Origin of the sequence: Hymenobacter qilianensis (genome assembly GCF_014638675.1) — a bacterium.
Classification (GTDB): Bacteria; Bacteroidota; Bacteroidia; order Cytophagales; family Hymenobacteraceae; genus Hymenobacter; species Hymenobacter qilianensis.
Map to the genome: position 1 here is coordinate 692056 of NZ_BMFN01000001.1, position 57671 is coordinate 749726.

A 57671-nucleotide genomic window follows, 5' to 3' on the forward strand; every position below is an offset into this window, starting at 1 on the left:
GGTGGCGCTATTCAAGGCATTGAGCTTCGTGGGCCTGTTCAGGGTGATGGTAAGAATACCCGAAGCGGTATCGAGGTCTAGAAGGAGATTGTCGAAAGTAGTCATGGTGGTGGGGCAGGGCAAAACAGAATGGCCGCAAAGATAAAGCAAAACCATTGGGGCACTATTCTCCGGTTGCAGACACTGTTAAGCTTCCTCAAGCAAATACTTATATATTTACTTAAGCCTCTCTCATTTAACTTGTAATCCTATGAGCGTTATTTCTGAGTTCAAAGAATTTGTAGCAAAAGGCAACGTGCTCGACCTCGCGGTAGGCGTAATTATAGGTGCGTCTTTCGGCAGAATCGTTACCTCTTTGACTGAAGATATTCTCATGCCCCTAATCGGGTTGGCTACGGGCGGCGTCGACTTTAAGAATTGGTTTGTAGCTCTTAATGGGGAGTCGTATGCAACTATTGAAGCCGCGAAGGAAGCCGGAGCCGCGACGCTTAACTTTGGACTGTTCCTGAACGCAGTTATCTACTTCTTCATCATCGCCTTCTGCGTTTTCCTGATTGTGCGCTTTGCTAACCGCTTCCGCCAGCCTACAGAAGTGGTGGCCGTAGATCCAGGTCCAACGAAGGATCAGGCACTGCTTATGGAAATCCGTGACGCCCTGCGCCGTCCCTAATCCACACTGCTCGATGAGTACCAGCAAAAAAGCCCCCCAGCCAAAAGTTGATCTTAAGCTGGGGGCTTTTTTGCTATTCCGGTTATTGTGCGCAACCTTAGCGACCCGAAGAAACGCAACTAACCCAAAGAAATTCAGGCTGGTAGACTCAGTTACAAGTTTCTGGCGTTTGAAACTAACTTTATACAGACCCCGTTGCCGGGACGGGTACGAAAGTTGCCCTTCCGTCGTTTGGTAGCTATTCCTCTCTTTATCTTTTGTGCATGAAAAAGTTTCTTGCCGGCGCAGTGCTGGCGCTTTCCGGTCTGTTCATGGCGCCTGCTTACGCCCAGGTTGTGCCCCCCGCACCCGATCAGGAGGCAGGAGCCAAGCCTCGTAAACAGAAATCGAAAGACGAGTCGGCTGATGTGGCGCGCATGCAGCGCCGAATGAATATGAACCCCGATGACGCGAAGCGTGATCAACAGTTAGAAATTCTGGAAGCTCGCTCCGGTGCCAGCACGGCCAACACCAGCTTCGGTCGCGGCACTGGCCCGGCTCGTCAGTACGATAAGGGTACGGGCGGCTTCACGGTCAAAAAATTCAAAGACAAGCGTGTTGGTACCGCCAAGCAGAAGCGCGGCCTCTCGCGGGCCGCACCCGGCATTGATCCGAAAGGCAAGCCGCTGAAGCATAAGAAACGCAACGGCTTTTTGTTTTTTTAATTCTTTCAGCGTTGTCTTACATGAAAAAAGGCCCCCAGACTAGGTCTGGGGGCCTTTTTTCATGTCTTATTGAAATCGATAACTGAGTCCGAGTTTCAGGTACGACATGTCGTAACCTACTTCTCCAAAGGCTCCAAATCGCTCGGTGAGGTAGTAGCGTGCGCCCGCAAACAGCCCATACGCTAAGTGCAGGCCGTCGCCGGTATAACGGTCACGTTCAGCGGCCGTTGAAACTTCGTTTTTATAAAAATTAGCCCGCACACCCAAGCTGATACCGCCATAGGTATCGAGCTGAGGGTTGGTGGTGAAATTGTAATGGTAGGTAGCACGCCCCATAAGTACGATGTCGGTCCAGGTGGCGTCTTCGTCGGTGTTGGGAAAGTCGTAGCGGTAACCTTTGTAGCCAATAATGCCCCCCAGACCAATAGTACCCGGCCCGATGCCTTCTACCACGCCCCGATCATAAGCCAAGGTAAGTGCTGGTGCGCTTTTCAGGCTGCCAAACAGATCGTAGCCATTGTTGGGGCTCAACAGTCCCAAGCCCAAATTCACTATCGAGTAGCCTTTACGAAAGGTAGGCGTACTTTCTGGTTTGAATAACTCAGGAAAGCGGGTATCGAGGGGCGGAATTTCGTCGTCGCCTGACGTCTCAGCACTAGCTGGAACTGACTTTGTCGGCGTTGAAGCCGGTTTATTGGCTGTTGGCTTGGCAGTGGGTCGCCGGGCGGTTTGAGCCAAGGTTAATGAGTTCAGACCCATCCAGAGCGTAAGGCACAGTAGAAGCGAAAATGCTCTCATAAGTAGTAAAAGCAGTTGGCACAGTTGCGCCAGCTGGTAGTTAAAGTAGTCTGCTGCAAAGCTAAGCGATTCTGCGGCGAGCGGTAAAGCTTTTGGCTAAACGTAAAAAGCCCCACAACGGTATGTTGGGGGGCTTTTTATTCACTATTACTTCGTCGGCAACTTTTTACAGTGTCCGCTTCACTTCTTTTTCCTCGAAACCTTCGATGTTGTCGCCTTCGCGCAGATCATTGAAGTTCTTCACCGAGATACCGCACTCATAGCCCTGGCGCACTTCCGACACATCGTCTTTGTAGCGCTTGAGGTCTTGAATTTCGCCTGCGTACACCACAATACCGTCACGCACGACACGTACGCGGGTGCGGCGGGTGAAGGTACCTTCCGTCACCATACAGCCAGCAATAGAGCCCACTTTGGTGATGTTGAATACCTGACGAACCTCGGCGTTGGCAACTACTATCTCCTGCACCGATGGGGCCAGCATGCCTTCCATGGCATCTTTCACCTCATTGATAGCATTGTAGATAATCGAGTAGAGACGGATATCGATCTGCTCTTGTTCGGCCAATTTGCGAGCACTCTGCGAAGGACGAACCTGGAAGCCAATGATGATGGCATCGGAGGCCGAAGCCAACAGTACATCTGACTCGGAAATGGCGCCCACACCTTTGGCGAGGATATTCACCTTCACCTCAGGAGTAGAAAGCTTCAGCAGCGAATCCGAAAGTGCTTCTACCGAACCGTCCACGTCACCTTTTACAATCACATTCAGTTCCTTAAACGAACCGATAGCCAAGCGGCGCCCAATCTCATCAAGGGTGATGTGCTTCTTGGTGCGCATGCTCTGCTCACGCGAGAGTTGCTGACGCTGGGTGGCAAGTTCACGAGCTTCACGCTCCGTTTCCATCACCTGAATCTTATCACCAGCCTGTGGGGCACCGGTCAGACCGAGTACCTGCACCGGCGTAGCCGGACCAGCTGATTTCATTTTCTTACCGCGGTGATCGGTCATGGCCTTTACGCGGCCATAGTGCGGACCAGCCAACACAACGTCGCCTACGTGCAGCGTACCAGTTTGCACCAGCACCGTCGTTACGTAGCCACGGCCTTTGTCTAGCATGGCTTCGATCACAGTACCGACTGCATTGCGGTCAGGATTGGCTTTCAGCTCCAATAATTCGGCTTCCAGCAATACCTTTTCGAGCAAGTCGTCTATGCCGAGACCCGATTTAGCCGATACTTCCTGCGATTGGTATTTACCACCCCACTCTTCCACCAGGATGTTCATAGCCGACAGCTCCTCACGGATCTTTTCGGAGTTAGCACCCGGCTTGTCAATCTTGTTCATCGCAATTACGATCGGCACACCAGCGGCTTGCGCGTGGTTGATGGCTTCTCGCGTTTGTGGCATCACAGAGTCGTCAGCCGCAATTACAATGATAGCAATGTCCGTCACCTTAGCACCACGGGCACGCATGGCCGTAAAGGCTTCGTGACCCGGCGTATCAAGGAAGGTAACGCGCTTGTTAGAAGCGGTCATTACATCATAAGCGCCGATGTGCTGGGTAATACCACCGGCTTCGCCACTGGCTACCTTCGCATTCCGGATATAGTCAAGCAACGATGTTTTGCCGTGGTCGACGTGGCCCATGATGGTCACAATCGGCGCGCGGGGCACTAAGTCCTCTTCGCTGTCTTCAACCGTAACATCGGTTTCCTCTTCCTCAGCCGACAGGAATTCCACATCGTAGCCAAACTCATCGGCAATAACGGTGATGGCTTCCGCGTCGAGGCGCTGGTTGATGGAAACGAACATGCCCATGTTCAGGCACACTTTGATTACTTCGTTTACCGATACGTCCATAAGGGACGCAAGGTCGTTGGCCGAAATAAACTCAGTTACCTTCAGCGTCTTAGCATCCAACTCGTTCTGAGCGCGTTGGGCTTCGCGGTCTTCCGCTACACCGGCGCGCTTATCACGGCGATACTTTGCCCGGTTGTTCTGGTTGCCACCACGGCCACCGCTGAGCTTAGCCAACGTAGCCTTGATCTGCTCCTGAATCTGCTTATCGTTCTGCTCTGGGTTATTAGCAGCGGGAGCAGGCCGGGGGGCATTTTGATTCTGCCCTGGCTGACCTGGACGCGGACCAGGACCACCAGGACGAGGGGCACCCTGTCCTTGGCCACCAGCTGGGCGCGGCTGACCGGGAGTATTTGGGCGGTTACCCTGATATCCACCACCTTGCTGTCCGCCTTGGCCGCCCTGACCTCCTTGACCAGGAGTAGCAGGCGAGCCGGGTATAGCAATGCGCTGGCGCTTTTTCTTGTTATCTTGATTTATGCCACTCTTGCGCACATCCGACGAAGCGACGGGACGGGCACCCCGACCACCACGGCGTGAGGCATCCATGGGAAGCTCAATCTTACCTAGCACCGTCAGGCCTTTCAGCTGATCGGCCTTAGCTACGATTGTGCTATCCTCAACAGTTGGTGCCACTGGTTCGTCTGGAGTTACGGGTACCGGAGCTGCCGCAACTGGAGCTGCAGCGGCGACTGGAGCTTCAACTGGTGGAGCCGGAGCTGGAGTCGGTGCCGCTGGGGCCGGCGTGGGCTTTGCTTCGGCTACAGGAGCCGGCGCAGGCGCAACAACTTCTTTTGGTGCAGCTGGTGCGGGCTTTGGCTCTGGCTCAGGAGCCGGTGTAGCAGCTACAGTCGGAGCTGGCGCGGCTACTACCGGAGCAGGGGCCGGTGCTGGAGGCGTAGGGGCAGCCACTGGCCGCGGAGGCACGGGCCGTCCTTTTGCGTCGAGCTCTATTTTGCCTAGCACTTTCAAGCCGGGCACCTTTGGCGCCTCAGCTGGTGGTGCAGGAGCAGGCGTAGCAACTGGAGCCGGGGCAGGCGCGGCTTCTGCAACCACAGGTGCCGGAGCAGGCGCGGTTGGCCGAATTTCTTCGGCTGGCTTTACGGGTGCCTCGGCTGGGGCGGGCGCAGCAGTAGCACCGTTGGCCTTAGGAGCCACGGGTTCGGGGCGGGCATGGGCAGAAGCCTCCAGCTCGCTCTGGCGCTTGGCCTGGCTGAGCTTCGCAGCTTCGATCTTATCCTGAGCCGATGACTCAAAAGCTTTGTCGAGCAGGGAAACCTGCTCAGCCGTCAGCTTGGTCGTTGGCTTGTTTTCGATCTGGTGCCCTTTGCCCGCCAGAAAATCCACGATAGTGGACAATCCAACGTTCAGGTCTTTGGCCGCCTGATTCAGCCGTTTAGTTGCTACTTCCGCCATTCTGTGCTCGCGAACGATACTCGTATTGAGGTGCAAAGGTACTATATTAAATCTTGCCGAACGGCGTTGAATCGCGCCGCTTGGCACAATTCAACGCCCTTGCCGGACCGGCCGCCGCGCACTCATTGCGCGTCGCCGGAATTTGCTTGTTCTTCTTGTTCTTCGCTGTTGTCGTCGAATTCTTGCTTGATGATACGGAAAAGGTCTTCGACAGTCTCCTCTTCCAGTTCCGTGCGGCGCACGATATCTTCCTTGCTGACGGCTAGTACGGCGCGGCCTGTGTCAAGTCCGATTTTTTTCAATTCGGCCAATACCCAGGGCTCTACCTCGTCCTGGAACTCGTCGAGGGCGATATCCTCGTCATAGTCACCAGCTTCGCGGAACACATCAATTTCCATTCCTACCAAACGGCTGGCCAATTTGATGTTGGCACCGCCGCGGCCAATGGCCAAACTTACTTGGTCGGGCTTCAAGAACACGGAAACCCTACCAGTTTGTTCATTGATTTTCATTGAGCCAATCTTAGCCGGCGATAAAGCCCGCTGTATATATAGCTCTAAGTTATCTGTGTAATTGATAACGTCGATATTTTCGTTCTCCAACTCGCGCACAACGGCGTGAATACGAGCCCCTTTCATACCTACGCAAGCACCAACCGGGTCAATACGGTCATCGTAGCTTTCTACCGCTACTTTGGCCCGCTCACCGGGTTCGCGCACGATATTTTTGATGGTAATCAAGCCATCGTAAATCTCAGGCACTTCCTGCTCAAATAAGCGCTCCAAAAACGCCGGTGCAGCCCGCGAAAGGATAATTTTGGGCGTACCATTGATGATTTCAACGCGATGCACTACGGCACGCACGTTGTCGCCTTTACGGTAACGGTCTTTCGGGATCTGCTCCGATTTGGGCAGTACAAGCTCGTTTTCTTCTTTATCTAAGATGAGAGCCTCGCGGCTCCAAACCTGATAGACTTCGCCGGTCACGATTTCGCCTACCTGATCCTTATACTGCTGGTAGAGGTGGTCGCGCTCTAAATCTTTTACGCGCTGAATCAGCGTTTGACGCGCCATCAGCACGGCCCGACGGCCGAAGTCTTCGAGCTTTACTTCCTCGGCTACCTGCTCGCCTACTTCGAAGTCGGCCTCGATTTTCTGAGCCTCGGTCAACGGAATTTTATCGAAATCCCAGATATCCTCGGAGTTGTCGTCCACGATTTCACGGTTACGCCAAATTTCCAAGTCACCCTGGTCCACGTTCAGAATTACGTCGAAGTTCTCGTCGGTAGTGTACTTTTTCCGGATCATCGTGCGAAACACGTCCTCCAGAATACTCATCATGGTAGGACGATCGATGTTCTTGGAGCGGGCGAACTCGGCGAACGATTCAATTAGCACGTTGCTGTTCATAAATCACAGATTTTGCAGATTTAAAGAGATTGCGCAGATGCGAAAAGCAAGCAGCAGTTACAATTTAAGCAGATATTACTGGTTTAGCGGCAGTTGCCGGAGCTGAAAATTTGCCCCCCAGAAGTTGAATACAGCCGGATATTCGGCTTCATTCAACAAAACCTGCATTCCTATTTAAATGAAATCACAACCCGAGCCTCCGCGATGGTTGAGAAGGAGATAAATGCGGTGGGCAGGGTCTTCGTTTTATTCTTTTCTTTCACTTCTTCAGTCAGCTGAACACCTTCAGCCTCAGTTGCTTCGAGGGTCCCGGTTTTCTCAGTGCCATCGGTGAGTTTCAGTTGCAGCTTACGGCCAACGTGGCGGGTGTACTGGCGTGAATCGGTCAGTGGCTGGTCGGCACCGGGGGAGGTAACTTCCAACGTGTAACTGGCTTCTTCCCCGTACGTTTCATCGATGCGATGGGCAAGACGGCGGCTTACGCGGGCATATTCTTCAATACCCATACCCTGCTCGCTATCCAGGATGGCCGTAATCTTGGGGCGAACGGCGGAGTCGGACACGGTCAGGCCCACAACGAACAGCTCCGGGCCGGACAGGCTTTCTTGGAGCATTTCGAGTAGTTGGGTACGGTCAAATCGCATACAGACTGAACTAGGTGACAAAAGAAAGAGGGGACGACTCGTCCCCTCTTTTTAACTTCATTGCTGGTGCAAAGATAGTACAATATTCGGCTGAATGCAAGGCTGCGCCGATGATACGATGCAGTGACATGAGCCTACCGTTTTATCTCTACCCAGCCTTTCGCTGATTTGCCGTCTGTATCGCGCAGCAGATAGTAGTAAACACCCTCGGGTAGCTTGTCGCCGCTCCAGTCGTTCTGATAGTTGTCGGCTTCGTACACTTTACTGCCCCAGCGCGTGAACACGGTCAGATGAGCGTTTTTACAGCTGATCCGAGGGGCAAATGTGTCGTTCAGATTATCATTATTAGGTGTGAAGATGTTCGGCATCTGTACCTTACCTACTTTCACCGCCGCAAACTGCGTGACGACGGTGCAACCGGCGTATCGAGCTGTAAGCTGCACGGGGTATGTGCCGGGATTTTCGTATACATGGCTAGGCGCTTCCTCATTGGAAGTGGTACCGTCGCCAAAATCCCAGCTAAAGCTACCGCCAGCCAATACGGGTGCAAACTGCATCGTGAAGGGCGCTAAGCCAGTGTATTCAGGCGCAGCCTGGCACTCGGGCGTATTCAGGCTTACGTTGGTAGATGACGTAGGCGCTATGGTTACTTTACGAGTCGATACAATTTTACAAACGCCTACTGTTACGGTGTACTCAAGGGTAAAAATGCCCCCCAGATTATTGGTGTTGGGCGGAGTGAACATGCCATCAGCCGTCATACCGGGTCCGCTCCAGACGCCGCCGACTGGGGAGGCACGCAACATGCGGAAGGCCCGCGTTTCATCCGAGCATAGCGTAGTATCGCGACCGGCTGATACGGCGGGTTGGGCGTCCACCACGATTGTGCGGGAAAACGTGCCGCAGCCAAGAGTATCAGCCAGCGTATAGGTTATTACATGGGAGCCTATGCCAGCTGCGCTCGGATTGAAGGTACTTCCCGTAACACCTCGTCCGCTAAAGGTACCACCGGCGGGCGTAGCTGTGAGCGGCACAGCCGTAGTATTGCTGCACACGGTGGCCGGGGGCGCAAATGTGATGGCCGCCTCCGGAGTTACGGTCATGCGCAGTAGCTTGGTGCTCTGGCACACGCCGGTTGTGTTTACAGTGTAAGTCAGTGTATTGCGACCTACCAATGAAGCGCTGGGAGTAAATTGGTAGCCACCGCCTGCAATGGCTGTAACGCCCGGGCCGCTCCAGACACCGCCAGCCGGACTGCCGCCCAAACGCTGCGCGCCGGCGTTGTAGCACACCGTCCGGTTGGGACCAGGATTCACCACGACAGCCGCGAAGTCTATCTTAAAGGCGGCGTTATTGCAGTTAGTCGCATTATTGGTAGTACTATAAAAATTGGCCCCCGGCGGCACTGGAAAGCCCGAAGTGCCTCCGCAGCCACCGCACACGGCTTGGTAGATAGCGCCCCGCTTATCAAAGCGGGAAGTACCGCCATCTACGTGCTCGCCCCGGCCACCATTTTCCCCAAAGAAAGTAGCGTATTCAATAGCCGTCATGCCCGGCTTAAACTGAACAATATAAAAATCGGAGCCATCGGTGGTGCGCTGGGAAGCATCGGGCGTGGTGGGCAAACCTTGCGTATTGCCGCCATTGGAGTTGGTAGCGCCGCCCCAGCCGCTCACGTAGATACGCTCGCAATCATCTACCAGAAAGGCTGTTAGAGATAAGTCGGGCACAGCACGGCCGGTACCGAACGTCGTTGAGTACGGGCTTGTAGTAAGTGTGTTATCGAATTTTTGCACAAACTGGCGGCCATTGGCTACACCGTATAAGCCGGCCGTACGCGGAAATGCGCCCCGAGTCTGGCCCAGCACATACACGTTAGCAACGGCATCCAGTTGCAAAAAATAAGTCTGATCTATTTCCGGGGTGCCCACATACGTGGCGTGGGTTAAAGCAGCTCCATCGCTGCTGATGCGTGCCACAAACCCATCGATTCCGCCGCGCAGCTGGGGCTGATACCGGCCCGTGGTACCGGCCAGATTGGAGCTGGTAGTGCCGCCACTCACATACACGTTGCGGTCATCATCTATTTGTATGGAATAGGCCGCGTCGGCACCGGAGCCCCCCAGATAGCTGGACCAAACCAACGTGCGCAAATCGGCGGCAAACTTTAGCACCACGGCATCGGAGGCGCCGCCCTGACTGGTACTACGGAAACCGTTCCGAACCGGAAAGCCAGTGCTGTTTGTGGTAGAGGCTATGTAGATATTTCCTTCTGTGTCGGTGATAATATCTCCCCGGAATTCGTCGCCGTAGTTTTGGGTCAGCGTCGTAGCGCCCAGAATAATACCGTCGGTGCCGGTGCCGCCTAAATAAGTGGAGGCCACCAGCGTACTGCCGCTACTATTAAGCTTACTCACGAATAAATCAGCCCCTGCCTCATAGTTCATTCCGGGCCCGCCGCCTTGCGGAACAACTCGGGGCCCGCCATTAAAGGAATCGTCGAACGTGGTGCGCGAAACGGGAAAGTTGTTGGAGCCCGTAGAGCCGAGGATCACCAATTCATTCTGGCTGTTTACCACTAAGCTGTGCGGAGCGTCGATCAAATTGCCCCCCAAGTACGTGGCATACAAGCGGGCGGCACTGCCCCGCACGGTTGTGTTATACTTAATGATGGCCACATCAACCCCACCGCCAAAGCTCTGGCTAACAGCCCCTAACGATGCCGGATAGCCCAATCCAAACACGATGCCGCCGGAGTACATATTGCCCTGCGCGTCGTAAGTAGCCGTGAAGCCCCAGTTATCGGCTGTTGAGCCAGTGAAGGACGAAAAGATAACCGTGGGGTCAATAATCAGCGGCTGGCGCGAGTCATAAGCGCCCACGCGGAAGCTGAGCACGTTTTTCTCCAGTATAAACGCACACGCCACTGGCACGCGCTGCCCGTTTATTTCCTGCCATGCCTTCGGTGTTTGCTCCGTGACGGTGCCCACGCTGGTTTGCACCACTAGCTGACCGTTTTCCAGACTCAGACGCTCGGTGCCGGTATAGCGCAGCCGAATGGCAGATGGCTTGCCGCCCGGCTGCACCGTGAAGTCGTACTCCAAATTGCCCCCCGCATTCTCGTATACTCGGGCGCCGATGCGCGGGTACACATTGGTATAGCGCACTTGCCTGAACCCTCGGACGCTGGACGCCCAATGCTTGGCATCATTGCCCAGAAAGTAATTGCGAAAGCCTGCCGTGGGCTCGTCGGGAGTAAGACTGGTGCCTGAGCTGCTGCCATCAAAGGTGACGCGGTAAGCATGCGCCCGTAGTTTTTCCGAACCGGCGCCAGCGGGGCTCGAATGCTCGCGGTGGCTGCGTAAGGCTTCCGGGTCGGCGAAGGTGTAGGTGAAGCCCGTTTTTTCGAGGAATAGCCGCCCCGCGGGCAGCTCGGCCATGTACTGCGCGCGGGCATCCCACTGCCCCTTATTCTCCACAAACTCTAATGACTTGGTAGTTGGGGCCGATGCTGCGGGCTTGGCCTGAACCGATACCCAGACAGAGGCCGTAAGCGCCACTGTAGATAGAAGTAAACGAAGGGTAGAATACAGCATAGTGTCAGCTAAATAAGGATAGCGCAAGCTACGATTTATTGAGGCGGCTTCAGCTAGGTCAGGGCGGGTGAGAAGCGGAATTTTGCCCCCCAGCTTTTACTGGCTTATCAAGTGAGCACCGGCGGCATTCGCGGTGCATGCGCTACCTTTGAGTTCTCCGTAATTAAGAGTTGTTTATTCGTGCGTCGCTCCTTCGCTTTCAAGTGTACTCTGCTAATTCTGCTGTGGCTTTTGGTAGCCATTGGGTGCGTGCAGATTCCGGCTCACACGTTCTGGCCAGCGTCGTTTGGAGCGCTTACCTTGCCCGTCGCACTGGCGCTAAATCTGCTAGCTGTCGTTTATTGGTTTTTGCGCGACTGGCGCGTGGCAGCTCTGCCCCTGCTAGCCGCCTTGCTTACCTGGCCGCATTTTCAGCGGGGCGTGGCTTTACATCCGCTGCATACGGCGCAGGCGCCCACCGGCAAAGCTGATAAACAAGTGCGGCTGCTGAGTGCCAACGTGCGCATCTTCAACGTGTACCCGCAGCTCCGCGACCCTGATCTGGCTTCTTCCAAAAAGATGATTCAGTGGCTGGCCGACAACTCCGCCGATGTGCTGTGCCTGCAGGAATTCTATAATGAGCCCCGCGGCTCCCGGGAGGATGGCCAGGTGTTTCGGGCAGTCGATAAAATTGGAGAGGAAAGCGGGCGGGGGGCTTTTTTATCCAAAACGCTGACCAATGGCATCGGGGCGGAATTTGGGCTGGCCATTTTTTCTCGCTTTCCGATTGTAAAGCGGGGCACCATTTCCTTTGGCAAGCTCACGCAGAATCACGCCATGTTCGCCGACGTGCGGCTGCCCGCCGGCGACACCATTCGGGTGTATAACTTTCATCTCCAGAGTATGAGCATGGAGGAAAAAGCTATTGTCGATAGCTATTCGAGTCGGGAAGGGCTGAAGCGGGAGGGCCGCGGCCTGCTACGCCGCTACAAGCGCGGCCTCATTGCGCGCAGCGTACAGATAGACACTTTAATCCGCCGCTTTGAGCGCTGCCGCTACCCTATTCTGCTCTGCGCCGACCTCAACGATCTTCCCTACAGCTACACCTACGACCAGCTCGCCGATCGTTTTCAGAATGCCTGGACTACCGTTGGCACCGGCGTAGGCGCTACTTATAACGGCCGCCTGCCCTTCGTCCGCATCGATCACCAGTTTGCCGGTCCGCGCTGGCTGGTCGAAGACTTTCAGGTGCACTACGAAATTCCTTACTCCGACCATTTCCCGACGTCGGGCACATACCGCCTGAAGTAAAGCTGCCGATAACCCAGTGAGGTGCGTTCGGGCCTGAGCGCACCTGAGCGCAGCAGTATTTGACAAGCTACGATGATCTGGGGGCTTTTTTAAATCTGCAAAGCGCCAACAACAGCCAACTATTTTATTACTATCGGCTTTGAGTTTAAACTACTCATTGAACTTTATATACTACTCACAGGAATTATGTACTAATAAATAGCCTTTCCGAGCTGCTAGTGCAGGATTTATTTCTGGTTAATCGATAACCGGTAAACCACGTACCAGATGCTATTCTCTAAGCTTACCAAGCTGTAAGTACTTACTTTTACTGCATGCACCACCCGCTTTCGCTCTACAACACCCTTAGCCGCCGCAAAGAGGCGTTCGAACCTGTACACTCGCCTTTCGTTGGCGTGTATCTATGCGGTCCTACCGTGTATAGTGAGGCTCATTTGGGCAACGCCCGTGGCCCGGTAGTCTTCGACGTTCTCACGCGCTACCTCCGCCACCTCGGCTACACCGTTCGCTACGTGCGCAATATCACGGACGTAGGCCACCTCGAAAGTGACGCCGATGAAGGCGAGGACAAGATGGAAAAAGCTGCCCGCGCTCAGCGGCAGGAGCCCATGCAGATTGCGCAGCACTACGTTAATCTTTACCGCCAGAATATGCTGGCGCTGGGCTGCTTACCGCCCGATATCGAGCCCCAGGCCAGCGGCCACATCACGGAGCAGATCAGCATGGTGGAGGAAATCATTGCCAATGGCTTTGCCTACGAAGTGAACGGCAGTGTATACTTCGATGTGCCCCGCTACAATGCCGAACAGGACCGCTACGGCAAGCTCTCCAACCGAAGCATCGACGACCAGCTGGCCGGCACCCGCGACACGCTGGCCGGGCAGGACGAAAAGCGCAGCCCCCTGGATTTCGCACTCTGGAAAAAAGCGTCGCCGGAACATATTATGCGCTGGCCTTCGCCCTGGGGCGATGGATTTCCCGGCTGGCACCTCGAGTGCTCGGCCATGAGCCGCAAGTACCTAGGCCAGCTCTCAGACATTCACGGCGGCGGCCTGGATCTGATGTTTCCGCACCACGAGTGCGAGATAGCGCAGAGCCAGGGCAGCCATACCCACACCGACGAGTCGCGCTTCTGGGTGCATCACAACCTTATAACCGTAAATGGCACCAAGATGAGCAAGAGCCTGGGCAACTTCGTGCTGCTGGGCAGTATGTTCAAGGGGCCCACGGCTACGCTTACGCAGGCCTATTCGCCTATGGTAGTGCGCTTTTTCCTGTTGCAGGCGCATTATCGCAGCCCCGTTGATGTGTCGGATGAGGCGATGCAGGCGGCCCGCAAAGGCTACCGCAAGCTCATGAATGGATTGCGCCTGCTGGAAAAGCTGAGCCTGCCCGAAGGAACAGAGCGCCAGCCAGACACCGAGAAGGCCGACACCGAGCTGCGCAAGCTCGTCGCCGATTGCTTTACGGGGCTTAATGACGATCTGAATACTGCGCGGGCCATAGCCAGCCTATTCAATCTGCTGCGCAAGCTCAACGGCTTCTTTGCTAATCTGCCCACGCTGGCTACGGTAAGCGAAGCGGCCCTGGATGAGGCAACCACCGCTTACCGCACGTTGGTAAGCGAGATTCTGGGCCTTCAGGATGAGCCGCGCGCCAATGCCGAACAGCTTCTAAACCTGACCCTGGATTTTTATCAGGAAGCCAAAGCCACCAAAGCGTACGATAAGGTAGACCAGATTCGGGCTGCCCTGAAGCAGCAAGGTATTGTCATTAAAGACCTAAAAACCGGCGTCGACTGGGCCTACAGCGAAGACTAAAAGCACTTAATGCTACCACCGGAACCGCAGAGGGCAATAAAAAAGCCCCCCAGCGTTTCTTACCCTGCTGCTTATCCGCAAACAGAAGCCGGCGCGGCCCACTGTCTGCTGCCCACCCAACGAACAACGCGCCAAGTCAAGCCCGCTGATACTGTGCCCCTTATGAAGCTTTTTCGTCTTGCTCCTGTTGCTGTAGTTGCACTGCTAGTGCTCACAGGCTGCCCCGACAGAACCCGACAGGAATCTGCCACCACTCCAGAAGAGCCCGCCATGCGCGCTGCCCCCGCCTTCAATGCCGATTCGGCGTATGCTTTTACAGCCAAACAGGTAGCTTTTGGCCCCCGAGTGCCTAGTTCGCCAGCCCATGCAACCTGCGGCGATTGGCTGGTGGCGGAGTTCAAGCAAATGGGATTGACGGTACGCGAGCAGCCATTCGAGGCTATGGCCTGGGATGGCAAAATGCTGCGTGCCCGCAATATCATCGCCCAATTTGCCCCCCAGGCCGCTCGCCGCGTTGCGGTGTTCGCCCATTGGGACACGCGCCCCTTCGCCGATAAAGACAAACAAAATCCGAACGCCCCGCTCGATGGGGCCAGCGATGGGGCCAGTGGTGTAGCGGTAGCGCTGGAAATGGCCCGCGTTCTGAGCCAGCAGTCCGATAGCACAGCCCCTGCCGTGGGTGTCGATTTTATCCTTTTCGACGCCGAGGACTATGGGTACGACACTGCCACGCAGAGCAAACTCCAAAACAAGCTGGCCGCTCAAGGCACTGATACCTGGTGCTTGGGTTCGCAGTATTGGTCTAAAAACCTGTTGCCGGCCGGTTACAAACCAAGCTATGGCATTTTGCTGGATATGGTGGGCGCCCAAAACGCCAAGTTCAGTCGTGAGCAGCTCTCCCGCGAAGTAGCCCGCGACGTAGTAGATAAGGTTTGGAATACGGCCGCCCGCCTCGGCTACTCCGATTTTTTCCTGTTTCAAGACAGCCCCGGCATCACCGACGACCACGTGTACACCAATCAGGCCGGCGTACGCACCATCGATATCATCGACCACTTGCCCATCGGCGACGACTATTTTCCTGCCTACCACCACACTACGCAGGATAATATGAGCATCATCGACCGGCGTACGCTCAAAGCCGTCGGGCAGACAGTGCTACAGACGGTGTACGCTGAGTAGCGGCCACAGAAAATTCAAAACCGCAAAAGCCTCCCCTGATCAGGGGAGGCTTTTTGGATAGCATGGGAACCTTGAATCAATAAATGAGCTGGGTGAGAATACGTTTGCCAGTTAGCTGCTTGGCTTCCACCCAACCTTCTCAGCCCACAATTCGGCGGCGTAATAAAGCAAGTGAAACACAGGTTCTTTCAAATACAGATACCCCTCAATACTATACGGGAATAGCGCTGCTGCCCGAAGCTTCAATTCACCATATTCTTCCCGAGCCAAGGGTTGAGCCCGCAGATAGTCGCGGAAGAGCAGGGCGTAACGGGCATTAAACCGGCCAGCCTCCCGAATATGCAGATGCATGCGCCGCTCGCCCGAAGGTTCGCGCATGTAGTATTTGTAGAGTTCTGGTGATTGTGGCGGCAGCCCGTTAAAGATGTCGCAGGTTATGCTTTCCCCTTTCTGGAAACCTGCACGGCGAAGCTCCTGCGTAAGGCTGCCCACATCCGCTATACTCGACACTTGGATCTGTACATCGAGCACGTCTTTAGCGCACAGGCTGGGCACAGCAGTGGAGCCGATATGATTGATTTCGAGCAGGCTCGGGCCCGCCACTTTCCGCAGACGCTGGGCTAGTTCGGCGAACTCATGTGACCACGCTGGCTGGTACGGCAGCAGTACTACCGGCCGCGAGGAAGCAAAAGCTGGCAAACTATGCATGCGTTTTCCTGTAGACAGCCACTACCTTTTAGCCAAGCATTTCAGCGAATATCAAAAACCATATTGTTTGTCTTGGCGGCCCTAACCTAGGGCCGCTTCCGTGTGCTGAGCTACACTCACATAGTTTAGGTGCACACCAGCTTCATCGACTACCATGTGGGCGGCGCGTCCGCAAATCAAGGCCATATTTAGCGGCTCATGACCCACCGGAAAGCCATAAGCTACCGGAAAATCATACTTGGCGGCATACGTCCGGATGATTTCGTAGGGTGTTTGGCCGAAAGGAATTAGGTTATCGTTGGAATCGGTGAAATGCCCCACCAGCAACCCTGCCAGGCTGGCAAGCTTGCCGGTACGGTCGAGGTGTACCATCATGCGGTCGATGTTGTACAGATACTCATCGATGTCCTCAATAAACAAAATACGACCAGCCAGCGAGCAGTCGGAGGCCGTGCCGGTAATAGTTTGCAGTAGGCTCAGATTGCCGCCAATCAGCTCGCCGGTAGCGCTACCCAGGCGGTTAAATGCGTGCTGGGGGGCAAAATAGCTAATGGGCTCCCCGAATAAAGCGCGCCGCAGGCTTTCCAATGCCTCCTCCCCTCCTTCCTGATTGAAGAGCAGCGGCATTACGCCGTGAATACTCTCGTGGCCCAGCGCCAGCAAGTGGCAATTAAGCGTAGTGATGTCGCTGAAGCCCGCAATCCATTTGGGGTTATCGGCAAAGCGCGAAAATTCTAGTTGGTCGATGATGCGCGTAGTGCCGTAGCCGCCACGGGCGCACAAGATGGCGCGAATGCTGGGGTCGTCGAGCTGCTGCTGAATATCCTGGCGGCGCAGCTCGTCGGGGCCGGCAAACTGATGATGCTGGGCGGTTACGGTAGCTCCCAATACTACTTCCAGGCCCCAGGCAGTCAGAATAGCAATAGATGCCTCCAGTTCCTGATGGGTAACTTTACGGGCAGGGCACACAATAGCGACTCGGTCGCCGGAACGCAGGACAGGAGGGGCAGTAGGCATGGCTGGGGGGCAAATTTGACCGGTCGCAAACCTACGGACAATCCAGCGTTTACCAGAATCAGCGTGACGTATTAATTCTGCTCAGCCAGCAGAAACTCCACAGCCCAGTCTTTTGAATTTAAACAAGAAATCAATGGACAACTATTTTTCTGATGTGCCTTCTTATAAGCCAGCAAACCAGCGGGCATAAAAAAACACCGTGCAGTGCACGGTGCCTTTCTGAGCTATGAAAACAAACTTAGCTATCAGAAAACCTCACCTAAATAAGAAGTCAAGAAATACCTTCAAGGCTAACATTCAGGTTAAACACTCCGATAACAGCCCGAAAGATAAGCTCTTTTCAATTGTATAAAAATTCTATTCGCCGAACTCGCTTATTTACTCGGTGAATATTACGTTTTGAGGTACAACTTTTTAAGCAACCAGCCGACCTACAGCGTTTACGTAACGCTAAACCAGATTAAGCCGGCTCATCAAGATTGACTTGTAGGAGTTGCCGATGGGAATTGGCAACGTATTGCTTCCACTATCAGAATGCCAGTTGCGGGCGCCAGCAATAAGTGCAGAATCAGCTTCAATGGCCACAATGCAATCGAGTCGTACAATGTATTTGCGGTGTACACGCACAAAATCACGGGCCGGTAGCTTCGCCTCCAACTCCTTCATCGTGCTGTACACAGTATACCGCTCCTTTGCTACGTAGATATTCACATAGTCGCCGAGGGCCTCGACATAGCGTATATCAGCCGTTTCTACCCGCAAGAGCTTGTTTTCCTGCTTAATAAAAATCTCGGCCTTGCTGCCCATATATAAGGACTCCGCCGCGTCGTTGGCCATGCGCAAGAGGCCGTCCAGCTTGCGTTGCTCCTGCTCTAGCTGCTGGCGCGCCCGGCGCAGCTCCAGGTGCGATACTACTTCGCGGGCCACAATGCGGAGGGCATTTCGCTGGGCATCGGTGAGGCGGTGAGGTACCGTGTCGAGGGCGCAAATGGTGCCTAGCGGAACTCCTTCAGGCGTTATGAGCGGAGCGCCCGCATAGAAGCGAATACTTGGCGAAGCCGTTACCAGCGGATTATCGCAAAACATCGGATCCTTGGTGGTGTCCTCAATTTCGAACACATCTTCTCCCAGTATCGTGTGCTGACAAAAGGCCACATCCCGATCCGTACTGTCGCTGGCATCCCAACCCACTTTAGCCTTAAACCATTGCCTTTCCGCGTCTATCAGGGATACCAGAGAAATAGGCGTTCCGCAGATAAAGCCCGCTAATTGCGCCAGATCGTCGAACACCTGTTCAGGGGGCGTATCCAGAATCTGATAATTGCGCAGTACTTCCAGTCGCACGGCCTCACTTTCTTTACCCAACGCGGCAAAGGGAAGTGAAGAAGCTTTAGTGGACGGAACTGGCTTGGCAGGCATAGGAAAAGGGAAAGGCGGGAAATAACACTAATACTTTGATTTCAAACGCATTTAGCCATCACAAAGTAATCATACTTACGCTACGAAACTGCGATTCAAACCGATGAAATTAGACTTTTGCACGTTAAAACATTTTAACGTTCACGACAGGCAACTTTTTAATACGGCAAAAACACGAGCAACGGATTTAGGTTCGGCGAAAAAGCCCCCCACCTGTTACCAAGCTAAAGTGGTTATCCGCAGCAATTTTTAAAATTAACCGGTACCTTTACCAATCCTGTCGCATACCGACTTGCGTATACTTGGTTTGTTCCTCCCAAACGGCCTGAGCGCCTCTCCATTATGACATTTGGTTCGCTTTTCCTGATTGGCAACTTCGGTACAACCGAGATACTGCTGATCTTATTCGTCATTATTTTACTCTTCGGGGCCCGCAAGATTCCGGAGCTGGCCAAAGGCCTTGGCAAAGGTATCCGCGAGTTTAAGGATGCCACCAAAGAAGATAAGCCTGAGTTTCGGGACCGGCCGGTGAATCCGAATGACCCTACCAACACTCGATTGTAAGTAGTAGCCATGAGCACTCCTCTTTTCCTGTTCTTAGGCGACCTTGGCGGCGGCGAAATCATGCTGATTCTGGTCGTTATTCTCATCTTCTTCGGGGCAAATAAAATCCCGGAGCTGGCGCGTGGCCTCGGCAAAGGTATCCGCGAGTTTAAGGATGCCTCCAGCGAAATTCGCAGCGAGATTGAAAACGCGGGTCTGCCAAAGCAAAACCAGCCGTATCAGCAGCCCACTGCTTATGCTGCTCCCAGCGTTCCAAGCTATGACACAGCTCAGCAACCATCTTCTGCTGATCAGCCTGCTGTAACCACTATGACCTCGATGGAACATCCTGTTACCGGAACGAGCATAGCACAGCCTGCTGACGGTGAAATTGCCCCCCAGCCTGCTCCCGAGCGGCCCCGCCTCGACCAGTCATCCAATTGATTGCCCGTATCCTTTGAGACGTTTTAATTCACTTACCGAAGTTCGCGACGAGCTGACGGCAGGCACTACCACCTGTCGTCAGCTCGTGGAGTATTATCTGGATAACATTCAGAAGCATAGCCATCTGAATGCTTTCCTCGAAGTATTCACTGATGAAGCGTTGGCTCAGGCCGACGCTGTAGATGTCAAGCTGGCGGCAGGTACCGCCGGGAAGCTGGCGGGTATGGTTATCGGTTTGAAAGACGTGCTGGCTTACAAAGACCACGCGCTACAGTCCAGCAGCCATATTCTCGACGGCTTCAAGTCGCTTTACACCGGTACGGCCGTGCAGCGCCTGCTTGATGCTGATGCCATCATTATTGGCCGGCAAAACTGCGATGAGTTTGCGATGGGCGCCTCCAACGAGACGTCTTATTTCGGGCCCGCTCGCAATGCCATCGACCCGGACCGGGTACCCGGCGGCTCTTCAGGTGGCTCAGCCGTTGCCGTACAGGCCGATCTGTGCTTGGCTTCCATTGGCTCCGATACGGGTGGGTCGGTGCGTCAGCCGGCCGCTTTCTGCGGGATAGTAGGGTTTAAACCTACTTATTCACGAATTTCCCGCTATGGATTGGTGGCCTACGCGTCTTCTTTTGATCAAATAGGTACGCTAACGCATTCCGTTGATGATGCGGCCTTGCTGCTAGAGGTAATGGCGGGCCCCGACAACTTTGATAGTACCGTTAGCCAGCAGCCGGTACCGGCGTACAGTGAGCTACTAACTCCTGCTCCTCATGTACGCATTGGCTACATCCGCGACTGCCTGGAAAGCCCAGGGCTGAACCCAGAAATAAAGGCGGCTACGGAAACTGTTCTTGATGTACTGCGTGGTCAGGGGCATGTGGTGGAGGCAGTTGACTTCCCCTATCTCGACTATATCGTTCCCTCCTACTACATCCTGACCACTGCCGAGGCCAGCTCCAACCTGAGCCGTTACGATGGGGTAAAGTTTGGTTATCGGGCCTCGGATGCAACAGATCTGGAGTCATTGTATAAAAAAACCAGGTCGCAAGGCTTTGGCCCTGAGGTACAACGCCGTATCTTGCTGGGCACCTTCGTATTATCAGCTGATTATTACGATGCTTATTATACCAAAGCTCAACGCGTTCGACGTTTGATCAAAGAGAAAACGGACGAATTATTGCGCCAGTATGATTTCTTGGTGCTTCCGACTACGCCCACCACGGCATTCCGGATTGGGGAAAATGAACAAGATACACTAGCCATGTACCTGGCTGATATTTTCACGGTACAGGCTTCGCTGGCCGGTGTGCCGGCCGTATCAGTACCAGCCGGACACGACGCGGCGGGGTTGCCCATTGGGCTGCAAATTCTGAGCGGAGCTTTCCGCGAGGAACATCTACTGGCCTTCGCCAAATCTGTAACGGAATCGCTCACGCCTGTTTTGCCCTGATGAAAAAATCGTTGTTGCGCACTGCCGTTCTATTTCTGCTGACCCTTGCTGTTGCCCGCCCAGCGGCGGCCCAAAAGCTCGCTAATCCGAAACCGGACGTTCAGCGTGCCAACTACGATACGACCCGCGTGTCTATCGAGCTGCTGCCGGACACGCTCGTGTTCATCGAGCCTGTATTGATTGATACAGCCCGGCTTCGCTGGCTGCAAAAGCCCCCCGCCGTTCGCGACCTTGTTGCTGATCGTATTGCCTGTCTGGAAACCGACGTGCCGCATACGTTCAACAACTCCGTTATGAGCTTTGTGGACTACTTTACCGTACGCAACCGAACGTATACGCAGCGCATTCTGGAGCGGCAGAACCTGTATTTCCCGCTGTTTGAGAAATATCTGGCTAAGTACAACCTGCCGCAGGATTTGAAATATCTGGCAGTAGTGGAATCGGCGTTGCTACCGCAGGCGAAGTCGCGGGTAGGTGCGCTGGGCTTGTGGCAGTTCATGGGCCCTACCGCCAGCGACCTCCGGCTCGTGCGCAATGAGTATGTGGATGAGCGCATGGACCCCGAGAAATCGACGGAGGCGGCCTGCAAGTACCTGCGCGACTTATACCGCATGTTTGGCGATTGGGAACTGGTGTTGGCTGCCTATAACTACGGCTCCGGCAACATTCGCCGCGCCATTGTCAAGTCAGGCGGCAAGCGCGATTTCTGGGCTATTTACCCTTATCTGCCGAAAGAGACGCGCAACTACGTACCAACGTTCACGGCTACTTTCTATTCGCTGCAATACGCGCGGGAGCACAGGCTGCACTCGGATTCGCTACGGTACCAATATCCGGAGCCGATGGACACGCTGCTTATTTCGGGCCGGTCGTTGGATTTGCGCAAGTTTTCGGCTCAGTTTGGGCTCGATTCGGCCGCTGTTTCGCGCTACAATCCTGAGTTGCGCAAACCCTACATTCCCGAAACGCTTCGCAATTATTCCCTGAAAGTGCCCGTGCGGGTGCGGCAGGAATTAGCTGCTCAGGACCGAAACCTGTTTCTGGATTTTTGCAAAGTATCGGTACCGCCACCCTCTCCTCTCACGCCTCGCTTGCCTGATTTCCAGGGCTTTGGCTTCAGCTCTACGGCTGTAGCAGCCAACAGTAAACCGGCACCAACCGAGCCACGCCAGCGCAAAGTGCGTCATACGGTGAAGCGCGGCGAGACGGTTCGAGCCATAGCGGCCCGCTATGATGTAACAACGACTCAACTGGCCCGCTGGAACAGCTTGCAGCGTGGCAAGGCGCTAGTGCCAAAGCAACAGCTGGTTGTTCTGCTGCCAGTCACTGAAAAGGCTGCGCCAAGCACAAAGATGGTGGCTGCTAACCGGCTGGTGGTGCCCGAAAAGCTACCATTGATGGCCGTAAAAATGCCCCCCACAGTAGCAAAAACCGTGTCAGCGAGGCCTGCTCAAGCTTCAATAGCTGAAGCAGTTGAGGAAGAAGAGGATCCAGCTACTATAGCTATAGCGGAGCAGAATGTAGCTGCTCCCAGCAGCAAGGCTGTTGCGTTGAAGCCGGTAGCGGCTACAGCTAAAGTTGATTCGGGCGTAGTAGCCACCGGTACTACGTTTGCTGCCACTACCGAAACAGCGCAGGATAGCCTGCCCACCGAGTACATCGTGCGCAAAGGTGACTTTCTGGAGAAGCTGGCTCGCACTAAAGGGGTAAGCGTGGCGCAGCTCATGGCTTGGAATCAGTTGAAGTCAGTGGGCTTATCGCCGGGTCAGAAGCTGATTTTTTATATGCCCGCCAACGCGGAATCTCTAGCCCAAAATGCCCCCCAGCCCACTGAGGAGCCAGCCCCGCGCGTAGCGTCGACCAAGCCCAGCCCCAAAGTGTCATCCACCAGCGCCGCTATGAAGAAGGTACATCTGGTGCAGCCCGGCGATACGCTCTACAACATCTCACGCCGCTACGAGGGCGTAACGGTGGACCAGTTGCGGAAGCTCAACAACCTGAAGTCAGACGCGGTGAAGCCCGGCCAACAGTTGATTGTAGCTCGGTAAGCACCCTAATATTGTAGTCCTGTTATTCAAAAAAAGCCCCCCAGACCCTGTGCTGGGGGGCTTTTATGAATATAGATGTCTTACCTCAACTTTGATTCGGGGCAAATTCGCCCCAACTTGCTTATTCGTTGCCTCGCCCGGCACCTCTCACCCGACCCTCTCTAGTAATGCTGAAAATCAACAAACAGGAAGCCCTCGACTACCATTCCCGTACCCCCGCGGGCAAGATTGAAGTGGTGCCCACCAAGCCTCTAAGCACGCAACTCGATCTGGCATTAGCCTACTCGCCCGGCGTAGCAGAGCCTTGCTTGGCTATTGCCGCCAACAAAGAGGAGGTCTATAAATACACGGCCAAAGGCAACCTGGTAGGCGTAATTTCAAATGGTACGGCGGTGCTTGGTTTGGGCAACATTGGGCCCGACGCATCCAAGCCCGTGATGGAAGGCAAAGGCGTACTGTTCAAGAAATTCGCGGGCATAGACTGCTTCGATATTGAGATTGACGCCACTGATCCGGATGAGTTTATTCGCATCGTAAAGTCCTTGGAGCCCACGTTTGGCGGCATCAATCTGGAGGATATTAAGGCGCCGGAGTGCTTCCGGATTGAGACGGAACTGCGGGAGAAAATGAACATCCCGCTCATGCACGACGATCAGCACGGCACAGCCATTATTTCGTCGGCGGCGCTGCTGAACGCGCTGGAAGTTGTAGACAAAAAGATTGACGAGATTAAGCTGGTCGTCAGTGGCGCTGGGGCAGCGGCTATTTCGTGTCTGCGTTTGTACTTAGCGCTGGGGCTTAAGGTCGAGAACGTCGTAGTATTTGATATCAAAGGCGTTATCAACGCGGAGCGCACCGATCTGGCCGACTTGCAGATGCAGTTTGCCACCCAGCGCGCTGTCACTTCGCTTGCCGAAGCGCTGGAAGGAGCCGATGTATTTCTGGGTTTGTCGGCGGCTAATGTGCTGCCGCCCGAGCTGCTGCTGCGCATGGCCGACAATCCTATCGTATTTGCCCTAGCTAACCCAAACCCGGAGATTGAATACGAAGTAGCCATGGCCACCCGGCCCGACCTGATTATGGCTACTGGTCGCTCCGATCATCCGAATCAGGTAAACAACGTGCTTGGCTTTCCCTACATCTTCCGGGGAGCTTTGGACGTGCGCGCCACTGAAATCAATGAAGCCATGAAGCTGGCGGCCGTGCAGGCGCTGGCGCAGCTGGCCAAGGAGCCCGTGCCAGATATGGTGAATAAAGCCTACGGAGACAATACGCTGGCTTTTGGCCGGACATACCTAATTCCTAAGCCTCTTGATCCTCGCCTGATTACGACCATCTCGCCGGCGGTGGCACGCGCTGCCATGGAAAGCGGCTCAGCGCGCCAGTCCATCACCGATTGGCAGGGCTATGAGGATGATTTGCGGGCTCGACTGGGTGTAAATCAGAAGCTGATGAACCGCATCACCAGCGCTGCCCGCTCCAATCCGAAGCGCGTGGTATTTGCGGAAGCCGATACCTATAAGGTGCTCAAAGCCGCTCAGATTCTGCACGATGAGGGCATTGCTTTCCCCATTCTGCTCGGCAACCGCAAGAAAATTGACGAGATAGCCCGCGCCAACAGCCTCGATCTGGAAGGCTGTCAGATTATTGATATTCTGGAAGAAAACGATCAGCGGGCCGAGTTTGCTGAGCTGCTTTTTCAGAAGCGGAAGCGGCGCGGCATCACCCTCTACGAAGGTCGTCGATTGCTACGCGAGCGCAATTACTACGGTGCTATGATGCTCGAAACCGGGCAGGCCGATGCCTTTATCACTGGTCTAACCAAAGATTATGGTCAGTCAATTACGCCGGCCTTACAGGTTATTGGGGTGGAAGATGGCGTGCAGCGCGTGGCAGGCATGTACATTATTCAGCACCGCAAGGGCCCATTCTTCTTCGCAGATACTACCGTAAACATCGACCCTACGGCCGAGGAAATGGTGGATATCATTGGTCTGACGGCACGTGGAGTACGCTTTTTCGACACCGAGCCTCGCATTGCCGTGCTTAGCTACTCCAACTTTGGCTCAAACCGCGGCGCTTTGCCCGATAAAGCTCGCTTGGCCACCGAGTTAGCTAAAAAGCGCTACCCAGATCTGATTCTGGATGGCGAGATGCAGGCCAATACGGCCTTAAATCCTCAGCTTCTGCGGGAGCATTATCCGTTCTCAGAACTAGCCGAGCATGGGGCTAATACGCTGATTTTCCCGAATGTGGTATCGGGCAATATTGCCTACAAAGTGCTACAGGAAATAGGTGGCGCCGAGGTAATAGGCCCTGTACTGATGGGAATGCGCAAACCCGTCCATGTGCTTCAGCTCGGCGCTTCGGTGCGCGAGATTGTGAATATGACGGCTATAGCCGTGGTTGATGCTCAGACTTATAATAAGCCGTTATAAGTCAGCATGATTTAGATAACTTAGCCAACTAGAAGCAGATTCTTTTGCTAATATTATTGGTTAATGGCTAAATTATTTTGCTTTTGAGGAGACATTAACTTACTATTTGTGTGTTGAAACTAGAGCATCTTTCAACACACAAATCTTACACTCAATCCCCTTTTATGATTGCTTATCTCGACGGTACCCTTGCCTACAAAGACCCTGCTTTAGCCATTATGGATGTGAGCGGTGTGGGCTATGAGGTAAGGATTTCATTGGCTACTTATTCAAAGCTTCCCGCCGAAGGCGAAAAAGCAAAAATCTATACCTACCAGCACATCAAGGAAGATATACAGGCTCTCTACGGCTTCCTCGATCCGAACGAAAAAGTGCTGTTTATGCTGCTGATTTCGGTATCAGGTATTGGGCCGGGCACAGGAATCGTGATGGTATCGAGCATGGGCGTGGGTGCCATTCGGCAGGCCATTATTCAGGAAGATGTGCGGTCCATTCAAAGCATCAAGGGAGTAGGCCCAAAAACGGCTCAGCGGGTGGTGCTGGAGCTTAAAGACAAGCTACGCAAAGACGAATTACTGGCCAAAGCCGGCATCGATACGGTGCCACTGGCGCGGGCGCACAATACCAACCGCAGCGAAGCGTTAGCCGCTCTAGTCACGTTGGGATTTGCCCGGTCGGCGGCGGAAAAAACGCTGGAGACCATTCAGCACCGTCACGGTAATGATCTGAGCGTGGAGGAATTGATTAAATTTGCCTTGAAGTCGAATTAGGTTTACTCTCCGGCTGCTCGCCTGCCCGTCTTTTTTAGTCTCCCTTGACCCACGGTAAGAAGTCTCTCGCCGCCTCTATAGTCGTTGTCGCGTCATTGCTGACTTGGTTATCGCAGGCTGAACCTACCGAAGCCCACCCGTTTGCCCTGCGCCAGCTTTGGAGCTGGCTGCCGGCGGCTAGCCGGCCAGACATATCCATAGTACCCGATACGCCGCGCACCGTACTGCCCGATACGAGCATTTACCGCTCCAGCCGGCGGCCCAAAATTGCCCCCCAGGACCGTATTGGCTCCCCGCTTTCGCCCCAGCGCCGCCGGTCGCCGCTGCTGCTGGACTTGCCTTCAAACGTGAATGTGGAGGTGACGCCCGATGACAGTCTCCAAAATTATGATATCCGGGAGAGCGTCGGGTCGGACATTGATTTTCGCGACCCGACGCGCGTCAGCTTTGAGGAATACTCGCGCTATCAGCAGCAGCGCGTGGTGCGCGACTATTTTCGCACGCGCTCGGCCGGCTTGGATGGGGAAAGTGTAACGGGCTCGCGTCGCCTCATTCCGCGCATTTACTTAGGTCCTATTGCGGACCGCATTTTTGGCGGCAGCTACGTGGATATCAAGCCCCAGGGTGCCGTGACGCTGCGAGCAGGCGCGCGCTTCAACCGCAACCGTAATCCCGCCCTTACCCTGCGGCAGCAGCGCGTGGGCGACTTCGAGTACGATCAGAACCTGAACCTAAATGTGACAGGTCAGATCGGGGAAAAGCTGCGCCTCACGTTTAACTACGACACCAAAGCGGCCTTTGATTTCGAGAACAACATGAAGCTCGATTATACGGGCTACGAAACCGATATTATCCGCAAGGTGGAGCTGGGCAACGTGAGCTTGCCGTTGAACAACTCCCTAGTGCAGGGGGGGCAAAATTTGTTTGGTATTAAGACCCAGCTGCAGTTTGGCAAGCTGGGTATCACGGCGGTTGCCAGTACGTTGCGCGGCACCGCTGATGAGGTGCGGGTGCAGAATGGCGCACAGAGCCGCTTATTTGAATTAAAGGCCAGCCAATACGAACGCGACCGGCACTTTTTCCTGTCGCACTTTTTCCGCGAGCGCTACGATGCGGCGCTGCGCAACCTGCCTACGGTACAGTCGGGTATTGAGATCCGGCGCCTGGAGGTGTACGTGACCAATGACAACCGCACCACGGATAACCTACGCAACGTGGTGACACTGATGGACTTGGCTGAGCCGACGCGCGTGTATCGACAGCAGTTTCAGAACCCTAGCCCGCGTGTAGTAGCCACCAACAACGCTAACAGTGAATTCAACGCGCTAGCGAATGGCGGAGCCCAAGTCCGCGGCGAGCTAACCGTAGATAACTTCCTGGCCGGCCTGAATCTGGAAAAAACAGTTGATTTCGAGCGTGTTAGGGCCCGTAAACTGGACCCACGCGAGTACACGTTTAATGCCCAGCTTGGTTATTTAAGCCTAAATACCGCGCTGCTGCCGGAGCAGGTGTTGGGCGTGTCATACGAGTACCTTTATAACGGCGAGGTATACAAAGTAGGTGAGTTGGTTGAGGATTATGCCAACGTTCGGCAGGATGAGGTGATATTCTTGAAGATGCTGAAGGCCACCAACCCCGGGGTGGGTTTAGCTAATCCGGCCGCGAATCCTAGCAATCCAAACCTGGCCAGCGGCAACCTGCCTACTTGGGACTTGATGATGAAAAACGTCTATCCTCTCAATGCCAGCCAGCTCAACCGCGACAACTTTCAGCTTCAGGTAATTTATAAAGATGACCAAACGGGTGTCGATTTGATTTCACTGAAGGAAGGTGAACGGATTGCCAATCGCCCCCTAATTGAGGTGCTGAACTTGGATAACGTCAACCCCAACAACGACCAGAATCCCGACGGCAACTTCGACTTCATTTCCGGCATTACCATCGACCCGGAACAAGGCAAGATTATCTTTCCAGTAGTAGAGCCCTTTGGTAGTTATTTACAAGCCCAGTTCACTCCTACTGAGACTGCCCTGATTGAGAAATACGTGTACAATGAGTTGTATACGCAGGTGCAAAGCGATGCCCAGCAGGTGCAGGTAAAGGATAAGTTCTTTCTCAAAGGGCGTTTCCAAGCCACGGCTACCGACGAAATTGCCTTGCCCGGTATTCGGGTGGCACCGGGCTCGGTGCGGGTGCGCTCGGGCAGCACTTTGCTGGAAGAAGGCCGTGACTACCAGGTTTTCTACGATCAGGCGAAGGTCAAGATTCTCAATCCTAGCTACCTGAACTCCGCCAACGAGCTGCGGGTAGAATTTGAGAAAGACGCCGTCGTGCAGATTCAGCCGCGTCGGTTGGTGGGTGCCCGCTTCGATTATCGCCTGAACCAGGACATAAACTTTGGTGCCACGGTGCTGCACCTGCGCGAAAATCAAGCGCCCGGTATCAACCGCGTCAGCATCGGCGACGAGCCGGGCAACAATACCATCTACGGCCTCGACGTGAACATGCGCCGCGACTCGCGGGTGCTGACCAAGTACCTGGATATGCTGCCACTGATTGCCACGAAGGAGCCCTCCTCAGTAGCGTTCAGCGGGGAGTTTGCACGACTGGTACCGGGCCGCTCGCAGCTGGGCCGCGGCGAAAACGGCGTCTCCTACATCGACGACTTCGAAACGGCCCGCACTCCTTATTCACTAGGTGGCCTGAACGGAAACATTGCCTGGCGCCTGGCTGCTACTCCACTGCCTTTGCAGGGGGCAAATCCGGATGGATTGTCGTCGGCATACCGGCGGGCGAAGCTGGCTTGGTACACTATTGATCAGACCTATTATACGAGTGGGCAGAGCAAGCCGCAGAACATTTCCAGCAACGACCCCAGCCTGAGCAACCACTACACTCGTGGTATTGAGCGGAGCGAGATTTTCCCTAACCGCGACTTAGGTGCCACCGGCAACAGCTTCGAGTTCAGCTTTGACATGGCGTATTATCCGGGCGAGCGGGGGCAGTATAACTACACGCCGGAGGTATCAACGACCGATGAGCGCAAGTTTGCCAACCAGGCACCAGCGGCCAATGCGGCGCGGTATGGCGGCATCAGCCGGGAAATCACCTTCGATACGGACTTCGACAACGCCAACGTAGAGTACCTGGAGTTCTGGCTGATGGACCCTTTCATTGCCGGGCCCAACGGACAGATTAACGACTCCGAAAATGCCCCCCAGAACAACACCACCGGCGGTGACCTGTATCTGAACCTGGGGTCGGTGTCGGAAGATGTGCTCAAGGATGGGCGGCACGAGTTTGAGAACGGCCTGCCTGATGGCGCCAGCATTACGAATGCCGATGCGCAGCAGGGCATCTGGGGCCGCGTAACGCGTCAGCAATTTATTACCGATGCCTTTAGCTCGGCTCCCGGCGGGCGCGAGTTGCAGGACATTGGTCTGGATGGTTTTAATGATACGGATGAGAAAACCTTCTTCCAGGGGGTATATTCTCAGTTTGCTGACCCCTCTGCCGACAACTTTCGCCATCACCTCGATGGCTATTACAACTCGGAGGGCCGCGACGTAAAGATTCTGGGTCGCTACAAGAACTTCAATGGCATGGAAGGCAACTCGAACGGCGACGCTCAGCAGAGTTCGACCGCTTTCCCTGACAAGGAAGATCTGAACCGCGACAATGCTATTTCAGACCAGGAGCGCTACTATGAGTACCGGATTCGGCTCCAGCCGGGGCAGTTAGCGGTAGGTCAGAACTACATCATCGACAAAATCACCAAACAGAGAAACGGCAATGATGTATCGTGGTATCAGTTTCGGATACCGGTGCGTCAGTATTCGGCGGTGCGTGGCACTCAGAACGGGCAGCCTTTCGGGTTCAAATCTATCCGCTTCGTGCGGATGTATATGACCCAGTGGCAGCAGCCCGCGGTGCTGCGCCTGGTGCAGCTACAGTTTGTGGCCAACCAGTGGCGCCGCTTCCTGACTACTATTGCTGAGCCCGGCCGCCCAAACATCAACACCGATACTGACGCTGACGCCTTCGACATTTCCACGGTAAGCCTAGAAGAGAACGGCTTGGCCGCGGGCGCCGACCAGATTCCGTACGTTTTGCCCCCCGGCATCGAGCGTGACCGCGAATACGGCTCCAGCACCGTGAATCGTCAGCAGAACGAGCAGTCGTTGCGCTTGTGCGTGGAAGGCCTGCGCGATGGCTACGGCAAGGCAGCGTATAAGAATATCAGCATCAACATGCTACGCTACAAGCAGCTGCGCTTGTTTTTGCACGCCGAAAGCCAGGACCAAAGCATTCAGGATGGTCAGGTACGCGGCTTTATCCGCATCGGCACCGACTATACCCAGAACTACTACGAATACTCTGTTCCCCTCAAATTAACCCGCCCCGGCCTCACGGGTCAGCGCGATATCTGGCCTTTGGAAAATGAGGTTCAGATTTCTTTACAGCAGTTCGTTGATGCCAAAGCGGAGCGTAATGCAGCCGGCGTGGCGTTCAACGTGCCGTTTGTGAAGACTGTAATTGGTCAGAACGGGGTAGAGGCTCAAATTACCATTGTGGGCAACCCCGATTTCAGTGCGGTGCAGGGGGCAATGATTGGTATTCTTAATCCCACCGACGACAATGCGCCCAAGTCGATCTGTTTATGGGCTGATGAGTTCCGGGTGTTTGACTTCGACCGTGAATCGGGTTACGCCGCTACAGCCCGCTTCAATACCAAGCTGGCCGATCTGGCCAATATCACGGCTACGGGCAGCTTTACATCGGTGGGCTTTGGTGGCTTGCAGGATCGGCCCAGCCAACGCTCACTGGACAACGTCAGCCGCGGCGACTTGAACGCGACCATAGCGGCCGAGAAGTTCTTCCCCGAAAAGCTGGCCCTGCGCGTGCCTGTGCTGCTTCAGGCCGGCACGGAAAGCCGCGTACCAAAATACGACCCACTCGACCCGGACACGGAGCTCACGCAGTCGTTGCAAAAGTTTGATAGCGAGTCGGCGCGCTCTGACTACCGCAGAGAGGTAATCGACCAGACCAGCAGTAAAAGCATCAGTATATTAAATGTGCGGAAAGAGCGCACCAACACGGAGCGCAAGGTGCGCCCCTACGATATAGAGAACCTGGCTTTGAGCTATTCGCTCACGGAGCGTCGGCACACCGACATCGTAACGGACCGCGACTTTACGCGCACCTACAACGGGGCGCTGGCTTACATCTACCAGACCACGCCCCGTAGCTACACGCCGCTGGCCAATGTAAAGGCGCTGGACTCACCGTATCTGAAGATTTTCCAGGAACTGAATTTCACGCCGACTCCCAGCCGATTCTCCTTTCGCGCTGATCTGGACAGACGATATAATGAGCGCTTCCTCCAACGCACACAGATACCTGGTCAGGTACCGACTACCGCCGGAATTCCAGGTGTATTCCTGAAGAGCTTTTTCTTTAACCGGATCTACGACCTGAAGTGGGATTTGACAAAAAGTCTTATTCTGGACTATACCGCCACCAACCGCGGAGTAATTGATGAAGGTCCGGGCCGTGTACTGGGCGAAAGCCCCGAGGCTGAGCGTAACCGGGAGCTGCTGCGCCGCAACTTGTTTGAGAGAGGAGGCCGCACCACAAACTTCAACCAGACTATCGCCCTCACCTACCGGCTGCCGCTGGACAAGTTCCCGCTCACCGACTGGTTAACCGCCGACACGCGCTACGAAGCTAACTACACGTGGCAGGCGGCTTCCACTGCGTTGCGGGCGCCAGTCAACCCGTCCAACTTCGCCGACACCACCACCATTCCGCTCAACCTGGGCAATACCATTCAAAACAATGGTGCCTTTAGTGCCAACGGCCGCATCGATTTGGTGAAGCTGTATAACAAGGTGCGCTTTCTGAATATTATCAATAACGCGCCGCCGCCAACGGCCCGCGCCGCCACCCAAAATGCCCCACAGCCGGCCAATGGCGCTGTTCCGGCCCCCGCCGATTCGGCCAAGGGACCTGAGCTGCGCTTCCTGAAGGCTGTGTTGCGCTCCCTGATGACGGCTCGCTCCATCAACTTTACGTACACGCTCAGCAACGGCACCCTGCTGCCAGGCTATCTGCCCCGCACCAAGTTTTTCGGGTTGGACAGCGACTTCGATGCGCCTGGTGTACCCTTCCTGCTTGGCCGTCAGTACGACCTCGATGCATTGTATGACCGGGCCGCTGGCCGTGGCTGGTATACCCAGCGTAGCGACCTGTTGAATACGCCGCTGAGTTCGCTACGAACCGATAACATCACCGTACAGACTGCGCTGGAGCCTTTCCGCGACTTCAACATTCGCCTGGATGCCCGTTGGCAGCGAGTACAAAATGAAGATGTATTCTACCGCTTGGCCGTAGACTCAGTATCGCTGCTGCCCCTTCAGGATACCAACGGCAACTTCACGGGTGAACTGGCACGTCGTCAGCGCTTGGGCACGGGCTCTTTCAGCACGTCCATCGTTTCGATTCAAACCTTCTTCGGCGACCGGACGGCTAATGGCACCATTTCACAAGCATTTAACCGCTTTGTCGAGAACCGGGGGCCAATTCAGGAGCGGCTAACGGCGGCCAATAATACACGAGGCACTTACGGCTACAATTCGCAAGACGTACTTTTGCCCGCTTTCCTGGATGCATATCGGGGCAAGTCATCGAGCAACACGAATGATGGAAAGTTTACTCCTTTCCTCAAAATACCGATTCCCAACTGGCGTATCGACTACAATGGGCTAGCTGAGCTGCCTTTCGTGAAGCGCTATTTCCGCTCTGTTACCCTGCGCCACGCTTACAGCTCCATTTATAGTGTAGGTAGTTACGGCACAGCCAGCCAATATCAGAACAAACTTGAGCCAGAAGATTTATCAACGGAAATCAACAGGCTGGAGCAGTTCATTCCATATTACGTCATCGGACAAGTAACTATTGCCGAGCGATTGAGCCCCCTGATTGGCGTTGATTTTCAGACCTTGGAGAAGGTAACGGGCCGGGTGGAATACCGCACGGAGCGTGATATTGGTTTGAATACGACCAATGCGCAAATCACGGAACTGCACACGCAGGAGCTGGTAATTGGTTTCGGTTACGTCACGAATGGGCTTAAGCTGCCTTTCGGATCGGGCAATAATCAGCGTGTACTCAACAACGAGCTGACGGCCCGCCTTGACCTTTCTATCCGCGAAAACACCACCATTCAGCGCACTATTCTGGATGTGGTTGACCCAAGTTCTGGTCAAACTCCTAGCCTGGGTCGCCCGGTTAGCTTAACTACGAATGGCAACCGGCAGGTGCAGCTTCGCCCCACCATTGACTATGTGCTCAATCAGCGCCTGAATCTGCAGTTTTTCTTTACCCGCAACATCTCAGATCCACGCGTGGAGAATGCCTTCAAAACGTCGTCTACCGAGGGCGGTGTGCAATTACGCTACAGCTTAGGGCAGTAAATAAATGGGCAGATGGCTAAATAGTTAGAAGGTTAAACGGCTGATTGTTCTGTTTTCCCATTGAACAATCCACTATTTAGCCAGTTAGCCATTTGCCCATTTAACTCTTACTTTTGCTCTCTCTACCTCTTCAATTTTGTCCCCTATGAATCTTCCCGAAAATCTGAAGTACACCAAAGAGCACGAGTGGGTGCGTGTAGAAGGCGACGTAGCCTACATCGGCATCACCGACCACGCCCAAAAAGAGCTTGGCGACATCGTGTACGTGGACATTGACACCCTCGACAAAGAGGTAGCGCAGAACGAGGTGTTTGGAACAGTAGAAGCCGTAAAAACGGTTTCCGACCTATTTAGCCCTATTTCGGGTACCGTACTGGAAGTAAACAGCCAGCTCGACGGCAGCCCCGAAACCGTAAACTCTGACCCTTACGGCGACGGCTGGATTATTAAAATATCCGTTGCCAACCCCGCCGAAGTAGAAGCGCTGCTGACAGCTGAAGCGTACGGCGAGCTTGTAGGCGCTTAATTTACTCTTGCATTGGCAGTGTCTCCTTCAGCGCCGCCTGCTTCTCCGCGCCGGGCCTATGTGGCCCTACCGGGGACGTGGGCGGCGTTCATTTTGCTCCTGACCCTCACGCCGAGCAAGGATATGCCGGTCACGCCGCGTTGGGAGCTGCTCTCCTTCGATACGGCCGCGCATGCTTTCGTATTTGCGGTGTTGGCAGTGCTCAGCTTTTTCTCGATACGTCGTCAAAGCCGCTTTCCAGGGCTGCGCGCTATGGCTGTGCCCTTCGTTATTATTGGGAGCACTCTGTTTGGTGGGTTGATTGAAGTTCTACAAAGTAGTATGAACCTTGGTCGTCACGGTGAGTGGTCGGATTTGCTCAGTGACGGCATTGGGGCTCTGCTGGGGGGCTTTTTTGCGCAGATTGCTAGTCGGTGGATCAAATAGAAACCCGCCATTCGTCCTTTTTCTAGTCAACAACCAACGCCAAAAAGGTAAAGGACCTAGTGCGGTAACCAAGCAGTTTTTAAGCGCTACTTATGCTGGCTACTCGGCGACTGACCACTCATCTATTATTAGCGGCGATACGGCCAACAGGGTTGCTGGGGGTTTTATGGTTGAGCTTATCAGTTCCAGTATCTGCGCAGGATATGGAGCGTGTTCGCCAGAATATCCGCAACCTCACAGCGCCCGCTATGCATGGGCGCGGCTACGTGCGGCAAGGCGACCAGAAAGCGGCCCACTACTTGCGCCAGCGCTTCCGGCAGCTCAAACTTCAGCCATTAGCGCCTGACTTTACCCAGCCCTTTCCCCTCGACATTAATACCTTTCCCGGAAACTTACGGCTTCAGGCTGGGGGGCAAAGTCTACGGCCCGGTGTCGATTTTATTGCCGAGCCCGCTTCTGGCGGAGGCCGCGTCTCGGGGTCCATTCTGGTTTTAGATACGCTCATCTTCACCAATGAAACTGCCGGGCAACGCTGGCTGGAGCAGAGGCTGGGGGGCAAAATTGTGGTCCTGCGCCAGCGCGATGCGGACCGCCTGCTCACTCTCCCCGACGCCTTCACCCAACATCTTAACCAGGCCGCTGCCCGCCTGACACTGGTTTCCAAGCTAACAGCTTCCTTGGCTGCTTCGCAGGAACCACAGCCTCGCCTGCTCGTTCTGGCTGACCGTTGGCCTGAAAAAGCCCCCCAGGCTACAATTCAGGTAGAGGCGCGCCTCCAGCGCGACTACCGCAGCCAAAACGTGGTTGGCTATGTGCCGGGCCGTACTCAGCCCGACTCATTTCTCATCGTTACGGCTCACTACGACCACTTGGGGCGCATGGGCAAGCAGGCCTACTTTCCGGGTGCCAATGACAATGCTAGCGGCACCGCTATGCTGCTGGAGCTAGCTGCTTATTACACGCAGCCAGCCAATCGGCCCGCATACTCCGTCGTATTTATTGCGTTTGGGGCGGAGGAAGCCGGACTAATAGGTTCCCGCTACTTCGTAGACCATCCTTTGGTGCCACTTACGCAGATAAAGTTTCTGGTTAACCTCGACTTACTGGGCACCGGTGATGAAGGCCTGACAGTAGTGAACGGCCGTCTGCTGCCCAGCGCGTATCAATTGCTAACTAGCCTCAACGAAAAGCAGCACTTCGTTTCTGACATCGCAGCCCGGGGACGCGCGGCTAACTCCGACCATTTTCCTTTTTCAGAGCGTGGGGTACCGGCCTTCTTTCTGTACACACGCGGTGGCATCAAAGCTTACCATGATGTACAGGACCGTGCTGAAACGCTCCCGCTTACAGCTTTTACTGGCGTTTTTGGTTTGGTAAGCGCATTCTTAAATAGCTTGGGAGCCGCGCCCGCGAAATAGCTGCAAAGTTCCGCGATAAGTAAATGAGAGCCACAATAGCATGGCATCACACTGCCTAGCTAATACACTATAGGCTGGTTGAATAGAAAGAAGGGCCTGTTCGGGCCAACAGCTGTTAAAGTAAAAAGCGCTTCGGCCCGGCTGAACTCACATAATGTGAATTCAGCCGGGCCGAAGCGCTTTTTACAAGTAAGCCGAAAAGGCGTACTAATTCGTTTTTACGGAAGCCATGATCTGCTTGGCTACAGCTTCCCACTCTGGCTTCTGACGGTCGGCGCAGGTGAAAGTGCACATGAGCAGCTTGTCTTCAACATCGGTGAAGAAAATCAGCGTGTACACCTCGTGACCTAGCTCGGGCTTCATCAGCTCCATGTAGCCCACCTTGCGGCCGTTGATTTCCTTTACACCGTTCTCAAACCACTTAGCGTCTTTAAACTGCTTTGTATAGGTTTTATAGAACGTAGCTGCGTACATGTCGATCATATCCTGATCGGCAGCATTGTCGGTGTAGTTAAAGGCTAAGCTAGCTTCCTTGCTGTTAGTGAAGATCATGCTCGGCCGACTCTGCGACTTTGCGTAGTTGAACTCCATCTGCTGCTCGCTCATCACCTCAAATCCTTTCGGAATCAGGATCTCAACTCGCTCGCTTAATACACGCTTCTTGATTAGCTCAACTTCAGCGGCTGGCCGGGCTGCCGTCAGAAGAAGGAAGAGGCACAGAACAGGTAATAGTAAGACTTTTCTCATAGCCTTGAACCGAAAAAATGTGAAACTCAAAATAGAGCATTTATCCATGAAAGCAGAAGTAGCTCTGTTTGGATAACACAATTTACGAACCATTTATGAAGACGCAAGCTTATCATGGAAAAATAATTATTCAAGACTGCTAATTATAACTTATTTAAGCATCAAATCTTTCAAAACAGCCTAAAAACAGCGATTTGGTCTTCAACAACTTTTTTTACGTTGGCCGAAAACAAAGATTATGATTCATTTAATTGTTGATAAAGTTATATACTAATTAATATTATAAATATACCATTCCAGAATTTCAGCTAGTAAATGACGTTCAAAGGATCAGAGGATGTTGTTGATCTGCTCCTTAATTTTTTCAAGCTCTTCCTTCATGCTGACCACCAGATGCTGCACTGTTGAGTCATTGGCCTTGGAGCCGATCGTGTTTATTTCCCGACCCATTTCCTGGGCAATAAATGCCAGCTTCTTACCGCTGAGTTCGGGCAAGTAAACTGTTTCGGTGAAGTAATGCAGGTGGCTGATGAGACGCACTTTCTCTTCAGCGATATCCAGCTTCTCTATATAATGGAGTATCTCCTGCTCAAAGCGGATGGCATTAAACTGCTCATGCTTAGTCAACTCGCCAAGATGAGCTTGCAAGCGCAGGCGCACGTTTTCGATGCGGGTAGGATCGTGCCGGTCTATGTCGGCTAGCAGGATGCGGATACGGTCGACGTAACTGACGATTTCGATAGTCAGTGCCTGCCCTTCATTGTGGCGAAAATGATTTAGATGCTCCAGTGCCTCATGCACTAAGGGCAACAATTCTTCCCAGGCAACTTCCTCCTCTGGCTCAGCCTGCATCTCACTAGCCGACAGTATTACGCCGGGGAAACGTAGAGCTGCCAGCAGCGTCTCTTCACCAGGGTTAATGCCTACTTCATGAGCCACGGTTTTCAGCTCTTCAAATGCCGCCATCAAGGCTGGCCGACTTACATTAGATGTGGTGCGGGCAGCAGTAGGACGCGTAAAATCGAAGTTCAGATTCACTTTGCCTCGCACCAGACTTTTGGTTACCAGATTTCGGATTTCTAATTCCCGATCCTGCAGAAAGCGAGGTAGGCGCAGGCTCAGATCCAGAGTTTTGGAGTTGAGCGATTTGATTTCAACAGTGGCTGAGTAACGGTCAGTTTCGCGGTGCGCGATACCGTAACCGGTCATGGATTGAAGCATAAAAAGCGAGTCAGGAAAAGAAGTGAACCTCTACAAATGTAAAGAACTCACTATTGATGCCTAACTGACCAGCAGCGTCCAGCTTACACAGCTAATTCCTTGTTTTTCTGAGTTATACTTTAAAAAGAAAAGCACTTATTAGGTTGACACACTACCGATCATAAATAATAATGAGTGGTAAAAACGGCTTTCCGAATGAAATAGGAGTGGTGGCTAGGTGGTTAACGATTACATAACACCCAGGAAATATTGAGCTAATAGCCCCCCGGTACTTTTGTACTCGATATGGGAAACATCTGCTCAAAAAAGGCTTTTCTAGCCCTGTTTCTAACCGTTTTTACCCTTACTGTAGGGTTGGCCCAAAACGGTATTCTAAAAGGTACTATTAAGGACGCTACTACCCAGGAAGGGGTTATTGGCGGAACAGTCCGGCTGGCGGGCACCACGCTGGCCGAGCAAACCAATGTAGATGGCAGCTTCATTCTCTCCAATGTTCCGGCTGGTACTTACACAGTCATTATCACGTCCGTTTCCTACAAAAACCGCGAAATACCGCAGGTGGTAGTAAAAGCGGGCGAAACGGCAACGGTAAACTCGACCTTGGAAGAGGATACCAAGCAGCTCGGTGAAGTAGTTGTGCGAGGCGTGCGGCGCACCAATACGGAGGTATCCGTTATTTCTGAAATCCGGGAAGCCACGCAGGTAGTGAGCGGCATATCATCGGAGCAAATCGTAAAAACGCAGGATCGGGACGCCGCCGAAGTGGTGCGCCGCATTCCGGGTGTCACCATCATTGATAACCGCTTTATCCAGGTGCGAGGCTTGAGTGAGCGCTATAACTCAGTTTGGCTGAATGATGTAACCGCGCCTAGCTCCGAGACGGACAAGAAATCATTCTCTTTCGATATCGTACCTAGTGCGCTGCTCGATAGAGTGCTCGTGTTTAAAGACCCTTCACCCGAATTGCCCGGTGATTTTGCCGGCGGCTTGGTGAAAGTGTACCTGCGCAAGCCAGTGCTGAACGAGCGCTTGCTGACGGTAAACTACTCCGGCGGCTACCGCAATGGCACTACCGGCAATACCTTTTATACCGACAAAGGCAGCAACACCGACTGGCTGGGCTTTGGCGCCTGGCAGCGGGAGCTGCCGGGGGGCTTTCCGGTGCTGGGTTCGGCTTATCAGCAGTACGAGCGCGACTTCTATGCGAAGCAGCTGGACAATACCTTCCCTATCTTCAAAACCCAGGCGATGCCTGATGTGCGCTTCAACGCCTCGTATCTGGATCAGATTAACATAGGTGGTTTGGAAATCGGTAGCATTTCCTCGCTGAACTACACCAATACCTTCACCAACTACAGCATCGACCGCAATGTGTACGATGCCAGTGGAGAGCGCACGGACCGTTTGCGCGATGATCAGTCGACCAACAACGTGCGCTTGGGAGCCGTCCAAAACTTTAGCTTAATGCTTGATAATGGCGACAAGCTGGAGTTTCGCAACCTCTTCAACCAGTTTGGCCGCAACCAGCTTACCACCCGCGACGGCTACGATAATGAGGGTACGCAGGTGCGCAAAAGCTACGCGATGGGCTACCAGGGCCGCACTACCTACACGGGCCAGCTGGCAGGCACGCATAGCTTCAACGACGAAAAAACCAGCCTCGAATGGGTGGGCGGCTACGGGTACTCCAGCCGCAACGAGCCCGATCTGCGCCGGGTAGCATACTCCGTGCAGCCGGCAGGGAATGCAGAAGGAAGAGAGCCGGTCGAAACGGTGCTGACGCCGGCCGCTGGTCAGGTAGACGTGAACAATGCCGGCCGCCTGTTCCAGAAGCTGAACGAGGACATTTACACCGTTAACGTTAACGGCAAGCACAAGCTCACGGTGGGTGAGCGGGAAGTAGAGCTGGGCGCGGGCACCTACATCGAGTATCGCGACCGAAACTTTGAGGCGCGGGCTTTCGGCTACTCGCTCAACAGCACGGCCACCGATCAGACCATCCGCAACCAGAACATCGGGAACATATTTGCCCCCCAGAACATCGCCTCAGGCGGTTTCAGGGTTGATGAAGACATCAACTCCACCTATCAGTATGGTGCAAGCAATGAGCTGGAGGCGGGCTACTTATCGGTGAATGTGCCGGTGACGCCTAAGATCAAGCTGCTGACCGGAGCGAGGTTTGAGCGCAACGTGCAGAAAATAGAAACCGGCCTGAACGGGCAGCCGGTAAACCAGAACTACACGACCAACTTCCTGTTGCCTTCGGCTAATCTGAGCTATAATTTTTCGGAAACCAGCCTGGTGCGCACGTCTTACGGCCGGAGTCTAAACCGGCCGGAGTTCCGCGAGTCGGCGCCGTTCTTCTACTACGATTTCGACTTCAACGTCCTCAACTACGGGTCGCTGTATCTGAGCCCCGAAAGCCCGCTGAAGGTTGCCACCATCGACAACGTGGACTTGCGCTATGAGTTTTATCCTTCCGAGGGCGAGCTGATTCACGTGGGGGCCTTTTATAAGAACTTCCGCAACCCGATTGAGAACATTGTAGTCGCCACGTCCAACCTGGCTTACTCTTTTGCCAATGCGCCGAGTGCTTATGCCTACGGCCTGGAGCTGGACATCAAGAAGAACCTGAACTTCCTGGACGAGGCCTTCAACACGCAAGCTTTCGCCAATCTGACGGCCGTGTTCAACGCGTCGCTGATTAAAAGCGAGGTGAAGCTGGGCTCGGATGTGGTGGCCTGGGACCGCAACCGCGCGCTGCAAGGTCAGTCGCCTTACGTGGTGAATACGGGCCTGTACTACCAGACGCCCGATAATACCTGGCAGATGGCCGCTCTCTACAACGTATTTGGCCCCCGCATCCTGTTTGCCGGCAGCGACCAATACCCCGACGTAGTGGAGATGCCGCGCCACACCGTGGACCTGACGCTCACCAAGTCGATTTCCAAAAACTGGTCGCTGAATGCCGGTATTCAGGACGTGTTCAACCAGCGCGTGAACCTGCTCCAGGACTTCAACCGCGACAAGAAGTACGAGGTAGACACCGATCCTTCGCTGAGCAGCTACCGTCGTGGCGCTTACTACACCGTGGGCATGCGCTTCACCCTCGATGGTAAAGCGCCCCGCACTCCCCTCCCCTAGCTTCCAATTGCTTTATCTAACTCCCATTAGTCAACACTTCACCTTTTGTATGAGTAAGAAAAAGCTACTTCGCATCACCCCGCTAGCCTGCTCGGCAGCACTGATGCTGACTCTGGCAGCCTGCGAGAAGGAAAACACGACGCCAGCCCCAAATCCGCCCCCCACGGGTGGCACTACGCCCCCCGTCACTACCCCACCCACTGGCCAGTCGGTGGATGTGCAGGGCGAAATCACTACCAACACCACCTGGACGGCGGCGAATAAATATCTACTCAAAGGGTTTGTGTATGTACGCAGCGGCGCCACACTCACCATTGAACCCGGCACCATCATCAAAGGTGACAAGGATACCAAAGGTGCTCTAATTATTGAGCCGGGGGCCAAAATTGAAGCGAAAGGAACAGTTGCGAAGCCGATTGTATTCACCTCAAACCAGCCCAAAGGCGCACGTAATTATGGCGACTGGGGAGGAGTTATTATTGCCGGCAATGCGCCTGTGAACCCCACAGACCGCCCAGTTATTGAGGGCGGACCAACGACCAGGTATGGTACCGTCAATGTTACCGATCCTAACTCTCCGCTGAAGGCCGACAACTCCGGTACGCTCCAGTATGTGCGCATTGAGTTTAGTGGCATCGCTTTCTCGCCCAACAATGAAGTAAACGGCCTTACGCTGGCCGGCGTGGGCAGCGGCACTACTATCGACCATATTCAGGTCAGCTATAATGGCGACGACTCATTTGAATGGTACGGTGGGGCTGTGAATGCTAAATATTTGGTATCGCACCGGGCTTTCGATGACGATTTTGACACCGACTTTGGTTTCACGGGCAAAGTGCAGTTTGGGGTCTCCCTGCGCGATCCGCTCCAAGCCGACCAGTCAGGCTCCAAGGCATTTGAATCCGATAACGACGGCAACTCATCCAATAACCTGCCGCGCACAGCACCGGTTTTCTCCAACATTACGGCCATTGGGCCTTTGCTGAACCCTTCGCCCCAGGCCAATATCAGCAACCAATACACGGCTGGCGCTCATTTACGTCGCAATACTTCTACCAGCATTCTCAACTCGGTTATCGTCGGTTACCCAACCGGAGTGCTGATCGATAATGGCGTAACGGCGGCTCGTATTGCGGCCAATGAGCTGGTATTCAAGAATAACATTGTGGCTGGCTCGCTGACCAACTCCAACTCCGTGCGGGGGCAGCGCGACATTATTTACGTAGGTCCATCGGGTGGGCCAAGCAACCTGACGCCCAACAATACCATGAGCTCCGACTCGGCGGCCTGGGGCTCGGCTGTTGGCCCGCTTACGTGGTTGAAAGCCAGCGGTAACCGTCGCTACACCACCGCCGACAACGTGCAACTGTTGAATCCTTTCAACCTGACGGCGCCCAGCTTCCTGCCCCGCACGGCATCCCCGATCGTGACGGTGAGCCCCGCCACGGCTCCGGCCGCGCCCGCCAACTTCACGGATGCCAAGGTTTCAGATCCCTTTTTCACCAAAGTAGATTACATCGGCGCATTCTCCGGCTCCGGCAACTCGGCTGATAACTGGATGGCCGGCTGGACTAACTTCGACCCCCAAAACACTGATTACTAAGCTTATCATCTATCTTTATCTGATATACTATTCATGAAAAAGAGGCTCCGCAAGGGGCTTCTTTTTTTATGGGTTAGCAGGCCGATAAATAGTGCTTAGCTTAGCCAGTATGAAGCCGCGCGTACTTATGCTGCCCAAGTGGTACCCCAACCGCTACGATGACCAGGATGGTGACTTCGTGGCGCGCCACGTGGCAGCTATTGCGCCCCACGCAGACGTGGCGGTCGTATTCGCGACGGTAGCCGGCGGCCCATTAGCCGCCCTTACCGAGTGCGAAGAATCTATGGATGGCCCGGTACCTGTTCTGCGCTACTATTATCGGGCGCGGCCCAGCGGGTTGCCAATGCTCGATAAGCTGCTGAAGCTGCTGCTCTACTATTGGTGCGTGGGGCAAGGCTACAAGCAGGCAACCCAGCGCTGGGGGGCAAATCCTGACCTGATGCATGTGCATGTGCTGCTGCGCACGGGACTTGCTGCGCTGTGGTGGCGCTGGCGCCACGGAGTTCCTTATATTATTACCGAACACTGGACGCTGTATCTGCCATTTCGGGCTCATACTATTGGCTGGCTTCGGCGGCAGCTCACGCGCGTGGTTGTGCGCTGCGCGGCGGCGCGGCATACCGTATCGAAGGCGCTGCAAAGAGCTATGCAGGACCTGGGATTCAGAAATGACATAAGCGTAGTTATTGCCAACGTGGTCGATACGGACCTTTTTTGCCCCCCAGACGCTTTGCGCGCTCCCCAGACGCTTTTGCACGTAGCCGCTTTTCACGAAGACGTTAAAAACCTGACCGGCATCCTGCGGGTGGTGGCTGGCTTACGTCCGGCGTGGCCCGATCTGCGTCTGCGCCTGGCTGGTTACGGCCCCGATGAGGTTCGCATACGGCACGCGGCCCAGGAGCTAGGCTTGCTCTCCGATCGTACGGTCACTTTCCTGGGCAAACTTTCGCACGCCGCCGTAGCCGCCGAAATGCAACGCGCCACGGCGCTGGTTTCCTTTAGCCGGGCCGAAACCTTTGGCTGCGTACTGCTGGAGGCCCGGGCCTGTGCTTGCCCCGTGGTGGCCACGCATACGGGCGGGGTGCCGGAGCTATTTGAGCCAGTGGGCCACTTTGGTCTCCTCGTAGCCCCCGATAACGAAGCCGAGCTGGCGGCGGCCCTTTCGGCGGTCCTAAGTGGCAGCGCAACTTTTGAGCCCGATCAGCTCCGCCGTGATGCCGGGCTTCGCTGTAGTCCGGCGCGGGTGGGCAGCCAGTTTGCAGCTCTTTACGCCAGCATACTGCGGTCCGCTGGGGGGCAAATTCCGGCACAAATCAGCCCTCATTCAGCGCTTGTCTCATGCTGAAGCGGGTTTTTCAAAATATGGTCACGCGGCTGGCTACGGCCGGAGGCAGCTTCGGCATTGTGTGGCTCACGGCACGCTACTTAGGTGCGGCAGGCCGCGGCGCCATCAGCCTTTTCGTGACGGATTGTGCCTTGCTTTTGCTGTTTATCGGGCTGGTGGGCGGCGTTTCGCTTATCTATCTGGCGCCACGCCGCAACGTCTGGAACCTGCTGATACCGGCTTATATATGGGCAGGATTAGTGTGTACGGCGGGCGCGGCGGGTATTTGGGTGTGGCGGGCAGTGCCCTTCAGCTACGCGGGACATCTGTGGGGCATATGTCTGCTGCAAGCCTTTTTTCTGATAAACGCCGGGCTATTGCTGGGGCGGCGGCAGGAGCGCACCTATAATTCGCTGCTGCTTTTAGCTACTGGCTTGCAAGGTGGCTTGCTCCTGCTGGCTTTTACGCTGGGGCGCTGGCACGCAGTGGAGGTGTATTACTACGCCGCTTACATCGCCCAAGGCATTCCTTTTCTGTTGAGCCTGACGCTTCTCTACCGCCTGGCCGACCGTTGGCAGATGAGCCGTCGGCTACGCGCTTCGGCCCGCGAGCTGGCCCGTCACAGCCGCGCTGCTCATTTGTCTAACATATTGTCCTTCATCAACTTCCGCCTCAGCTATTACTTTGTAGCCTACTATGCCGATACCCATTCCGTCGGCGTATTGTCGGTGGGCGTAGCCCTGACGGAGGCCGTTTGGGTGATTGCGCGCAGCGCTTCGCAAAGCCAATACGTCGACCTGATTTATGCCACTGATAAACGCTCCCAACTGGCTCCTACCCTGCGCGGCATTCGCCTCACACTGCTCAGCACCACGGTTATTGTGCTGGCGCTATGCCTGCTGCCGGCTAGCGTGCTGGCCGCCGTATTCGGGGCTGACTTTGGGGAAGCGCGGCCCGTTATCCTGCTGCTGGCTCCGGGAGTAGTAGCCATGGCGGTCAGCATTATTCTCAACTCTTACTTTGCCGGATTAGGACGCTATCAGGTCAATACGGCGGCAGCCATGGGGGGGCTTTTTGTCACGGTTCCGGGGTGCTGGCTACTGATATCTCAGTGGGGAATTGAGGGAGCAGCCACGGCAGCGACCTTGTCCTACCTCTTCTCGACCGCGTATCTACTGCGTACTTTCCGAAATGCCAACGGTTTACCTCTAAGCGAGTTATTGCCCGGAAAAGCTGAGCTGCACTACCTTATTCAGCTGCTGCGCCTTCAGAGAAGCAAAGTTGAGCCCACAAGAGAAGTAGCCGTTAAATAGGTCTTTCGTCAGCTCATTAAGCGCCATCAGGCTTTCTTCACCGAGTTAGTGCGGCTGAATATGTACCGAAAACGCGGGCACTGGATCCGCCAGATGATCGGGGGCAGAAGCAAGCAGCGGTTCGGGCAGGTACATGGCGCAAAGCGTATTCGCTACTTGCACTAATTGCCCCCTAGCGGCGGCGGGCAACCCAGCCAGGATGCCAGCCAGTACCTCCCAGCGCGGCTGCCCCGGTTGGCGCGCCGCATCGTGCCACACGACTATCGTGTGGGGATGGACTAAGTGCTCAAACACGCGGCGCGTATCCGTGCGTACTGCTTCGTAATGATGGTCGCCGTCGATAAAAATCAAATCAAATGTCTGGCCTATCCCCACTAAGTCAAAGCTGGCGGAGTTGCCGTAGAGGTGCTGCACATTGGCTAAGTCTTTCGAGAAAAACCCGTGTAGCTCGGCGTAGCGCGCAGGCAAACCCATAGCCCGCATTTCGGCTGCTGATAGGTTGAGCGTATGAACTGACTTGGCCACCTGCGCCACATTTGCAGCGCTTTCGCCCCGCCACGTCCCTATTTCGAAGTAGCGACAATCCGCCATAGAACGCGCCAGACCACGCAGCAAGGCCAGGTCGGTGGGCAGCGAGCCACCCTCGCGAAAGGCAAACGGCTGCACCGTATCGCCGCTGGGGGGCAAAAATGACGTGAGAGCTACCGCCGGCAACCCGTGCGCCGTCAGGCAGTGGCGGCCAGCAGCACTGGCCAATGCCTGGCGCTGCCATGCTGCTTCGTCAGCAGCCACCACGTGATTGAGCAACCACGGATTTCGCACAAGGCTACCCAGCGCCCGCAGGGTTTTGGTAAGGCGAGACACAGTGTGGCAGGGCAGGTTTTAGGCGTGAAACTAGCTGATCGGCACTTTTTTCAGAATGGCCTCAATCAAATCCTGCGTGCGGATGCCATCGGCCTCGGCTTCGTAGTTGAGCAGAATGCGGTGGTTGAGCACGTCGGTGGCTACTTCTTTGATGTCTTCGGGCAATACATAGTCGCGGCTGTCGAAGAAGGCCACGGCTTTGGCGGCGCGGTGCAGGGCAATGCTGGCCCGAGGGCTTACCCCAAACTGCACGTACTGTGCAAACTCGGCCAAATCGTACTCGGCGGGCTTACGTGTGGCAAATACTAGTTCCACAATGTACTTCTCCAGGGTTTCCGAAATCTGAACCTGATTGATCAGGCCACGCACGCCAAACACGTCTTCCTTGGTAAGCACCGGGCTGACATCGCCCACGTAACTGAGGTTGGCCATGCGTCGCATCACTTCCAATTCATCGGCTTTCTTCAGGTAATCGACATACACTTTCATCATAAAGCGGTCGACCTGGGCTTCGGGCAATGGATACGTACCTTCCTGCTCTACTGGGTTTTGGGTAGCCAATACCAGAAAAGGCAAATCAAGCGGGTAAGTGGTTTCGCCGATGGTGACCTGTCTTTCCTGCATGGCTTCGAGCAGGGCGCTCTGTACTTTGGCCGGTGAGCGGTTCACTTCGTCGGCCAGTACGAGGTTGGCGAAAATGGGTCCTTTCTTTACTTGAAACTCCGACTGATTCTGATTGTAAATCATGGTGCCTACCAGGTCGGAAGGCAGCAAGTCGGGCGTGAACTGCACGCGCTGAAAGTGCAGGTGCAACACTTTAGAAAGTGTACTGATAGTCAGTGTCTTGGCTAGCCCCGGCACGCCTTCCAGCAATATATGCCCCCCAGTAAACAGCCCAATCAACAGCCGATTGACCATGTACTGCTGGCCCACCACCACTTTGCCTACTTCGGCAAATACCTGCTTGATTTTGTCCTGGTAATAAGCGAGCTGATCGGCGGCGTAGGCGGGGGAATCGGGAGCGGCCATAGGGGAGGGCGAGGAGGAAAGGCTTAAAAGTAGTGATTACGCGGCTTAGCAGCCGGCGCATTTTGCAGCCGGGAGCAGATTAAAACTCCGGTTTTGCCGCCTTAGTCTGTTTATGACCATATTTTCTCTCAAGCTCCTTGCCTATTTGGCGCTGCGCAACTGTTGTTGGGGGCTGAAATATACCCGGAACGTGGTGCCCTCGCCCACGGTGCTTTCCACTTCCACGTGGCCGCCAGCCTGCTGAATAATCCGGTTGACGAGGTGCAACCCCATGCCGGATCCCGCTACGTGGTCGTGGAAGCGGCGGAACATTTGAAACAGCTCCGCGCCGTGGCGGGCCATATCAATCCCCAATCCGTTGTCGGTAACGGTGAGAACGGGTACGCCGTCGACCAAATCGGTGCGCACCCGGATATAGGGCGGCCGGCCGGGCATGGCGTACTTCAGCGCATTGCTGAGCAGATTATAGAGCACGCTTTGCAGGTTGCTGCGCACAAACCACAGCGTGGGCACGGCAGTGGTATCCAGCTCAAATTTGCCCCCCACTTCCTCTACCTGCTCCTGCATACTACGAATAACCGACTGCGCGAGCGACTTAACATCTACTGGCTCGGCGGGAACCTGCTCGTGGCGGCGCTGCACCTGCACCAAGTCGGCCAGGTCCTGAATGGTGCCATAAATGCGTTGCAGGGCTTCCTCAAACATGGCGATCAACTCGGCCGTGTCGGGGTCATTGAAATGCGTGGTGCGGGTCAGCTCCTCAAAAATGCCTGCCATATTGTAAATGGGCTGCCGGAGGTCGTGCGAAGCGGTATACACGAAGTTGTCCAGGTCCTGATTGATACGAATCAGCTGGGCATTTTGCATTTGTAGGTGCTGTTGGGCGTGTTTTACATCGTCGATATCCGTGCACGAGCCAAACCACTTTATTACCTCGCCCGCCGTGTTGCGCAGAGGCTCGGCCCGCCCCAAAAACCAGCGGTAGCCTCCCAGGCGCGACACAAATCGGTACTCAATCTCATATTTGCCCCCCGTGCGGGCCGCTTCCTCCCAAGCTGCCTGGGAGCGTTGCTGGTCGTCCGGATGAATAAGTTTCAGCCACGCTACCGCGCCCAGGCTTTCGCTTGGATGAAAGCCTGTGGCATCCCACAATTGCTGATTGAAGTAGTCTACTTCTCCGTCGGCCGCCGCCGTCCATACAATCTGGGGAATACTCTCGGCCAGGAAGCGGAACTGCTCGTCGCGGCCTCGCAGCTCGGCTTGCAGCGCCGTGGTTTGTTGGCGGGCGCGTACCTGCTCCGTTACATCGATGCCAAAACCCAGAATGCCTTGGGTCTGACCTTGCGCATCATACAGCGGTTGGTACACAAAATCCAGGTAGTACTCCCGGCTGCTGCCAGTTTCAGGATCGAGAAGTTGAATGGGGGTTTCGCGACCTACGTAGGGCTTTTTAGAAGTATATACTTCATCCAGCAGCGACACGAAACCTTGCTCTACCAGCTCCGGCAGCAAGTCGGCTATTCGCCAGCCTAGTTTTATGCGCCCACCCATGAGGGAATTATAGCCAGGGTTGACAAAGGCATAGCGGTGTTCGGGGCCCGTTACGGTGGCAATGTAAGCCGGCACCTCACTTAGAATCTGCTGTAGCTGCTGGTCCTTTAGTACCAACTGTTCCTGCAGGTCGCGGAGTTCGTGAATGTCCGTACTCGAGCCAAACCAGCGCCGTGGCTGCCCCGTGGTCACATCCAGATCGGGCACGCCTTGGCCCAGATGCCAGCGGTATTGTCCATCATGCCGAAGCAAGCGAAACTCGCAGCGCCAGGGTCGTAGGCTATTGGTAGCGTCGAGGACCTGTTTTTGCAGCGCCTCCAGGTCGTTAGGGTGAACTGTATCAGTCCAGGTATCCTGAAAACCTGAGTCAGAAGCCTTGCCTGTATACTGGTACCATTGCGGGCTTATGTAGCTCAGTCGGCCGTCGGTTTCAGTCACGAAAGTGACGAGCGGCAAGCTCTCGGCCATCATCCGCAGTTCCCGGTCGCGCCGACCCATTTTGGCTTGCAGCACCTGGGTTTGCCGGCGCGCTTTTACTTGCTCGGTTACGTCGTAGGCAAAAATGGCCACGCCCACCGTAAGGCCATTTTCCTGTAAAGCCTGATACGTGAAGTTGAAATACAAGTATTTGGAGCCGTCAGCAGATGTGCTATTTATCCGAAGCGGCAGTTCATTGCCAAAGAAGGTTTCGCCCGTGCGGTACACCCGATCAAGCAATTCCACAAAACCCTGCTCCACTGTTTCGGGCAGCGCCTCCGACATCGGTTGGCCCAGCAGTTCCCGATCGAGAAACAGTGCTTGATACCGAGGATTCAAGTAGTCGAAGCGGTGCTCAGGGCCGCGCAGAATAGCTATGCTGGCCGGGGTTTGCTGAAAAAGCCGGTAAAATGTTTCGCGCTGTTGAGCTAGCTGTAAAGAGCCCGCCTGCACTTCCTCCATCAGGGCCTGGGTGCGCTGGCGAGCGAGTACTTGCTCCGTTACTTCCACGATAAAGGCCAAAACTCCCTGAATTTGCCCCCCAGCATCACGTAGAGCTTGGTAAGTAATATCAATGTAAATGGGATGTCGCGTTCCACTCACCGGGTCTACCAGTTCAAGGTAGGTTTGGAGATTAGCGACTGACTCACCCGTTTGGTAAACGCTATCGAGTTTGTCGATAATGCCTTGTTCTACCAGTTCCGGCAGGCATTCAGCCACCGGCTTTCCCACCTGGGCCCGGTAGCCCACCAATAGGTCATACCCCGGATTGGTGAAAGCATAGCGATGGTCAGGGCCTTCCAGCGTGGCAATCAGGGCTGGGCTTTGGCGCAGAATCTGGCGCAGCTGTTCGTCTTTTGCCGCTAGCTGTTGCTGAAAGCGCTTTTGCTCATCAATGTCGGTATTGGTTCCTACCCAACGCAGAATGCTGCCATTAGCAGCCCGAATTGCTTCGCCGCGGGCCAGAAACCAGCGGTAGCTGCCTTGCTGATCGCGCCAGCGGTGCTCGGTTTCAAACACTGTTCCTTGGCTTATAGCCGTCTGCCAGCGCTGTACAGTGGTCGCCAGGTCGTCGGGGTGAACAAACCCTTCCCAGCCCCATTCCTGCATCTCCTCAAAATTGCTCCCCGTAAAGTCGTACCAGCGTTTGTTGTAATACGTGACGCCCCCGTCAGGTCGCGCTACCCACGCCATTTGAGGCAGGGCTTCCATTACTTGCTGAAACTGCTGGTCCTGCAGGCGTACTTCTTCTAGCAGTTCAGCGGCGCGTTGCTTGGCCCGAACCCGCTCGGTTACATCTATTCCAAACACCAGCACTCCCTGCGTTTGCCCTTGCTCATCGGTCAGGGGTCGCAGCACGCCATCAAAATACAGCGTTTCGCCGGGGGAGTTGATTGCCGTGTCAGGCTGCTTGGTAGGCATTTCGCTCAGCTCAAACGGTACTCCCGTCTGATAAACCTGGTCTACCAGACGGATATAGCCCGTATCTACCAGCGAAGGGCGAGCTATGGCAGCGGGCACACCAAGCGCTGCCGCTTCGCCCAACAATTGCTGGGCTTGCTCATTGATAAAGCCATATACATGATCAGGGCCTAACAGAGTCGCTATCTGGGCTGGCACCTGCCGTAAGATCTGCTGGAGCTGTTGGTCGGCCGCTATTAGCTGCTGACGAGGCTGGCCCGCCGGAGCTTCATTCGTGTCGGCAGCTTTCCACTGTACCGTTTGACCCGTAGCAACGCGCGCAGCAGGCACTGGCACAGCCTCCACACTATACAAAACATAACGAATTTTGCCCCCCGCCCCCAGCACCGGCCATGCTCGGCTGTGCCAATTTCTCTTTATACTCGTCGAGTCGCCAGTATCTACGGCTACTGGATTCGAAGCTAGGGTCTGCTCATGCGCCGTAGAATGCTCCAGTACGTGGCGTAGTGACGCATACAGGCTTCGCCGTGCCCCGCCTTCCTCGGGCAAAGCTTCTTTTAATGGTTTGCCCAGCAACTGCTCCTTTGCTCTTCCAGTTGCTACTTCCAGTCCAGCCGAAACCGCTACAATAACCAACTCGGGGCTACAAGCCAGATAGCTACCTGGCAACGTTTCAAATAAGGCTTGATAATCAACTGAATCTAGGGTCATACAAGCAGAGCAACAGCCTTTAGGCACAAGTAGGTCCTCCGGCAATAATCATACAAAGTAAGGTACGCTGCCCGGCGCAATTGAACGCACTGATTTTGGCATTAAGCAAAAAAAGCCCCCTGCACAGTTGGCAGAAGGCTTTTAAAGTACCAGAGACGGGAATCGAACCCGTACTTCCAAAGGAAACAGCATTTTAAGTGCTGCGTGTCTACCTATTCCACCACTCCGGCTCTTGCTTGGTTCTTACCCCGGTAGGTTGGGGTTTGAGCGTGGCAATTTGGGCACAATAACTGTAAATTCTCAATTCTATGATCATTATTTACGCCATTCACGTGATGTAGTTCCAATGGGATGGGTTGTTCTAGCCACTGACTTAACATACATTGCTCACATTGATGAAGCTTAAGACCTGTACTTAGCAGACGGTATTTCAAGCGGTTACTCGACGTGTACTTAGAATTTTGGATGAGCACATTCTCCCACGAAAAGCTTTTTGAAAAAGATTGATACCGTTCTCCCACATTCCAACCTTTACCCGTAAAGTGGCTTGTGTCAAGGGTCAATTTGGTGATACGCGTTTGCACCGTCTTATAATTACCCCCCGCTGGCACTAGCCCTAATCGCACAATTATCTGTGCAATCGATAAGCTCTGAGCTACAGCTTTGCTAAACTCCTCGTCCGATATTTTTCTTCTCATGCAAAACTATCTGCACAAAGATAGCAACATCCTCATAAAGGTAGACACTTATTTAACGATCTAAATTAATGTCTGCCTTTTCATCAATAAGCGTATTGAACAAGCTAAAAAAGAAAAAGGACGCTGCTGAATAGCAACGTCCTTTTTTCATCTGGAGCGGGAGACGAGGTTCGAACTCGCGACCTCGACCTTGGCAAGGTCGCGCTCTACCAACTGAGCTACTCTCGCTTGAGATACGCCGCCGAAGCAGCGAATGGTGCGACAAAAGTACAATGTATTTCGCTTTTGTCAAGAGGTGAAGCCACATTTTTCTTGATTTATCTCGCAAAAAGTTGCTTCGCCCTCATTCTCAGGCACTTTTTTTACTACCTGGTTCTGCTCTTTGGCTTGCGCAACTTTAAATGGCTTTCCTTATTTGCCCCCCAGCGCCAGCTTCAACTCGTTCAGCTTTAGCAGCGCTTCGATGGGCGTGAGTGTATTCACATCAAGCTGTTGAATAAGGTCGCGCACGCGCTCCAACGCCGGGTCGGCGGGCTCGAACATACTTAGTTGCAGGCTCGGACGCGGGGCTGTAGCTACGGCCGCCACCGGCTGGGCCCGCGGACCGCGCTGGGGGGCTTTTTCGGGCGCTTGGCCATTTAAGGGCAGTACTTTGCCACCTTGCTCATCGGGTTCCAGGCCTGCCAGCAACTCATCAAACTCGGTGGGCGCGTCGGTCTCGGCGTCGCCGGCATGAGCCCGCTCCTGCTCCAGGTGATGCATGATTTCGTTGGCCCGCAGCACCACCGAAGTGGGCATACCCGCCATTCGCGCCACATGAATACCGAAGCTATGCTCTGAACCGCCGGCCACCAGCTTGCGCATAAACAGAATGCGCCCGTCGGCTTCCTTCACGGCCACGTTGTAGTTGCGCACGCGAGGGCAATCATCGGCCAGCTGGTTTAGCTCGTGGTAGTGGGTGGCAAATAGCGTTTTGGCCCGCGCTTTTAGGCTGTTGTGCAAATGCTCCACAATGGCCCAGGCAATGCTGATACCGTCATAGGTGCTGGTGCCGCGCCCAATTTCGTCCATCAGCACGAGGCTGCGGTCGGAGAGGTTATTCAGGATGCTGGCCGTTTCAGTCATCTCTACCATGAAGGTGCTTTCGCCCTTACTCAGGTTATCGGAGGCACCTACACGGGTAAAAATCTTGTCAATAACGCCGATGGTAGCAGCATCGGCGGGTACAAAAGAGCCGATTTGGGCCAGCAGCACAATAAGAGCCGTCTGGCGAAGTAGCGCCGATTTGCCCGCCATGTTAGGACCCGTGATGACCACAATCTGCTGGTCGTCCTGGTCTAGGCAGATGTCGTTTGGAATGTAAGCTTCGCCGGGCGGCAATTGTCGCTCAATAACGGGGTGGCGGCCCTGACGAATATCGAGCAGACTGCCGTCATTCACCGTCGGCTTTACATAGTTGTACTGACGAGCCGTGGCTGCAAACGAGGCCAGACAGTCGAGCACGCCAATCGCACGGGCGTTCTGCTGAATCTGCGGCACATAGTCGGCGGCGGCTTGCACCAGTTCGTTGTAGATGTTCTGCTCAATTACGAACAGGCGGTCCTCGGCGTGCAGAATCTTCTCCTCGTAGGTCTTTAGCTCCTCCGTAATGTAGCGCTCAGCATTTACCAGTGTCTGCTTACGAATCCAGGTGGTTGGCACCTTATTCTTGTGGGCATTAGACACTTCCAGATAATAGCCAAACACCTTGTTGTAAGCTACTTTCAGGGAAGAAATACCCGTATTCTGCTGCTCGCGCTGCTGCAATTGCAGCAAATAATCCTTGCCCGAAAAGGCGATGCTGCGCAGCTCGTCCAGCTCCTTGTCAATGCCATCGTTGAGCACGCCTCCCTGGTTGGTCAGCACGGGCGCATCGGGGCGGATTTTGGTAGTGATGTCGGTGCAGAGAGTTTCGCAAGGGTTGAGCTGATCGGCCAGCTTCTGCAAGGCGCGGATGCCAGAGCCCGCCAGCACTGTCCGAATGGGGCCAATAGCCTCCAGCGCCCGACTCAATTGCAGCAGCTCCCGCGGGTTAATACGGCGCACGGCAACCTTCGAAATCAGGCGTTCCAGGTCATTTATCTGGCGCAGGTGCTGGGTTATTTCCCCCAATAGATCAGTATTTGCCAACAAAGCTTCCACCGTATCAAGGCGGCGCTGAATCTGAGCGGCTTCCTTTAGCGGCAGCACTACCCATTTGCGCAGCAGACGAGCGCCCATCGGCGTCACCGTTTGGTCCAGAATCTCAATCAGCGGCACGCCCCCTATGTGCTGAGGCTGCACCAGTTCCAGGTTGCGCACGGTGAAGCGGTCCAGCCACACGTATTTATCCTCTTCCAGACGCCCAATGCCGGCAATATGGCCCACGTTGGTGTGCTTGGTTTCGGCCAGATAGTGCAGAATGCAGCCCGCCGCCGTGATACCCTCGCGCAAGCCATCAATGCCGTAACCTTTAAGCGAAGTGGTTTTGAAGTGGCGCGTGAGCGTATCGTGGGCGTAATCAAATCCAAATACCCACTCATCGAGGGCGTAGTGGCAGAAGTCGGGGCCAAAGTGCTGCTCAAACTCCTGGCGGCTTTTTTTGCAGAAAAGCACCTCGGCAGGGCCAAAGTTCTGGAGCAGCTTGCCTAGATACGGTACGTCGCCCTGGGCCACCAGAAACTCGCCGGTGCTGATGTCGAGAAAGGAAATACCAGCCTCCTGCTTGCCAAAATGAACCGCGCAGAGGTAGTTGTTGGACTTACGCTCCAGCACATTATCGTTGAACGAGACGCCCGGCGTAACCAATTCCGTTACGCCGCGCTTCACCAGGCCCTTGGCTTGCTTGGGGTCTTCGAGCTGGTCGCAGATGGCTACGCGCTGCCCGGCGCGCACCAGCTTGGGCAAATACGTATCGAGGGAGTGGTGCGGAAAGCCCGCCAACGCCACTTCTGAAGAGGTGCCAGCGCCGCGCTTGGTGAGCACAATGTCCACGATGCGGCTTGTGGTGACAGCATCTTCGCCGAAGGTTTCGTAAAAATCGCCCACCCGAAACAGGAGCAGCGCACCGGGGTACTGCTGCTTCAGCTGATAGTACTGACGCATGAGGGGCGTCGTTTCGAGGGTAGGCGCCACGGCGGCGTAAGCTTCGGAGCGCGGCCCTGGGCCTTTTTTAACTTTTGTTTTCAACTGTTTCTGTGCTTTTGGGCCACTCTTGGCCAGCGCGCCGGAACGCGTTCCTACCTTTGCGTTATGCGCAAACTTTCGATGGAAGAGCTGAACCGACTGACGGTAGCAGACTTCAAAAATACGCAAAAAATCCCCCTTACCCTCGTGCTCGATAACGTGCGCAGCCTGCATAATGTGGGCGCCGCCTTCCGCACCGCCGATGCATTTGCGGTAGAGAAAATCTGGCTCTGCGGCATCACGGGGCGCCCGCCCCACCGCGAAATCACCAAGACGGCCCTGGGCAGCACGGAGTCGGTAGCCTGGGAATTTGCCCCCCAGACCACCGATGTAGTGCGCCAGCTGCAAGCCGAGGGCTACGTGGTGATTGCGGTGGAGCAGACGGATAGCAGCCAGTCGCTCAGTGCTTTCCAGCCTGATCCAACGAAGCCTTATGCGCTGGTAATGGGCAATGAGGTGTTTGGCGTGGAAGACGAAGTATTAGCCCTGTGCGACGCGGCCGTAGAAATTCCGCAGTTCGGGACCAAGCACTCGCTGAACGTGTCGGTAGCGGCGGGCGTGGTGCTCTGGGATTTTATGCGGAAGATGGGTTTTGGCAATTAGTCATACCACCTATAGGTCCTCCTTATATGAATATGGAAAAATTTGATCCGAACGAACAAATCAGAACGTCATGCAGAGCAACGCGAAGCATCTCGCGTGCTGACACTGGATTACTAATCCTGCAAAACACGCGAGATGCTTCGCGTTGCTCTGCATGACGTTCTGATTTAATATTTAGTGTGGAAAGGATTGATTCCGTTCGTTAATCCCCAATCACAAAAAAGCGGCAGCCCCGATGTGGAGCTGCCGCTTTTTCAGTTGGCAAATAGTTATTTCGTAATCAGCACTTTGCGCACGGCGGCGTCGCCTTCTACGCCTACACTTACCATATACATGCCAGCCGAAAGCGCACTCAGGTCGAGGGCTTGCTTGAGTTCAGTTTGCGCGCCGGCCAGTAACTGACGCAACACTACCTGCCCCAGCGTATTGCGCACGATGATCTGCAAACCGGCGGTGGGCTTCGCAAAGCGTGCCTGCACCGTGAATCTGCCTTCACTTGGGTTAGGGTACACATTCAGGCCGCCGGTCTTTTTCAACTCGGAAGCCAGGCTAGTGACGGTGTTATCCTGAATACGCAGGTTGTCGATGGCCCAGCCCCAGCCGTGCGCCGCCGGATCGGCGAAAAGGCGGAAGCGCAGACGTACCACATCGCCGGCGAGGAAGTAGCCGTTGTCGCGCAGGTTCATGGCACGCGGCAAAAAGAGCGCCTGCGTACCTACAGCCGTGGAGTTTTGCTCTTCATTGATGGCGCTATTGTACGCGGCCAGCCACTCCTCTTTATCGCGGGAGTCGTAGCCATCAGCCACCGGATTCCAGGTCTGCCCGCCATCCGTGCTGCCTTCTACTATTACATAGTCGAAGAAATCGGCGCTGGGGAAGGGAGCACCATCTGAGCCTGGCTCTACCAGAACCACTTCATCGAAGGTAAGGGTTGACTTCGCCGGATCAGCCTCAACAATAATGGGGGTCAGCAGCTGATATATCAGCGTATTATTGGCATCGGGGTAAGGATGAGCGGAGTGAATAGCCAGATCATTAAAGCCTGCTGGCTGCGCGATGGAGAAGCCATTACCCACGAAATCGGGGGGCGTAGCTGCCGTTATGGCGTTAAAATTATTGACGTAGGAAGCCTGGGGGGCTTTTATACTCACCACCGGCACCCGGTATACGTCAGTGGTGGGGTTCACCGTCTGGTTGGCATTGGAAGAAGCATCGCGGGCGATAAGGCGGTAGGCGATTAGGTCGCCCGCCACAATAGGTGCGCCCGCCGTGCTGGCAATGGAGCCCCGATACGTAATATTATCAGACTGGCGCGTCAGGTTGAAGGTGGGCCGCGCAATGCCGTTCACACTGTATTCTACTGCTACAGAGGCTATTCCAATGTTATCACTGGCCTGGGCCGTCAGGACTAAAGGCAGGTTGCTGGCAAAGATGAACGGGGACGGCTGATGAACCAGCACCGGCGGCACAACGTCGGGGCCAACAAAGAACTGGTAGCGCGGCTGCGTGTTCGTTGCTTCCGTGGACAACAGCACGCCAGGAGCCGTGTACGTGCGAGCCGTTTCGACATCGGCGGCCGAAATATAATAGCTCACCCGACGGCCCAGGCCGGGATTAGGAATGGTGGCCGTATACTGCGTAGAGCCGTTGGCGGCCGTCATCGGGAGCACCGTGTCGGTAGCGCC

General features: G+C 54.8%; 37 protein-coding genes and 2 tRNA genes (2 of these 39 only partly in view). 20 read left to right on the forward strand and 19 right to left on the reverse strand.

Translation table 11 applies throughout. The annotated features are described in order from the left end of the window. A protein-coding gene (locus IEW06_RS02915; RefSeq protein ID WP_187733986.1) for an enoyl-CoA hydratase/isomerase family protein crosses the window boundary here: on the reverse strand, positions 1 to 105 show its beginning. It extends 684 nt beyond the left edge of the window; 105 of the gene's 789 nt are visible here — the first part of the coding sequence; it begins with the start codon at positions 103 to 105; its stop codon lies off the left edge, out of view. A gap of 145 nt (positions 106 to 250) precedes the next feature. Between IEW06_RS02915 and mscL the strand changes: the two genes are divergently transcribed. Together mscL and IEW06_RS02925 are read left to right on the forward strand one after the other, a co-directional pair. Further along, positions 251 to 670, forward strand: coding sequence for a large conductance mechanosensitive channel protein MscL (gene mscL, locus IEW06_RS02920; RefSeq protein ID WP_187733985.1), 420 nt, complete (start codon positions 251 to 253; stop codon positions 668 to 670). A 263-nt stretch (positions 671 to 933) separates the two neighbouring features. Then, positions 934 to 1374 (forward strand): hypothetical protein, encoded by a 441-nt coding sequence (locus IEW06_RS02925; protein ID WP_187733984.1) that lies wholly within the window; start codon positions 934 to 936, stop codon positions 1372 to 1374. Between the two features lie 66 nt (positions 1375 to 1440). Here the strand turns inward: IEW06_RS02925 and IEW06_RS02930 are convergent, their stop codons facing one another. The 5 genes from IEW06_RS02930 to IEW06_RS02950 all read right to left on the reverse strand — a co-directional run bounded on the left by IEW06_RS02930 (position 1441) and on the right by IEW06_RS02950 (position 11098). Next, the gene (locus IEW06_RS02930) at positions 1441 to 2172 is read right to left on the reverse strand and encodes a putative outer membrane beta-barrel protein (protein ID WP_187733983.1); all 732 of its coding nucleotides are present in this window, start codon (positions 2170 to 2172) and stop codon (positions 1441 to 1443) included. 166 nt (positions 2173 to 2338) lie between these two features. After that, positions 2339 to 5449 (reverse strand): translation initiation factor IF-2, encoded by a 3111-nt coding sequence (infB, locus tag IEW06_RS02935; protein WP_187734233.1) that lies wholly within the window; start codon positions 5447 to 5449, stop codon positions 2339 to 2341. Between the two features lie 122 nt (positions 5450 to 5571). Next, positions 5572 to 6858, reverse strand: a complete 1287-nt coding sequence (gene nusA, locus IEW06_RS02940) for a transcription termination factor NusA (protein ID WP_187733982.1) — start codon at positions 6856 to 6858, stop codon at positions 5572 to 5574. 170 nt (positions 6859 to 7028) lie between these two features. Beyond that, positions 7029 to 7472 carry a ribosome maturation factor RimP gene (rimP, locus tag IEW06_RS02945; protein WP_187733981.1) on the reverse strand — a complete coding sequence of 148 codons (444 nt, stop codon included), beginning with the start codon at positions 7470 to 7472 and terminating at the stop codon, positions 7029 to 7031. A 164-nt stretch (positions 7473 to 7636) separates the two neighbouring features. Next, on the reverse strand, positions 7637 to 11098 hold the full coding sequence (locus tag IEW06_RS02950; RefSeq protein ID WP_188547397.1) for a DUF7948 domain-containing protein: 3462 nt from the start codon (positions 11096 to 11098) through the stop codon (positions 7637 to 7639). A gap of 180 nt (positions 11099 to 11278) precedes the next feature. Here IEW06_RS02950 and IEW06_RS02955 point away from each other — a divergent pair, with 180 nt between their 5' ends. From IEW06_RS02955 to IEW06_RS02965, 3 genes are all read left to right on the forward strand, one after another. After that, positions 11279 to 12388: an endonuclease/exonuclease/phosphatase family protein gene (locus IEW06_RS02955; RefSeq protein WP_187733978.1), complete on the forward strand. Its 1110-nt coding sequence runs from the start codon at positions 11279 to 11281 to the stop codon at positions 12386 to 12388. Positions 12389 to 12702: 314 nt separating this feature from the next. Beyond that, on the forward strand, positions 12703 to 14208 hold the full coding sequence (gene cysS / locus IEW06_RS02960; RefSeq protein WP_187733977.1) for a cysteine--tRNA ligase: 1506 nt from the start codon (positions 12703 to 12705) through the stop codon (positions 14206 to 14208). Between the two features lie 162 nt (positions 14209 to 14370). Beyond that, positions 14371 to 15390: a M28 family peptidase gene (locus IEW06_RS02965; RefSeq protein ID WP_188547399.1), complete on the forward strand. Its 1020-nt coding sequence runs from the start codon at positions 14371 to 14373 to the stop codon at positions 15388 to 15390. 111 nt (positions 15391 to 15501) lie between these two features. Here IEW06_RS02965 and IEW06_RS02970 read toward each other — a convergent pair whose 3' ends face one another. The 3 genes from IEW06_RS02970 to IEW06_RS02980 all read right to left on the reverse strand — a co-directional run bounded on the left by IEW06_RS02970 (position 15502) and on the right by IEW06_RS02980 (position 18534). Then, positions 15502 to 16098: a GrpB family protein gene (locus IEW06_RS02970; protein ID WP_187733976.1), complete on the reverse strand. Its 597-nt coding sequence runs from the start codon at positions 16096 to 16098 to the stop codon at positions 15502 to 15504. Between the two features lie 81 nt (positions 16099 to 16179). Next, positions 16180 to 17115, reverse strand: coding sequence for a S66 peptidase family protein (locus IEW06_RS02975; RefSeq protein WP_188547401.1), 936 nt, complete (start codon positions 17113 to 17115; stop codon positions 16180 to 16182). Between the two features lie 450 nt (positions 17116 to 17565). Continuing rightward, positions 17566 to 18534 (reverse strand): GAF domain-containing DNA-binding protein, encoded by a 969-nt coding sequence (locus IEW06_RS02980; protein WP_188547403.1) that lies wholly within the window; start codon positions 18532 to 18534, stop codon positions 17566 to 17568. A gap of 342 nt (positions 18535 to 18876) precedes the next feature. Between IEW06_RS02980 and tatA the strand changes: the two genes are divergently transcribed. The 10 genes from tatA (at position 18877) to IEW06_RS03030 (ending at position 36075) form a co-directional block, all read left to right on the forward strand. Then, positions 18877 to 19098, forward strand: coding sequence for a twin-arginine translocase TatA/TatE family subunit (gene tatA / locus IEW06_RS02985; protein ID WP_187309769.1), 222 nt, complete (start codon positions 18877 to 18879; stop codon positions 19096 to 19098). 9 nt (positions 19099 to 19107) lie between these two features. Continuing rightward, positions 19108 to 19521, forward strand: a complete 414-nt coding sequence (locus IEW06_RS20905; RefSeq protein ID WP_308421982.1) for a Sec-independent protein translocase subunit TatA/TatB — start codon at positions 19108 to 19110, stop codon at positions 19519 to 19521. 13 nt (positions 19522 to 19534) lie between these two features. Next, positions 19535 to 20974, forward strand: a complete 1440-nt coding sequence (gene gatA / locus IEW06_RS02995; protein ID WP_187733973.1) for an Asp-tRNA(Asn)/Glu-tRNA(Gln) amidotransferase subunit GatA — start codon at positions 19535 to 19537, stop codon at positions 20972 to 20974. Next, positions 20974 to 23022, forward strand: a complete 2049-nt coding sequence (locus tag IEW06_RS03000; RefSeq protein ID WP_187733972.1) for a LysM peptidoglycan-binding domain-containing protein — start codon at positions 20974 to 20976, stop codon at positions 23020 to 23022. Before gatA ends, IEW06_RS03000 begins: the two co-directional genes overlap by 1 nt. 167 nt (positions 23023 to 23189) lie before the next feature. Further along, positions 23190 to 25460 (forward strand): NADP-dependent malic enzyme, encoded by a 2271-nt coding sequence (locus IEW06_RS03005; protein WP_187733971.1) that lies wholly within the window; start codon positions 23190 to 23192, stop codon positions 25458 to 25460. 164 nt (positions 25461 to 25624) lie between these two features. Continuing rightward, positions 25625 to 26230, forward strand: coding sequence for a Holliday junction branch migration protein RuvA (ruvA, locus tag IEW06_RS03010; RefSeq protein ID WP_133271558.1), 606 nt, complete (start codon positions 25625 to 25627; stop codon positions 26228 to 26230). Positions 26231 to 26325: 95 nt separating this feature from the next. Beyond that, positions 26326 to 33705 (forward strand): T9SS outer membrane translocon Sov/SprA, encoded by a 7380-nt coding sequence (gene sov / locus IEW06_RS03015; RefSeq protein ID WP_188547405.1) that lies wholly within the window; start codon positions 26326 to 26328, stop codon positions 33703 to 33705. Between the two features lie 145 nt (positions 33706 to 33850). Then, the gene (gene gcvH, locus IEW06_RS03020) at positions 33851 to 34231 is read left to right on the forward strand and encodes a glycine cleavage system protein GcvH (RefSeq protein WP_187733969.1); all 381 of its coding nucleotides are present in this window, start codon (positions 33851 to 33853) and stop codon (positions 34229 to 34231) included. Between the two features lie 18 nt (positions 34232 to 34249). After that, the gene (locus tag IEW06_RS03025) at positions 34250 to 34657 is read left to right on the forward strand and encodes a VanZ family protein (protein ID WP_187733968.1); all 408 of its coding nucleotides are present in this window, start codon (positions 34250 to 34252) and stop codon (positions 34655 to 34657) included. A 203-nt stretch (positions 34658 to 34860) separates the two neighbouring features. Then, positions 34861 to 36075 carry a M28 family metallopeptidase gene (locus tag IEW06_RS03030; RefSeq protein WP_188547406.1) on the forward strand — a complete coding sequence of 405 codons (1215 nt, stop codon included), beginning with the start codon at positions 34861 to 34863 and terminating at the stop codon, positions 36073 to 36075. 207 nt (positions 36076 to 36282) lie between these two features. Here the strand turns inward: IEW06_RS03030 and IEW06_RS03035 are convergent, their stop codons facing one another. Together IEW06_RS03035 and IEW06_RS03040 are read right to left on the reverse strand one after the other, a co-directional pair. Then, positions 36283 to 36822, reverse strand: coding sequence for a hypothetical protein (locus tag IEW06_RS03035; RefSeq protein ID WP_187309761.1), 540 nt, complete (start codon positions 36820 to 36822; stop codon positions 36283 to 36285). A gap of 330 nt (positions 36823 to 37152) precedes the next feature. Further along, positions 37153 to 38043 (reverse strand): YicC/YloC family endoribonuclease, encoded by an 891-nt coding sequence (locus tag IEW06_RS03040; RefSeq protein ID WP_187733965.1) that lies wholly within the window; start codon positions 38041 to 38043, stop codon positions 37153 to 37155. A 285-nt stretch (positions 38044 to 38328) separates the two neighbouring features. Here IEW06_RS03040 and IEW06_RS03045 point away from each other — a divergent pair, with 285 nt between their 5' ends. The 4 genes from IEW06_RS03045 to IEW06_RS03060 all read left to right on the forward strand — a co-directional run bounded on the left by IEW06_RS03045 (position 38329) and on the right by IEW06_RS03060 (position 45427). Further along, entirely contained in the window at positions 38329 to 41187 is a 2859-nt protein-coding gene (locus IEW06_RS03045) for a TonB-dependent receptor (RefSeq protein WP_187733964.1), read from the forward strand. A 49-nt stretch (positions 41188 to 41236) separates the two neighbouring features. Further along, entirely contained in the window at positions 41237 to 42790 is a 1554-nt protein-coding gene (locus tag IEW06_RS03050) for a beta-helix domain-containing protein (protein ID WP_223284846.1), read from the forward strand. 109 nt (positions 42791 to 42899) lie between these two features. Beyond that, positions 42900 to 44135: a glycosyltransferase gene (locus IEW06_RS03055; protein WP_187733963.1), complete on the forward strand. Its 1236-nt coding sequence runs from the start codon at positions 42900 to 42902 to the stop codon at positions 44133 to 44135. Further along, on the forward strand, positions 44129 to 45427 hold the full coding sequence (locus IEW06_RS03060) for a lipopolysaccharide biosynthesis protein (protein WP_187733962.1): 1299 nt from the start codon (positions 44129 to 44131) through the stop codon (positions 45425 to 45427). The genes IEW06_RS03055 and IEW06_RS03060 overlap by 7 nt, the downstream gene beginning before the upstream one ends. Before the next feature lie 45 nt (positions 45428 to 45472). Here IEW06_RS03060 and IEW06_RS03065 read toward each other — a convergent pair whose 3' ends face one another. The 7 genes from IEW06_RS03065 to mutS form a co-directional block, all read right to left on the reverse strand. After that, positions 45473 to 46291: a class I SAM-dependent methyltransferase gene (locus IEW06_RS03065; protein WP_187733961.1), complete on the reverse strand. Its 819-nt coding sequence runs from the start codon at positions 46289 to 46291 to the stop codon at positions 45473 to 45475. 30 nt (positions 46292 to 46321) lie between these two features. Then, a complete protein-coding gene (locus tag IEW06_RS03070; RefSeq protein ID WP_188547409.1) occupies positions 46322 to 47320 on the reverse strand; it encodes an AAA family ATPase in 999 nt (332 codons plus the stop codon). A gap of 141 nt (positions 47321 to 47461) precedes the next feature. Beyond that, positions 47462 to 51481, reverse strand: a complete 4020-nt coding sequence (locus IEW06_RS03075) for a PAS domain-containing protein (RefSeq protein WP_188547411.1) — start codon at positions 51479 to 51481, stop codon at positions 47462 to 47464. Positions 51482 to 51628: 147 nt separating this feature from the next. Next, positions 51629 to 51711: transfer RNA gene (locus IEW06_RS03080), tRNA-Leu, on the reverse strand. Beyond that, entirely contained in the window at positions 51694 to 52179 is a 486-nt protein-coding gene (locus IEW06_RS20960) for an HNH endonuclease signature motif containing protein (RefSeq protein ID WP_187733956.1), read from the reverse strand. Before IEW06_RS20960 ends, IEW06_RS03080 begins: the two co-directional genes overlap by 18 nt. Before the next feature lie 152 nt (positions 52180 to 52331). Further along, a tRNA-Gly gene (locus IEW06_RS03090) sits at positions 52332 to 52407 on the reverse strand. Between the two features lie 183 nt (positions 52408 to 52590). Continuing rightward, positions 52591 to 55302: a DNA mismatch repair protein MutS gene (gene mutS / locus IEW06_RS03095; RefSeq protein ID WP_187734231.1), complete on the reverse strand. Its 2712-nt coding sequence runs from the start codon at positions 55300 to 55302 to the stop codon at positions 52591 to 52593. A 147-nt stretch (positions 55303 to 55449) separates the two neighbouring features. Here mutS and IEW06_RS03100 point away from each other — a divergent pair, with 147 nt between their 5' ends. Further along, positions 55450 to 55986 carry an RNA methyltransferase gene (locus IEW06_RS03100; RefSeq protein ID WP_188547413.1) on the forward strand — a complete coding sequence of 179 codons (537 nt, stop codon included), beginning with the start codon at positions 55450 to 55452 and terminating at the stop codon, positions 55984 to 55986. A gap of 269 nt (positions 55987 to 56255) precedes the next feature. On the opposite strand, the gene IEW06_RS03105 is transcribed toward IEW06_RS03100, so the two are convergent. Continuing rightward, positions 56256 to 57671, reverse strand: the 3' portion of a protein-coding gene (locus IEW06_RS03105) for a T9SS type A sorting domain-containing protein (protein ID WP_188547415.1). The gene runs 1155 nt beyond the window's last position; the window shows 1416 of its 2571 coding nt (coding positions 1156-2571); its start codon lies beyond the right edge, outside the window — the gene reads right to left on this strand; it ends in the stop codon at positions 56256 to 56258.

What these genes read in the sequence shown, in the direction of transcription:
- mscL (WP_187733985.1), top strand. Translation starts at nt 251, where the DNA reads ATGAGCGTTATTTCTGAGTTCAAAGAATTTGTAGCAAAAGGCAACGTG.
- IEW06_RS02925 (WP_187733984.1), top strand. Translation starts at nt 934, where the DNA reads ATGAAAAAGTTTCTTGCCGGCGCAGTGCTGGCGCTTTCCGGTCTGTTC.
- IEW06_RS02930 (WP_187733983.1), bottom strand. Translation starts at nt 2,172, where the DNA reads ATGAGAGCATTTTCGCTTCTACTGTGCCTTACGCTCTGGATGGGTCTG.
- infB (WP_187734233.1), bottom strand. Translation starts at nt 5,449, where the DNA reads ATGGCGGAAGTAGCAACTAAACGGCTGAATCAGGCGGCCAAAGACCTG.
- nusA (WP_187733982.1), bottom strand. Translation starts at nt 6,858, where the DNA reads ATGAACAGCAACGTGCTAATTGAATCGTTCGCCGAGTTCGCCCGCTCC.
- rimP (WP_187733981.1), bottom strand. Translation starts at nt 7,472, where the DNA reads ATGCTCCAAGAAAGCCTGTCCGGCCCGGAGCTGTTCGTTGTGGGCCTG.
- IEW06_RS02950 (WP_188547397.1), bottom strand. Translation starts at nt 11,098, where the DNA reads ATGCTGTATTCTACCCTTCGTTTACTTCTATCTACAGTGGCGCTTACG.
- cysS (WP_187733977.1), top strand. Translation starts at nt 12,703, where the DNA reads ATGCACCACCCGCTTTCGCTCTACAACACCCTTAGCCGCCGCAAAGAG.
- IEW06_RS02965 (WP_188547399.1), top strand. Translation starts at nt 14,371, where the DNA reads ATGAAGCTTTTTCGTCTTGCTCCTGTTGCTGTAGTTGCACTGCTAGTG.
- IEW06_RS02970 (WP_187733976.1), bottom strand. Translation starts at nt 16,098, where the DNA reads ATGCATAGTTTGCCAGCTTTTGCTTCCTCGCGGCCGGTAGTACTGCTG.
- IEW06_RS02975 (WP_188547401.1), bottom strand. Translation starts at nt 17,115, where the DNA reads ATGCCTACTGCCCCTCCTGTCCTGCGTTCCGGCGACCGAGTCGCTATT.
- IEW06_RS02980 (WP_188547403.1), bottom strand. Translation starts at nt 18,534, where the DNA reads ATGCCTGCCAAGCCAGTTCCGTCCACTAAAGCTTCTTCACTTCCCTTT.
- tatA (WP_187309769.1), top strand. Translation starts at nt 18,877, where the DNA reads ATGACATTTGGTTCGCTTTTCCTGATTGGCAACTTCGGTACAACCGAG.
- IEW06_RS20905 (WP_308421982.1), top strand. Translation starts at nt 19,108, where the DNA reads ATGAGCACTCCTCTTTTCCTGTTCTTAGGCGACCTTGGCGGCGGCGAA.
- IEW06_RS03000 (WP_187733972.1), top strand. Translation starts at nt 20,974, where the DNA reads ATGAAAAAATCGTTGTTGCGCACTGCCGTTCTATTTCTGCTGACCCTT.
- IEW06_RS03005 (WP_187733971.1), top strand. Translation starts at nt 23,190, where the DNA reads ATGCTGAAAATCAACAAACAGGAAGCCCTCGACTACCATTCCCGTACC.
- ruvA (WP_133271558.1), top strand. Translation starts at nt 25,625, where the DNA reads ATGATTGCTTATCTCGACGGTACCCTTGCCTACAAAGACCCTGCTTTA.
- gcvH (WP_187733969.1), top strand. Translation starts at nt 33,851, where the DNA reads ATGAATCTTCCCGAAAATCTGAAGTACACCAAAGAGCACGAGTGGGTG.
- IEW06_RS03030 (WP_188547406.1), top strand. Translation starts at nt 34,861, where the DNA reads ATGGAGCGTGTTCGCCAGAATATCCGCAACCTCACAGCGCCCGCTATG.
- IEW06_RS03035 (WP_187309761.1), bottom strand. Translation starts at nt 36,822, where the DNA reads ATGAGAAAAGTCTTACTATTACCTGTTCTGTGCCTCTTCCTTCTTCTG.
- IEW06_RS03040 (WP_187733965.1), bottom strand. Translation starts at nt 38,043, where the DNA reads ATGCTTCAATCCATGACCGGTTACGGTATCGCGCACCGCGAAACTGAC.
- IEW06_RS03045 (WP_187733964.1), top strand. Translation starts at nt 38,329, where the DNA reads ATGGGAAACATCTGCTCAAAAAAGGCTTTTCTAGCCCTGTTTCTAACC.
- IEW06_RS03050 (WP_223284846.1), top strand. Translation starts at nt 41,237, where the DNA reads ATGAGTAAGAAAAAGCTACTTCGCATCACCCCGCTAGCCTGCTCGGCA.
- IEW06_RS03055 (WP_187733963.1), top strand. Translation starts at nt 42,900, where the DNA reads ATGAAGCCGCGCGTACTTATGCTGCCCAAGTGGTACCCCAACCGCTAC.
- IEW06_RS03060 (WP_187733962.1), top strand. Translation starts at nt 44,129, where the DNA reads ATGCTGAAGCGGGTTTTTCAAAATATGGTCACGCGGCTGGCTACGGCC.
- IEW06_RS03070 (WP_188547409.1), bottom strand. Translation starts at nt 47,320, where the DNA reads ATGGCCGCTCCCGATTCCCCCGCCTACGCCGCCGATCAGCTCGCTTAT.
- IEW06_RS03075 (WP_188547411.1), bottom strand. Translation starts at nt 51,481, where the DNA reads ATGACCCTAGATTCAGTTGATTATCAAGCCTTATTTGAAACGTTGCCA.
- IEW06_RS20960 (WP_187733956.1), bottom strand. Translation starts at nt 52,179, where the DNA reads ATGAGAAGAAAAATATCGGACGAGGAGTTTAGCAAAGCTGTAGCTCAG.
- mutS (WP_187734231.1), bottom strand. Translation starts at nt 55,302, where the DNA reads ATGCGTCAGTACTATCAGCTGAAGCAGCAGTACCCCGGTGCGCTGCTC.
- IEW06_RS03100 (WP_188547413.1), top strand. Translation starts at nt 55,450, where the DNA reads ATGCGCAAACTTTCGATGGAAGAGCTGAACCGACTGACGGTAGCAGAC.